This is a genomic window from Collinsella ihumii, from assembly GCF_030385545.1.
Classification (GTDB): domain Bacteria; phylum Actinomycetota; class Coriobacteriia; order Coriobacteriales; family Coriobacteriaceae; genus Collinsella; species Collinsella ihumii.
Map to the genome: position 1 here is coordinate 1 of NZ_JAUEIQ010000007.1, position 57,671 is coordinate 57,671.

47 protein-coding genes (1 of these 47 running past the window's edge) are annotated in these 57,671 nt (G+C 66.5%); 15 read left to right on the forward strand and 32 right to left on the reverse strand.

The window, feature by feature from the left end:
• Positions 1 to 459 precede the first annotated feature (459 nt).
• From ilvD to ilvC, 4 genes are all read left to right on the forward strand, one after another.
• Positions 460 to 2,124 (forward strand): dihydroxy-acid dehydratase, encoded by a 1,665-nt coding sequence (gene ilvD, locus QVN30_RS07375; RefSeq protein WP_289835950.1) that lies wholly within the window; start codon positions 460 to 462, stop codon positions 2,122 to 2,124.
• Positions 2,121 to 4,187 (forward strand): biosynthetic-type acetolactate synthase large subunit, encoded by a 2,067-nt coding sequence (gene ilvB, locus QVN30_RS07380; RefSeq protein ID WP_353738981.1) that lies wholly within the window; start codon positions 2,121 to 2,123, stop codon positions 4,185 to 4,187. Before ilvD ends, ilvB begins: the two co-directional genes overlap by 4 nt.
• Positions 4,184 to 4,675 carry an acetolactate synthase small subunit gene (gene ilvN, locus QVN30_RS07385; RefSeq protein ID WP_229254328.1) on the forward strand — a complete coding sequence of 164 codons (492 nt, stop codon included), beginning with the start codon at positions 4,184 to 4,186 and terminating at the stop codon, positions 4,673 to 4,675. Before ilvB ends, ilvN begins: the two co-directional genes overlap by 4 nt.
• 154 nt (positions 4,676 to 4,829) lie before the next feature.
• Entirely contained in the window at positions 4,830 to 5,825 is a 996-nt protein-coding gene (ilvC, locus tag QVN30_RS07390) for a ketol-acid reductoisomerase (RefSeq protein ID WP_066833871.1), read from the forward strand.
• A gap of 82 nt (positions 5,826 to 5,907) precedes the next feature.
• Here the strand turns inward: ilvC and QVN30_RS07395 are convergent, their stop codons facing one another.
• Positions 5,908 to 6,237: a type II toxin-antitoxin system PemK/MazF family toxin gene (locus tag QVN30_RS07395; RefSeq protein ID WP_087200473.1), complete on the reverse strand. Its 330-nt coding sequence runs from the start codon at positions 6,235 to 6,237 to the stop codon at positions 5,908 to 5,910.
• Positions 6,238 to 6,489: an AbrB/MazE/SpoVT family DNA-binding domain-containing protein gene (locus QVN30_RS07400; protein ID WP_158095696.1), complete on the reverse strand. Its 252-nt coding sequence runs from the start codon at positions 6,487 to 6,489 to the stop codon at positions 6,238 to 6,240.
• Between the two features lie 390 nt (positions 6,490 to 6,879).
• Between QVN30_RS07400 and QVN30_RS07405 the strand changes: the two genes are divergently transcribed.
• Together QVN30_RS07405 and QVN30_RS07410 are read left to right on the forward strand one after the other, a co-directional pair.
• Positions 6,880 to 8,397: an S-layer homology domain-containing protein gene (locus tag QVN30_RS07405; RefSeq protein WP_289835951.1), complete on the forward strand. Its 1,518-nt coding sequence runs from the start codon at positions 6,880 to 6,882 to the stop codon at positions 8,395 to 8,397.
• Between the two features lie 140 nt (positions 8,398 to 8,537).
• A complete protein-coding gene (locus QVN30_RS07410; protein WP_289835952.1) occupies positions 8,538 to 9,386 on the forward strand; it encodes an N-acetylmuramoyl-L-alanine amidase family protein in 849 nt (282 codons plus the stop codon).
• A gap of 109 nt (positions 9,387 to 9,495) precedes the next feature.
• Here QVN30_RS07410 and QVN30_RS07415 read toward each other — a convergent pair whose 3' ends face one another.
• Positions 9,496 to 10,962 (reverse strand): hypothetical protein, encoded by a 1,467-nt coding sequence (locus QVN30_RS07415; RefSeq protein WP_289835953.1) that lies wholly within the window; start codon positions 10,960 to 10,962, stop codon positions 9,496 to 9,498.
• Positions 10,963 to 11,347: 385 nt separating this feature from the next.
• Between QVN30_RS07415 and QVN30_RS07420 the strand changes: the two genes are divergently transcribed.
• Positions 11,348 to 12,451 (forward strand): plasmid pRiA4b ORF-3 family protein, encoded by a 1,104-nt coding sequence (locus QVN30_RS07420; RefSeq protein ID WP_289835954.1) that lies wholly within the window; start codon positions 11,348 to 11,350, stop codon positions 12,449 to 12,451.
• A gap of 83 nt (positions 12,452 to 12,534) precedes the next feature.
• On the opposite strand, the gene dnaE is transcribed toward QVN30_RS07420, so the two are convergent.
• The 6 genes from dnaE to QVN30_RS07450 all read right to left on the reverse strand — a co-directional run bounded on the left by dnaE (position 12,535) and on the right by QVN30_RS07450 (position 26,526).
• Positions 12,535 to 16,341: a DNA polymerase III subunit alpha gene (gene dnaE / locus QVN30_RS07425; RefSeq protein ID WP_204588394.1), complete on the reverse strand. Its 3,807-nt coding sequence runs from the start codon at positions 16,339 to 16,341 to the stop codon at positions 12,535 to 12,537.
• A 158-nt stretch (positions 16,342 to 16,499) separates the two neighbouring features.
• Positions 16,500 to 17,957, reverse strand: coding sequence for a M81 family metallopeptidase (locus tag QVN30_RS07430; protein ID WP_289835955.1), 1,458 nt, complete (start codon positions 17,955 to 17,957; stop codon positions 16,500 to 16,502).
• Between the two features lie 225 nt (positions 17,958 to 18,182).
• Complete coding sequence (locus tag QVN30_RS07435) at positions 18,183 to 21,833, reverse strand: UvrD-helicase domain-containing protein (RefSeq protein ID WP_289835957.1); 3,651 nt, start codon at positions 21,831 to 21,833, stop codon at positions 18,183 to 18,185.
• Positions 21,834 to 21,836: 3 nt separating this feature from the next.
• Positions 21,837 to 24,833 carry a PD-(D/E)XK nuclease family protein gene (locus tag QVN30_RS07440; RefSeq protein ID WP_289835959.1) on the reverse strand — a complete coding sequence of 999 codons (2,997 nt, stop codon included), beginning with the start codon at positions 24,831 to 24,833 and terminating at the stop codon, positions 21,837 to 21,839.
• Between the two features lie 182 nt (positions 24,834 to 25,015).
• Complete coding sequence (locus QVN30_RS07445) at positions 25,016 to 25,327, reverse strand: YerC/YecD family TrpR-related protein (protein ID WP_066833907.1); 312 nt, start codon at positions 25,325 to 25,327, stop codon at positions 25,016 to 25,018.
• Between the two features lie 137 nt (positions 25,328 to 25,464).
• The gene (locus QVN30_RS07450) at positions 25,465 to 26,526 is read right to left on the reverse strand and encodes an FAD:protein FMN transferase (RefSeq protein WP_289835960.1); all 1,062 of its coding nucleotides are present in this window, start codon (positions 26,524 to 26,526) and stop codon (positions 25,465 to 25,467) included.
• Positions 26,527 to 26,611: 85 nt separating this feature from the next.
• Between QVN30_RS07450 and QVN30_RS07455 the strand changes: the two genes are divergently transcribed.
• Positions 26,612 to 26,983 carry a phage holin family protein gene (locus QVN30_RS07455; protein WP_289835961.1) on the forward strand — a complete coding sequence of 124 codons (372 nt, stop codon included), beginning with the start codon at positions 26,612 to 26,614 and terminating at the stop codon, positions 26,981 to 26,983.
• Between the two features lie 55 nt (positions 26,984 to 27,038).
• Here QVN30_RS07455 and QVN30_RS07460 read toward each other — a convergent pair whose 3' ends face one another.
• Entirely contained in the window at positions 27,039 to 27,464 is a 426-nt protein-coding gene (locus tag QVN30_RS07460) for an RrF2 family transcriptional regulator (protein WP_087200494.1), read from the reverse strand.
• 220 nt (positions 27,465 to 27,684) lie between these two features.
• On the opposite strand from QVN30_RS07460, the gene cysK reads away from it, so the two are divergent.
• Both cysK and mnmA read left to right on the forward strand, forming a co-directional pair.
• Positions 27,685 to 28,644, forward strand: a complete 960-nt coding sequence (cysK, locus tag QVN30_RS07465) for a cysteine synthase A (protein ID WP_289835964.1) — start codon at positions 27,685 to 27,687, stop codon at positions 28,642 to 28,644.
• Positions 28,645 to 28,779: 135 nt separating this feature from the next.
• On the forward strand, positions 28,780 to 29,916 hold the full coding sequence (gene mnmA, locus QVN30_RS07470) for a tRNA 2-thiouridine(34) synthase MnmA (RefSeq protein ID WP_289835965.1): 1,137 nt from the start codon (positions 28,780 to 28,782) through the stop codon (positions 29,914 to 29,916).
• Between the two features lie 113 nt (positions 29,917 to 30,029).
• Here mnmA and fucO read toward each other — a convergent pair whose 3' ends face one another.
• From fucO to QVN30_RS07495, 5 genes are all read right to left on the reverse strand, one after another.
• On the reverse strand, positions 30,030 to 31,190 hold the full coding sequence (fucO, locus tag QVN30_RS07475; RefSeq protein WP_289835966.1) for a lactaldehyde reductase: 1,161 nt from the start codon (positions 31,188 to 31,190) through the stop codon (positions 30,030 to 30,032).
• A gap of 215 nt (positions 31,191 to 31,405) precedes the next feature.
• Positions 31,406 to 31,732 carry an L-rhamnose mutarotase gene (locus QVN30_RS07480; RefSeq protein WP_147569688.1) on the reverse strand — a complete coding sequence of 109 codons (327 nt, stop codon included), beginning with the start codon at positions 31,730 to 31,732 and terminating at the stop codon, positions 31,406 to 31,408.
• Positions 31,733 to 31,877: 145 nt separating this feature from the next.
• Entirely contained in the window at positions 31,878 to 32,096 is a 219-nt protein-coding gene (locus tag QVN30_RS07485; protein ID WP_289835967.1) for a hypothetical protein, read from the reverse strand.
• Positions 32,097 to 32,163: 67 nt separating this feature from the next.
• Positions 32,164 to 33,561, reverse strand: a complete 1,398-nt coding sequence (locus QVN30_RS07490; RefSeq protein WP_289835968.1) for a threonine/serine exporter family protein — start codon at positions 33,559 to 33,561, stop codon at positions 32,164 to 32,166.
• Between the two features lie 162 nt (positions 33,562 to 33,723).
• Complete coding sequence (locus tag QVN30_RS07495) at positions 33,724 to 34,410, reverse strand: YoaK family protein (protein ID WP_204212457.1); 687 nt, start codon at positions 34,408 to 34,410, stop codon at positions 33,724 to 33,726.
• A gap of 239 nt (positions 34,411 to 34,649) precedes the next feature.
• Here QVN30_RS07495 and QVN30_RS07500 point away from each other — a divergent pair, with 239 nt between their 5' ends.
• A complete protein-coding gene (locus tag QVN30_RS07500) occupies positions 34,650 to 36,668 on the forward strand; it encodes a YgiQ family radical SAM protein (RefSeq protein WP_289835969.1) in 2,019 nt (672 codons plus the stop codon).
• 86 nt (positions 36,669 to 36,754) lie between these two features.
• Here the strand turns inward: QVN30_RS07500 and QVN30_RS07505 are convergent, their stop codons facing one another.
• From QVN30_RS07505 to QVN30_RS07520, 4 genes are all read right to left on the reverse strand, one after another.
• Positions 36,755 to 37,798 (reverse strand): CPBP family intramembrane glutamic endopeptidase, encoded by a 1,044-nt coding sequence (locus QVN30_RS07505; RefSeq protein ID WP_289835970.1) that lies wholly within the window; start codon positions 37,796 to 37,798, stop codon positions 36,755 to 36,757.
• A 474-nt stretch (positions 37,799 to 38,272) separates the two neighbouring features.
• Positions 38,273 to 40,123 carry a DEAD/DEAH box helicase gene (locus QVN30_RS07510; RefSeq protein WP_289835971.1) on the reverse strand — a complete coding sequence of 617 codons (1,851 nt, stop codon included), beginning with the start codon at positions 40,121 to 40,123 and terminating at the stop codon, positions 38,273 to 38,275.
• Between the two features lie 218 nt (positions 40,124 to 40,341).
• The gene (locus tag QVN30_RS07515; RefSeq protein WP_289835972.1) at positions 40,342 to 40,632 is read right to left on the reverse strand and encodes a DNA-binding protein; all 291 of its coding nucleotides are present in this window, start codon (positions 40,630 to 40,632) and stop codon (positions 40,342 to 40,344) included.
• Between the two features lie 144 nt (positions 40,633 to 40,776).
• Positions 40,777 to 42,750, reverse strand: coding sequence for a bifunctional metallophosphatase/5'-nucleotidase (locus QVN30_RS07520; protein WP_289835973.1), 1,974 nt, complete (start codon positions 42,748 to 42,750; stop codon positions 40,777 to 40,779).
• Between the two features lie 205 nt (positions 42,751 to 42,955).
• Here QVN30_RS07520 and QVN30_RS07525 point away from each other — a divergent pair, with 205 nt between their 5' ends.
• The 4 genes from QVN30_RS07525 (at position 42,956) to QVN30_RS07540 (ending at position 46,486) form a co-directional block, all read left to right on the forward strand.
• Positions 42,956 to 45,286: a heavy metal translocating P-type ATPase gene (locus QVN30_RS07525; RefSeq protein ID WP_289835975.1), complete on the forward strand. Its 2,331-nt coding sequence runs from the start codon at positions 42,956 to 42,958 to the stop codon at positions 45,284 to 45,286.
• Positions 45,287 to 45,334: 48 nt separating this feature from the next.
• Positions 45,335 to 45,556: a heavy-metal-associated domain-containing protein gene (locus QVN30_RS07530; RefSeq protein WP_087200514.1), complete on the forward strand. Its 222-nt coding sequence runs from the start codon at positions 45,335 to 45,337 to the stop codon at positions 45,554 to 45,556.
• Between the two features lie 12 nt (positions 45,557 to 45,568).
• A complete protein-coding gene (locus QVN30_RS07535) occupies positions 45,569 to 45,841 on the forward strand; it encodes a metal-sensing transcriptional repressor (RefSeq protein WP_087200515.1) in 273 nt (90 codons plus the stop codon).
• Positions 45,842 to 46,045: 204 nt separating this feature from the next.
• Positions 46,046 to 46,486, forward strand: coding sequence for a TFIIB-type zinc ribbon-containing protein (locus tag QVN30_RS07540; protein ID WP_239283358.1), 441 nt, complete (start codon positions 46,046 to 46,048; stop codon positions 46,484 to 46,486).
• 109 nt (positions 46,487 to 46,595) lie between these two features.
• Here QVN30_RS07540 and QVN30_RS07545 read toward each other — a convergent pair whose 3' ends face one another.
• From QVN30_RS07545 to QVN30_RS07605, 13 genes are all read right to left on the reverse strand, one after another.
• A complete protein-coding gene (locus QVN30_RS07545; RefSeq protein ID WP_289835976.1) occupies positions 46,596 to 47,282 on the reverse strand; it encodes a Bax inhibitor-1 family protein in 687 nt (228 codons plus the stop codon).
• Positions 47,283 to 47,396: 114 nt separating this feature from the next.
• On the reverse strand, positions 47,397 to 47,537 hold the full coding sequence (locus QVN30_RS07550; RefSeq protein ID WP_066834651.1) for a rubredoxin-like domain-containing protein: 141 nt from the start codon (positions 47,535 to 47,537) through the stop codon (positions 47,397 to 47,399).
• Positions 47,538 to 47,694: 157 nt separating this feature from the next.
• Positions 47,695 to 48,198, reverse strand: a complete 504-nt coding sequence (locus tag QVN30_RS07555; protein ID WP_289827394.1) for a flavin reductase family protein — start codon at positions 48,196 to 48,198, stop codon at positions 47,695 to 47,697.
• 109 nt (positions 48,199 to 48,307) lie between these two features.
• On the reverse strand, positions 48,308 to 48,778 hold the full coding sequence (gene smpB, locus QVN30_RS07560; RefSeq protein ID WP_066834647.1) for an SsrA-binding protein SmpB: 471 nt from the start codon (positions 48,776 to 48,778) through the stop codon (positions 48,308 to 48,310).
• Positions 48,765 to 49,643 (reverse strand): tetratricopeptide repeat protein, encoded by an 879-nt coding sequence (locus tag QVN30_RS07565; RefSeq protein WP_289835978.1) that lies wholly within the window; start codon positions 49,641 to 49,643, stop codon positions 48,765 to 48,767. The genes smpB and QVN30_RS07565 overlap by 14 nt, the downstream gene beginning before the upstream one ends.
• Before the next feature lie 30 nt (positions 49,644 to 49,673).
• Complete coding sequence (locus QVN30_RS07570) at positions 49,674 to 51,464, reverse strand: ribonuclease R family protein (RefSeq protein ID WP_289835979.1); 1,791 nt, start codon at positions 51,462 to 51,464, stop codon at positions 49,674 to 49,676.
• Positions 51,392 to 51,793 (reverse strand): hypothetical protein, encoded by a 402-nt coding sequence (locus QVN30_RS07575; RefSeq protein WP_289835980.1) that lies wholly within the window; start codon positions 51,791 to 51,793, stop codon positions 51,392 to 51,394. The genes QVN30_RS07570 and QVN30_RS07575 overlap by 73 nt, the downstream gene beginning before the upstream one ends.
• Positions 51,794 to 52,079: 286 nt before the next feature.
• Positions 52,080 to 53,027 carry a permease-like cell division protein FtsX gene (ftsX, locus tag QVN30_RS07580; protein WP_066834645.1) on the reverse strand — a complete coding sequence of 316 codons (948 nt, stop codon included), beginning with the start codon at positions 53,025 to 53,027 and terminating at the stop codon, positions 52,080 to 52,082.
• On the reverse strand, positions 53,017 to 54,189 hold the full coding sequence (ftsE, locus tag QVN30_RS07585) for a cell division ATP-binding protein FtsE (protein WP_066834642.1): 1,173 nt from the start codon (positions 54,187 to 54,189) through the stop codon (positions 53,017 to 53,019). Before ftsE ends, ftsX begins: the two co-directional genes overlap by 11 nt.
• Before the next feature lie 243 nt (positions 54,190 to 54,432).
• Positions 54,433 to 54,663, reverse strand: a complete 231-nt coding sequence (locus QVN30_RS07590) for a helix-turn-helix domain-containing protein (protein WP_222704304.1) — start codon at positions 54,661 to 54,663, stop codon at positions 54,433 to 54,435.
• A 21-nt stretch (positions 54,664 to 54,684) separates the two neighbouring features.
• Complete coding sequence (locus QVN30_RS07595; RefSeq protein ID WP_066834638.1) at positions 54,685 to 55,224, reverse strand: hypothetical protein; 540 nt, start codon at positions 55,222 to 55,224, stop codon at positions 54,685 to 54,687.
• A gap of 398 nt (positions 55,225 to 55,622) precedes the next feature.
• Positions 55,623 to 57,014: a hypothetical protein gene (locus QVN30_RS07600; protein WP_289835981.1), complete on the reverse strand. Its 1,392-nt coding sequence runs from the start codon at positions 57,012 to 57,014 to the stop codon at positions 55,623 to 55,625.
• A gap of 174 nt (positions 57,015 to 57,188) precedes the next feature.
• A protein-coding gene (locus QVN30_RS07605; protein ID WP_289835982.1) for a transketolase family protein crosses the window boundary here: on the reverse strand, positions 57,189 to 57,671 show its 3' portion. The gene runs 459 nt beyond the window's last position; the window shows 483 of its 942 coding nt (coding positions 460-942); its start codon lies beyond the right edge, outside the window — the gene reads right to left on this strand; the stop codon is at positions 57,189 to 57,191.

Sequence of the window (57,671 nt, forward strand, 5' to 3'; positions counted from 1 at the left end):
CGCCCGGCCCCCCCGCCCCCCCGCCCCTCCCCACCTCATGCAAATCGGGGACGTACCTGCCGCGTGCATGCATGCACGCGGCAGGTACGTCCCCGATTTGCATGAGGCCGTTTACCGGCTGTGCGGGGTCTTTGGCCGAGTAACGAGATGTTTACAAAAAATCGCTTGCTTGCGCAGGTCGCACTGTAGCATAGTAGAGTAACTTAGGAAATGCGACGACAGGGCGAGTACCGGACGGACGCACCACAGCGAGCGGGCAGCGTGAGAACCCGTGGCGTGCGGTCGGGAACATACCCTCGAGCAGCCAAGCCGAACGCGTATCGGCGGACGGGCGATCCCCGCATCCGCATGAGACGCAAGTACGCCGCGCCGGAAGCCACCGTGACAGGCATCCTTGCAGGGTAGCACCTCCGTCTTCGCACATCCTGGTATCCAACACTGCGATAGCGAGGGGGACGGATGCAACTGAGAAGCGATGCCATCAAGAAGGGGCTGGCGCGAGCGCCCCACAGAAGCCTTCTGAAAGCCGACGGGTTGACCGACGAGGAGCTCGAGCGACCGCTCGTCGCGGTCGTGTCCGCCCAAAACGAAGTGATCCCCGGCCATATCCACCTGCAGCAGATCGCCGACGCCGTCAAGGCGGGCGTACGGCTCGCAGGCGGAACGCCGTTGCAGGTCAACACCATCGGCGTGTGCGACGGCATCGCCATGAACCATGAGGGCATGCGCTACTCCCTCACGAGCCGCGAGGTCATCGCCGACTCGGTCGAATGCGCCATCCAGGGCCACCAGTTCGACGCCATGGTCCTCATCCCCAGCTGCGACAAGATCGTCCCCGGCATGCTCATCGCCGCGTGCCGCCTGAACATCCCCACCATGCTCGTCTCCGGCGGCCCCATGCTCGCCGGGCGCGACAAGTGCGGCAAGCAGACCGACCTGAACACCCTGTTCGACGCCGTGGGCCAGGTCACCGCCGGCACCATGACGCCCGAGGAATGCGCATGGCTCGAGAACACCGCCTGCCCCACCTGCGGCAGCTGCTCGGGCATGTTCACCGCGAACTCCATCTGCTGCCTCGCCGAGGCGCTGGGTCTCGCCCTTCCCGGCAACGGCACCGTGCCCGCGGTATTCTCCGAGCGCATCCGCCTGGCCAAGCGCACGGGTATGAAGGTGATGGAGCTTCTCGACAAGGGCATCCGTGCCCTCGACATCATCAACGAGGCCTCCGTCTACAACGGCATGGTACTAGACATGGCCTTCGGCGGCTCCACGAACACGATGCTGCACCTCACGGCCATCGCGCACGCGGCGGGCTGCCCCGTGACGATGGAGGACTGGGACCGCGTGTCCGACAAGACCCCGAACATCGTGCGCATCGCGCCGGCGGGCCCGCTGCACATCGAGGACCTGAACGCCGTGGGCGGCATCCCCGCCATCATCGGCGTGCTCGGCCGCGCGGGGCTGCTGCGCGAGGAGGCCTGCACGTGCCACGGGTGCATGAGGGACTGGATCGAGGCGTGCCCCGAGCCCGACGGCGAGATCGTCCGCACCGTCGAGAACGCCTACTCCCCCATCGGCGGCCTCAAGGTCGTGCGCGGCAACCTCGCACCCGACTGCGGCGTCGTCAAGCGCAGCGCCTGCGCGCCCGAGATGTACAGGCACTCCGGTCCCGCCCGCGTCTTCGATTCCGAGGAGACCGCCTGCGAGGCCATCCTCGGCGGCAAGATCAACCCCGGCGACGTCGTGGTCATCCGCTACGAGGGACCCGCCGGCGGCCCGGGCATGCGCGAGATGCTCACGCCCACGAGCGTCATCTGCGGCATGGGCCTCGACAAGTCCGTGGCGCTCATCACCGACGGCCGCTTCTCCGGCGCGAGCAAGGGCCCGTGCATCGGGCACGTGAGCCCCGAGGCCGCAGCGGGCGGCCCCATCGCATTGATCCAGGAAGGCGACATCATCGACATCGACATCGAGGCGGGCAAGCTCGACGTGCGCCTGTCCGACGACGAGCTCGAGGCGCGCCGCACCGCATGGCAGCCGCCCGCGCCCAAGTACACCACCGGCGTGCTCTCGCGCTACGCGAAGCTCGTCACCAGCGCAGACAAGGGGGCGTACCTCTCATGACGAACAGCACCATGCCCCTGGCGGGCAGCCCGCGAACGCCAGACATGCCCGACGACATCCGCCAACACCGCTGCTCGAGCGCCAGCGGCGCCGCGCGCGTCACCGACATGAGCCGCGAGGCGAGGCTCGCCCGCAAGGCGCGCGCCATCTCCGGCGAGCCCTTCGGCCCGGGCAGCGGCACCGAGCACGAGGGCAAGACCATGACCGGCGCGCAGGCGATCATCGCGAGCCTCGAGGCCGAGGGCGTCGACACGGTCTTCGGCTACCCCGGCGGCCAGGCCATCAAGATGTACGACGCGCTGTACGACTCGACCAAGATCCGCCACATCCTCGCCCGCCACGAGCAGGGCGCGGTTCACGAGGCGGACGGCTATGCGCGCGCGACCGGTCGCGTGGGCGTGGTCCTGGTGACGAGCGGCCCGGGCGCCACGAACACGGTAACGGGCATCGCCACCGCCTACATGGACTCCGTGCCGCTCGTGGTCATCTCCGGCCAGGTCACGCGCGGCGTCATCGGCACCGACGCCTTCCAGGAGGCCGACATCGTGGGCATCACCATGCCCGTGGTCAAGCACAGCTTCCTGCTGCAGTCCAACGACGACCTCACGCGCACGTTCCGCGAGGCGTTCTACATCGCCTCGACGGGGCGCCCGGGTCCCGTGCTGATCGACATCCCAAGCGACCTCGCCGGCGAGCAGATGGTCTTCCACTACCCGGACAAGATCGATATCCCCAGCTACCGACCCACGTACAAGGGCAACGCCAAGCAGGTGCGCCAGGCGGTCGAGCTCATCGCACACAGCACCCGCCCGCTGCTTCTGGTCGGCGGCGGCTGCGTGACGAGCCATGCGTGCGACGAGGTCGTCGAGCTCGCCGAGACCATGCAGATCCCCGTGGTCACCACGCTGATCGGCAAGGCGGCCGTCCCCTGCTCCAACCCGCTGAACCTCGGGCCCGTGGGCATGCACGGCTCCAAGTACGCCAACATGGCCATGACCGAGTGCAACCTCATCATCGCCGTGGGCGCGCGCTTCTCCGACCGCGTGACCGGCAAGCTCTCCGAGTTCGCGCCGCACGCCAAGGTCATCCACATCGATATCGACCCCGCCGAGATCGGCAAGGTCCGCGACCCGCAGGTCCCCATCGTGGGCGATGCGCGCGCGGTCGTCGCCGCCATCAACGAGCGGATCGCCAAGGTGGGCGCCGAGCCGGTTTCGGACGAATGGGTCCGGACCTGCTACGAATGGCGCGAGCGCTGGCCGTTCTACACGACCGACTTCGCCGACTACCCGGACCGCATCGCCCCCGAGATCGTGCTCGAGAAGCTGTCCGCCAAGCTCGACCCGCACGCCAGCGTCGTCACCACCGAGGTCGGCCAGCACCAGATGTGGGCGCACCAGCACATCCATCGCGAGGAGTCGCGCACGTTCATCTCGAGCGGCGGCCTGGGCACCATGGGCTTCGGGTTCCCCGCGGCCATCGGCGCCAAGATCGGGCGCCCGGACGCGCAGGTCGTCTGCATCGCGGGCGATGGCAGCATCCAGATGAACATCCAGGAGATGGCGACCGCTATCGGCAACGGGGTGGCCGTCAAGGTTCTGCTGATCGACAACAACGCGCTGGGCATGGTCCACCAGTGGCAGCGCCTGTTCTACCACGAGCGCTACTCGTGCACCGAGTTCACGGCGAACCCCGATTTCGTCAAGCTGGCCGAGGCCTACGGCTGGCAGGGCGAGCGCATCAACCATCCCGACCAGGTCGACGCGGCCCTCGACCGCATGCTCGCATCCGAGGGCCCCTACCTGCTCGACGTGGTCATCCCCACCAACCAGACCGTCTACCCCATGGTCGCCCCGGGTGCCGCCATCGACGACATCATCGGCGCCATCGACGTGACGCTCGGAGGCGTGCGCGTGACCGAGAAGGGCATGAGCCCCGCCGGCAAGACCGCGGGCACCGTGGCCGAGCCCCTGCCGTTATCCGACACCGACGCCGACACGCGCGTGGCGGGCGCCACCGCCGACTTCGTTGCGGACGAATCGGGCAAGAAAGGAGGCGAGTGACCGTGAAGTACATCCTGTCGGTCCTCGTTGAGAACAAGCCGGGCGTCCTCTCGCGCGTCACCGGCCTCATCTCCCGCCGCGGCTTCAACATCGACTCGCTCACCGTCGCGCCCACCGAGGACGTCACGATGAGCCGCATGACCATCATCGTCGAGGCGGACGAGGTGGGCTACGAGCAGATCACCAAGCAGCTGCACAAGCTCGTCTCCGTCTACAAGATCTCGGACCTCACGTTCGAGGACGCCATCGAGCGCGAGCTCGTGCTGTTCAAGGTCATCGCGACCCCCGACCGGCGCCACGAGATCATCGAGATCGCCAACATCTTCCGCGCCAACATCGTCGATGTGGGCAAGAACTCGCTCACGGTCGAGGCCACCGGCACCCAGAGCAAGCTGGACGCCATGGAGGACCTCTTCCGCAGCTACGGCATCCGCCAGCTCACCCGCACCGGCAAGATCGCGATGAGCCGCGGCGCCCGCGACTCATAGGCATGGACTTTTCGGGACAGGTGCTTTTTTCTCATGTCCCGAATGGACACCGTAATGCCAGCGCTTTTCGGGACATGAGAAAAAAGCACCTGTCCCGAAAAGTCCACGGCGCATCACCAGGTAACACCAGCCACCAACCTTAAGGAGAACAACCATGGCTGTTACGATCTATTACGAGAGCGACTGCGATCCCAAGGTCATCCAGGACAAGAAGATCGCCATCATCGGCTACGGCTCCCAGGGCCACGCCCATGCGCTCAACCTGCTCGATTCGGGCTGCGACGTGCGCGTCGGCCTGCGCGAGGGCTCCAGCTCCTGGGCGAAGGCCGAGGAGGCCGGCCTCAAGGTCTGCGACATGGACACCGCTGCCGAGGAAGCCGACATCATCATGATGCTCGTTCCCGACGAGACCCAGCCCAAGGTCTACGAGGACCACATCGCCGCCCACTTGAAGCCCGGCGACACCCTGGCCTTCGCCCACGGCTTCAACATCCACTTCGGATACATCAAGGCACCCGAGGACGTGAACGTCATCATGTGCGCGCCCAAGGGCCCCGGCCACATCGTGCGCCGCCAGTTCGTCGAGGGCTCCGGCGTGCCCGATCTGGCCTGCGTGGCGCAGGACGCGACCGGCAACGCCTGGGATATCGCGCTCGCCTACTGCTGGGGCGTGGGCGGTGCCCGCTCCGGCATCATCAAGGCCACCTTCAAGGAGGAGACCGAAGAGGACCTGTTCGGCGAGCAGGCCGTGCTCTGCGGCGGCCTCGTCGAGCTCGTCAAGGCCGGCTTCGAGACCCTGACCGAGGCGGGCTATCCGCCCGAGCTCGCGTACTTCGAGTGCTACCACGAGATGAAGATGATCGTCGACCTCATGTACGAGAGCGGCATCCACTTCATGAACTACTCCATCTCCAACACGGCGGAGTACGGCGAGTACTACGCCGGCCCGAAGGTCATCAACGAGGAGAGCCGCGCGGCTATGAAGCAGATCCTGGCGCGCATCCAGGACGGCTCCTTCGCCCAGGAGTTCGTGGACGACTGCGCCAACGGCCACAAGTGGCTGCTCGAGCAGCGCGAGAAGATCAACGAGCACGAGATCGAGAAGACCGGCGAGAAGATCCGTTCCATGTTCAGCTGGATCAAGAAGTAAGGCAGCGCGATATCGCCGCATGACAGGAGCCCCGCCCTCCCCTTGGGAAGGCGGGGCTCCCGCTTTTGCGCCCGATACCCGCTCAGAAGAAAGACTTCACGCACTCCAGCACAGCGCGCATCGTCTCCGACGCCGGGTCGAGATGGTCGATGACCTTCGGTGAGCGATGATTCAAATCAAAAGCACGGAGTTGCTCGGTGGCGACTTTTCCGCTCACGCCCAGTCCGGACGGCAGGTCGATATGAAGCGGAAAGACATGTGCGGATGAGGTGATAGGGCACAGCAGCGTCATCGATGTAGACATGTTGAAGAAATCGTCACTCACGACAAGAGCGGGGCGCGACCCCGCGGGATCATGCCCAATAGGATCGGGATAACGATCGAAGACGATATCCCCCTGCCGGTAATTCATTTACCACACCTCCTTACCGACGGGGCCTCCCCAGCCCTCCCAGTAGTCCACGGGCTCGGGACCGGGGCCGTCGTAGTCGGCGAGCAGCGCCTGAATCGTGTAGGACTTGCGCGCCGGGCGCACGCGGAGCTCGCCGTCTGCAACCTCCAGGTCGACCTTGTCGCCACAGGACAGGCCCAGGGCCTCGCAGATGGATTTGGGCAGGATGATCCCCTGACTGTTGCCCCATTTGGTCAATGTCGAAGTCGGCATGCGTATCGGCCTCCCAACATCGAAGGTGTTGTTTAGACTTAGTATAGCCGTTTGTGCAGGCATAGTGCGTCCCCTTCCGGTTGTCGCGATAGAGCCAGACGAGACTACTCCCCTTGAACACGAACCTGTCCCTTGAAGCCCCACATGCGCCAAACAGTCCACCGGGCACCATCTTCCCGTTTCCCGACACGGCAGGCACGCAGAAGCGATACGCGCCCGAAGGGACCCATGACGCGCCTCGTCCCCGCAACCGCCGCGCCATCATCAGAGAAACCGCATGCGGCCCTGCCCTGCCACTCGCCGACTGAAATCTTTTGACACCCCATAGACTGCCCGCGGGACATATGATGGAAGCAACACTGAACGAAGCGTCTCCGTGGAGGTCGGGTCATGTCACGGTTGCTGTCTCGGTTCGTGCTCGCCATCATGCTGTTGCTCGCCTGTGCGCAGCCCGCAATCGCCTGCGGGCAGACGCCGCAGGCAGAAATCGTCATCCTTCGCGACCTTGCCGCACGCGAGGGCTCCATCGAGATGCTCGACACCAAGGAGGAACAGCTCGCCCGAGCGATCGCGCAGGGGGTCGACGCGTTGCAGGACGGCCTCGATCTTTCCTCCTACGGCGCCACGCTCGAACAGGTCCACAGCGCCATCGCGCTCGTCCGGAACACCCGGCACGACCTGTTCTACCTCGGCACGGTCACCATCTGGCACATCGACGGCGCAGTGACGAACATCGAGCTCCATTACGACTGGCCCACGTCGCAGATTCAGACGATGCGCACCGAGCTCGCCGCAGCGGTGGATGAGGCGCTCACCTGGGTCGGGTACAATATGGAGTCGGACTACGACAAGGCGAAGGCCCTGCACGACTATCTGGTCCGCACATGCGTCTACGACTACCACAACTACGCTGCCGGCACCATCCCCGCCGAGTCATACACCGCCTACGGCGCGCTCGTGCTCGGGCGGGCAGTCTGCAACGGATATGCCGAGGCATACGAGTATCTGCTTGAACAGGTCGGGATCGATTCGACCATCGTCTCGTCGGACGCCATGAACCACGCCTGGAACGTCGTCACGATATACGGCAACAACTACCACGTCGACGTCACGTGGGACGATCCCGTGAGCTTCAGCACCGGTCAGGACGGCGGGTTCCACGATGCGGTGGAGACCACCTACTTCATGCTCTCGGATGCCACGATGCGCACGCGCGGGCGCGGTCACCACGATTGGACGCCGACCCCATCCTGCACCGACACCCGCTACGAGAACTGGCGCTGGGTCTCCTACGACGGCCCCGTCGAGCCCCCGTACCGCTTCCGCGACATGACGGCAGACGATTGGTTCGTGACCAGCGGTGTTATCGAGTACGTGGTGGAGCACGGCCTCATCCTGGGCGTGAGCGAGACGCGCTTCGCGCCCAACGATCCGCTCACCCGCGCGCAGTTCGCCACCATCATGTGGCGATACCTCGAGCCCACCGCCAGCGCGGCCTACCGACAGGAAAACACGGTAAACGAGACGGGCATGCCCGACGTCGAGTCCCGACAGTGGTACACCGGCGCCGCGAACTGGGCTATTGAATCCGGGCTCATCGCAGGGGTCGATACGGCCGAGGGACGCCGGTTCAAACCGAACAACCCGGTCACGCGTGAGCAGATCGTGGTCATGCTGCTGCGCATGACCGATACGGAAATCGACGTCGACCGCGACGCGCAAGCGCTCTTCGATTCGTACGCCGATAGCGCCGGCACGTCGTCCTGGGCGCGCGGCAGCATGCTCGAGAGCCTCGAGATCGGTCTCATCGTGGGCAGTGGCGGGCGTCTGCGCCCGCAAGACCCCTGCACGAGGGCCGAAGGCGGCGCGTTCATCGTCCGCGCCATCGAGGAGCTGGCCATCATCTAGCGGCTTCCTGCCAGCACGCGGTGCCATTGTTACCGTTCGGCCCGCCCATGATATGCGCAATGCGGGGGTCCTATAATAGAACGTACCGTGCAAACCCGGTGACGGAAGGATCGGGGCAATTTGGTCAGAAAGGAGCAGGGATGCAGAATCGGCATGTGTTCGGATCTGTAAAGACGCGCGTGATGGGATGCCTGATGGCGCTCTGCATGGTGGCGATGACCGCCGTGCCCGCCGTCGCCCTCGCCGCGCCCCAGAACGGCTGGGACGAGGTGGGCGGCGAGCGCTACTGGTACGACGACGGCGTCATGGCCCGCGACAAGCAGGTCTACGACCCCGAGTCGAACGCGTGGTACTGGTTCGACGCCGACGGGACCATGGCCCGGGACAAGGACGTCTTCGTGCCGGTCTCCAACGACGACCGCTCCCGCGGCAAGTGGGTGCGCTACGACGCGGACGGCCACATGGTCAAGGGCGAGGACTTCCGCTACGGCGGCTGGTACTACTTCGACCCCGTGACCGGAGAGATGCTCAAGGGCTTCACCTACGTGCCCTCCAACGGCGGCAAGTGGGTGTTCTACGACTACACGACCGGCCAGATGGCCCACGGCGAGCGCTACATAGACGGCTCCCACGGCGACGAGCCGGGCTGGATGTACTTCGACGATACGACGGGCGCGGTCCAGTACGGCTGGAAGGACCTTCCCGGCAAGCGCGTGTACTACGACACGACCACAGGCCGCATGGTTTACGGTTGGCGAACCATCGATGGCACGTCTTACTACTTCGATCCCGCTACCGGCGCGCTCCAGCAGCAGACGCAGCCCGAGCAGCCAAGCGAGCCTGCGGTGGAAACCGTCTACGTCACGCCGTCGGGCAAGAAGTTCCATCGCGCCTCGTGCCCGTCGACCTCAGGCCACAGCGTGCGCGCCATGTCGCGCGACGCCGCTATCGCGGCAGGATACGAACCCTGCAAGAACTGCAGGCCGTAACATCTCCCGATACGCTCCGACGCGATCTTCAGACGCGGGCCCCGATGCTATATGGCATCGGGGCCCGCGCTTTTCTCATCCGCCAACAGACGGTCGCTGCACACAAGTACTATGCGGCGCGGTCGACCTCTTCGGTCGCATCGGCCTTCGTCTCGGCAAGCCACTCATGGTATGCGCGCGGCGACCAGCCGTTCAGCCTCCAGCTGGGCAGCACGCTCTCAAGGTCGACGAGCAACCTGATGAGCTCTCCGGAATCGTACGTGTGGGAGAATAGACCGTGCTGCCAGGCAATCTGCAGCATATAGAACGGATTGGGCGAATCATGCCTGCCGTATACGAGCGCATCCGCAATGTCATCAGCATATTCGTAATCGTCCTTATCGTTTGGCACATGCTCGTCCAGCCAGGAGATGACGGCGACCATCTCCGGCAAACTTCCCACCCAACGGGGAGCTCCCAGACTCGCAAGTGCCGAATCGAACACCGGATGAGCAGGCACGATCCCCTGACTCCTATCGCTCAGCAACCTCCGAATCAGCCCGTCTCGTGCCGAGCGCTCCTTTGATTGGAATGAAGCGTAGTCCGACGTTGCCGGCTCCCCGTCTGCCCAAGCAACCCGGGCTCTATACGGGACCGCACGGCGATGCCAGTTGGCGCGACTTCTCGCAACGTCATCCGCGTAGGCATCCGTCAGGTGACGGTGGACGACAAAGCCGTCTTCAGATGGCGTATCATTCGGCCAGCAATAGTAATATCGTGCGCTACCGCACTCCCAATCACTACGCCCCAGGGAATGAGACCTCAGGCTTGTCACGACATCCTGCTTGCTCGGCTCGAACCCGTACAGCTCCTTGCAGCACCATATGACATCGTCTATAGAGGCAACCCCGCAAAACTCGCGAAGCACTTCTGCGGCAACGGGAACTTGCCACTTGCGATCGCGCAACGCTTGAATCTTTTCCATATCGACCGAGCGGGCGGCGCCCCATACCTCCTGGGGCATTATGGCATGATAGGCCCCCTTGCAGTGGAACACCCAGATGAGGGGCTCAAGCGATGCCAGGCCATCGATCCTTACGCCGTCGTCTTCGGTAAAGACGAACATGCCGTCAGGCTTCTCCATGAGGAGCTTGAAGCCCTCGAACTCGCTGTCCGTACTCGTTGTCAGCATCGCCTCGATCGCCTGCGGCAGCTTATCGATCTCCTGCAGCAGCCGCTCGACAACCTGCTGTTTGCGCAACGCGGACACACGGCGGACGCCCATGGCGCCGAGCAGGCGGACGATGGTGTCCTTGCTGACTTTCTGCAGACAACTCGCAAACGTGCTATCGGGCACGCAGCCAACGTTCCGCACACCAACCGGAGTAGGATGATATCCATATAACGACCGCTTCCTATTCCTATACGTTTCCGGCTCAGATGAACTGCGGTACCTATCATGATGCTCCATGATAGCCCGTTCGCGCTCCTCCCCGGTCAGACCGGCAAGAGCGCCGCGATGCACCCCCGGCGGCAAGCGCGTGCCGACACCGTTGGATGCCGATTGATGGCGTAGATGCGTTGGTTGGCAGCTCATGGTGCTCCTCCTTCTGATAGGCGCATGCCGGATGCACGCGCGTGCCATCAGAGGTACTCGACACCCTCCAGCGCAAAACCCGTGCTCCCTGACGAGCATCCGACAGGTTCCCGAACAGGAGCGGATAAACTTCCCGTCGGCGCACGTACGCGACGCGTCGAGACGATCAAGCTCGGCACAACGCAGGAAGCCGAGCACACGAATCCACATGGAAACCACCCAATCGAACGCTTCTGCATGGCAACGCCTCGGCCTTCTGCAGCCAGGAATATTCGTTGCACGGACAGTCCGCGAATGCGCCATACCGTATACTGCAGGCATCAGCGCAAAACCGGGAATGCTAAAGCGAGGCGGTACCGTGGCACCCAAAGGACCGAACGACTTCATGAACGAGGTAGATTTCGACCAGGCGGTCATCGAGATGCTCACGCTCGCGCTCATGCGCCTCACCTGCACGCACGAGAAGGATAAGGGCACCTCGCGCTACGTCGCATCGACAAGCTATGACGTCAGCACCATCGCGTCGCTCATCCAACAGGGCCTCGTCGAATGGAAAGGTGAGACCGGCAGGCTTGACCTCACCGCCGACGGCTTCTTCTTCGGCGACGTGATGGCGGCGCGCATCGGCATGACGCTGCTCGAATCCGTTCGGAACCCCCATGCCCCGGAGTACGCACATGGTGGAGAGGGTGAATCCCTGTCGCGCCCTGGGTTCACGGTTGTGGATGGCGGGCACGACGCGAACCATCCGCAAGCGGAGCAACCGGCACGCCCGGCAGCGCCGAGCTCCTTCGACCCCTGTCCGCCCATCCGCATGGAAGACCGACCCCCGTTCGACCCCGCGGCGAATCGTCGCGAAAACGACGCCCGCGCGTTCCGTGTGCGCATCGAACTCGACCTCGAGGGGCTCCACCCCTGCTGGCGCGAAATCGAGATTCCCGCCACAGCCACGTTTCTCGATCTGCACGTGGTCATCCAGCGTATCTTCAACTGGTACGACGAGCACCTGTTCAGCTTCAAGACCACGGCGCGCGGCCAGAAGCTGCATATCGAGGAAGCGTGCTTTCTCGATCCCTCGCTCGAAGTCTTTGAGCCGGCAGAATACGCCGTCATCGAAGCAGCCGGCATCAGGCTGGGCGACGTCTTCCCGCGCACGCGCACCGCACGCTACGACTATGACTACGGCGACGGTTGGGAGCACAAGGTCAAGGTCGTCAAAACCATCTCCAACAGCAAGCTCGCCGTACCGCGGCTCGTCGACGGAGCGGGCGACGCGCCTCCCGAGGATGTAGGAGGCCCGGGCGGTTTCGAGAGATTCCTGCAGGTTGTCGCAAACCCCAAAGACCCGGACCATGAGAGCATGCTCGCATGGGCGGAGTCCCAGATGGCGTTTCCGTTCGATTTGGCGGCAAAACAGCGTGAACTTGCAGAGAGCTTCGATGCGGATCGGGAAAGATGGATGAAAGAGGTCGTCCGCAGGAACAGGTAAAACACTCCGCATGGACAAGCGAAGGGCCGCGAGCAGAAATGTTCGCGGCCCTTCGTGGGGAAACGGCGCCTGTCCCTCTTTTCTCAGACGACGGTGACGCGGCCACGGGAGCCGACGATACCCTTCACCTCGGCGAGCAGCGGGATGCTGCGCGCGTTCACCCGCGTGGGGATTTCAGCGCGCATCGTCTGGCCGTCGTTTTGCTCGATGAACAGCTCCACGCGGTCGCCGCCCGGGTTCGTGGACAGGATCGTCGCCAGGCGCGCCATGTTGCCCTGGGAGAAGCGTGCGCTCGGCACCATGATCTCGAACACCTTCGGACGGTTGTTCTCCTCGGAAAGCTCGAGCGGCAGGATCTCCTGCGCGATGATCTGGTCGCCGCGGTCGGACCGCTCCAACTTGCCGCGCACGCGGATGAACGCGTCGGAGAGCACCGCGCCCGTCTCGGGATCGGTCTCGCCGTAGAGATAGCCCTCGGCGTCCTTGTAGGTCTTGGGGAAGACCACGACCGTGGCCTCGCCTTCCATGTCCTCCAGCCGCACGATGGCCATGGGGTCGCCGTTCTTGGTCACGCGCTTGGAGACCTCGGCCACCATGCCGGCGAACCAGAACGGCTTGCCCTCGGGGATCTCCTGGTTGATGGTGCCCTCACCCGCCGGGTTGGCAGTCTCGAAACCCGTGTCGATCTGCGACAGCGAGAACTCGCGCGACTTGGCGAGCGCATACTCGAACGGACGCAACGGGTGGTCGGACACGTAGATGCCCAGCACGTCGCGCTCTGCGGAGAGCTTCATGTGGCGATCCCACTCCTGGCCGTCCGGCTCGGGCACGACGACCTCGAAGCCCGACCCCTCCACGTCGCCGAACACGTCGAACAGCGACGTCTGGCCGGCAGCGCGGTCCTTCTGGCGCTTGGTCGCAGCGTCGATGATGTTCTCCGGGTTGTTCTTGTCCACGAAGCTCATGAGCTGACGGCGCGGATAGCCGGTCGAGTCGAACGCGCCCGCCTTGATGAGCGCCTCGATGACGCGGCGGTTCGCCTGGCTCGAGTCCACGCGGTCCACGAAATCGTGCAGGTTCTTGAAGGCGCCCCCGCGCTCGCGCTCGGCGATGATGGCGTCGGCCACGCCCTCGCCCACGCCGCGGATGCCGGCCAGGCCGAAGCGCACGCCCTCGGACGTCGCCGTGAACTCGCGGCCCGACTCGTTCACGTCAGGCGGCAGGACCGGGATGCCGTCGTGGCGGCACGCGGACACGTAGTGCACGATCTTCTCGGTCTTGCCCGTATACGAGGTCAGAACGGCCGCCATGTACTCGTGCGGGTAGTGCGCCTTCAGCCACGCGGTCTGCATGACCAGGATGGCGTAGCCCGCCGAATGCGACTTGTTGAACGCGTAGGACGCGAACTCCAGCACGTCGTCCCAGATCTTCTGCGCCGTCTCGCGCTTGTAGCCGTTTTTCTCGGCGCCGTTCATCCAGTGGTCGTAGATGGTCTCGTCCTCGCCGTCCGACCAGTTGAAGACCTGCTCGGTGAGCATCTTGATCTTCTTTTTCGCCACCGGCTTGCGGATGCGCGAGTCGGACTCGCCCTTGGAGAAGCCGCACATCTCGACCGAGATGTTCATGACCTGCTCCTGGTAGACCATGGTGCCGTAGGTCTCACCCAGGATGTCGTCCAGGCGCGGGTCGTAGGAGACGGCGGGCTCCTTGCCGTTCATGCGATTGATGTAGGAAGACACCATGCCCGCGCCCAGAGGACCCGGGCGGTACAGGGCGATCAGAGCGACGACGTGCTTGTACTCGGTGGGCTTCATGTTCTTGATGGTCGCCGTCATGCCGGCGGACTCGATCTGGAACACGCCCGCCGTGTGGCCGGCCTGCATCAGCTCGAAGATCTTAGGGTCGTCGAAGGGGATCTTATCCACGTCGATATCGATGTCGAAGTTCTTCTTGATGTTGGCCTTCGCCTTGGAGATGACCGTGAGCGTGCGCAGGCCCAGGAAGTCCATCTTGAGCAGGCCCATGTCCGCGACGGTATGGCCTTCGTACTGGGTGATCTCCACGCCGCCTTTGGTGTCGAGCTTGGTGGGCACGTGCTCGTTCACCGGGTCGCGGCAGATGAGGACGGCGCACGCGTGCACGCCCTCGCCGCGCGTGAGGCCCTCGATGGCGAGCGCGGCGTCGATGATGCGCCGGGAGTCGTCGTCTTTCTGATAGGCCTCGGCGAAATCGGGGTTGTACAGGTCCTCCTTGCCCTCGACGCGCGTAAGGACCTGCTTGAGCTTGACGCTCGGGTCGCTCGAGATCATCTTCGACAGGCGCTGGCCCACGTAGACCGGGTAGTCAAGCACGCGCGCGGCGTCGTTGATGGCCTGCTTGGCCTTGATGGTCGAGTAGGTGATGACGTGGGTGACCTTCTCGGGGCCATAGAGCTGTCGCACGTGCTCGATGACCTCGAGGCGCCGCTCATCGTCGAAGTCCATGTCGATATCGGGCATCTCGGAGCGTTCCGGGGAGAGGAACCTCTCAAACATGAGGCCGTTCGACAGCGGGTCGAAGGTGGTGATGTCCATGGCGTAGGCGACCAGCGCGCCGGCGGCCGAGCCACGGCCCGGGCCGACGCCGATGCCGTTTTGCTTGGCCCAGCGCACGTATTCCGCCACGATGAGGAAGTAGGCGGCGAAGCCCTTCTCGCAGATGACCTTGTATTCGTACTCGAAGCGCTCGGACACGTTCACGCCGCCGATGGTTTGCTCGCGCCAGTCGTCGCCGTAGCGCTTGGCGAGGCCCTCCTCGCACTCGCGACGGAACTGGCTCTCGTGCGTCTCACCCTCGTCGAGCAACGGGTAGCGAGGCAAGATGATCTTGCCCCACTCGAGCTCGACGTTGCACTTGTCCGCGATCTCGACCGTGTTGTCGCACGCCTCCGGGCAGTACGGGAACAGCGCGCGCATCTCCTCCTCGGTCTTCATGTAGAACTCCGAGCCCTGCATGCGCATGCGGTTGGGGTCGTCGACCTTGGAGTTCATGCCGATGCACATCATGATGTCCTGCACCGGCGCGTCGTCGCGCGTGAGGTAGTGGAAGTCGTTGGTGGCGATGACCTTGACGCCGACCTGGTTGGCGATGTCGATGAGCTGGCGGTCGAGCTGCTCGTCGGTCAGGCCGGAGTCGGTCGTGATGCCGTGCTCCTGGATCTCGATGTAGAAGTTGCCCGGCTCGAACAGGTCGCGGAAGGTCGTGGCCCATTCGATCGCACGGTCGAGCTCGCCGCGGTCGATGCACTTGGGGATGATGCCGGCGATGCACGCCGAGCTGGCGATAAGGCCCTCGCGATGGCGGCGCAGGTTGTCGAGCGTCACGCGCGGCTTGTAGTAGAAGCCCTGCACAGCAGCTTCGGAAACCGTCTGCATGAGGTTGATGTAGCCCTGCTCGTTCTGCGCGAACAGCACCATGTGGTACAGCTCGGGCTTATGGTCGCGCGCGAGCGTGTCGTCCGGGGTGAAATACACCTCGCAGCCGAAGATGGGCTTGATCACGAGCGGCGGCTTGGTGGCGTCCAGGTTGCCCGAGCGGTCCCACTCCTCCATGTCGCGCATGTACTGGGCGTAGCCGCGCGGGTTCTTCTCCTGGTCGGGCACCTCGAGCTCGTCGCGACGGCCCTTGGAGAGAAACGACTTGTCGTGGCTCCAAACCTTGTACTCGGGCGTGCTGTGGTTCACGGAGTCGCAGGCAAGTCCGAGCTCCGGCACGCCGTACATGTACCCGTGGTCGGTGATGGCCACGGCGGGCATGCCGAGCTCCACGGCGCGATCGACCATGTCGGAGATGCGCGTCGCGCCGTCGAGCATCGAGTATTCGGTGTGATTGTGCAGGTGGACAAACGCCATACCGATGTGCTCCTTGCTTTCGTCATGTGCTGGAAGCATTGTACCGCAGCGCGCAGACGCGCCCCGAGGCGCACGCCCGCGGTCGCGAGACGCCCACAGGGCCCGTCCCCGACGGCACAAGAAGACGGCGCCCCGGGGATGCCGGGGCGCCGCTTGCGCTACTCGATGTAGATGAGCTCGTCCATCTGGTCGATCGGCCACATGGGGCGGAACATCCGCCTGATGGGGATCTTCTCGTAGAGCTGGTCGGTCGGGCCGCCGGTCAGGGCCATGATGTGGTAGGCGGTCTCGGGGATGAGGTACGTGTCGAGGTAGCCCATCTTGACCACGACGATATCGTAATCGTGGAACTCGACGCCCGCGGCATGGAACTGCTCCATATGGCCGTACTGGACGTTCTGGGGCATGACGAGCACGTCGAGCGCCGTGCCGTCGACCGTCACGATGTAGCAGGGGCCCGCGCTCTTCTGCGAACCCATCTCGGCCTCGCCCACGACGCTCAGCACGCCGGAGATCTCGACGGGCTCAGATACCTCGTTCTCGCCGGTGCCCAGCATGAACGTCACGTGGTCCCCCACCTTGACGTGCGACAGCTCCTCGCATGCGCGCGGATCCTTGACGCCGGCCACGAGCACCTTCTTGCCGCGGAGGTCGGCCGCCATGAGCTCGTGCACCATGACCGTCGCGGATCCCGAGGAGCCGGCGCCGCAGTTGTCGCCCGAATCGGTGATGACGGCCGTCTTGCCCTCGAAGGCCACCGCGCGCGCCACGGAATCGGCCGGGTCGCCGAAGTTCCCGCCGAACGTGAACTCCTTGCGGTGGTCCCAGGCGTAGCGGGCGACCTTTTCGGCGACCTCGGTGCAATAGGCTTCGTCGGCCGGCGTGTTGGGGACCACGACGACCGCGGCGCCGAGCTTGTCGTCGTCGTGACGCAGGTAGCCGACGTGGTAGGAGCTGGAGAACACGCGCGGGTCGGTCTCCGCCTCATCAAGCAGGCGGTTGATGGAACGCATGGGCTCGTTGGCCGACACGCTGCGCTCGCCCTCGACGATGATGGGGAGCTTGCGCACGATCGGCTTCATGGGGCGGCGGTGCTCCATGAGGTCGACGAGCTTCTCGGCGACCGTGCGCCAGGTGTCGACGGTGTCGATATGCGGGGACTCGCGGAAGCAGCGCAGGATGTTCACGCGCGAGCAGAGCTCGGCGGTCACGTTGCCGTGGGGGTCGTAGGCGACGGCGATGGGCATGTACTTGCCCACGATCTCGCGAATGCGGCGCAGAAGATCGTGCTCGCCGGACACGCAGTCGAGATCGCGGATGCCGCTGGCTCCATGCAGCTGGAGGTAGATGCCGTCGATCTCGTCGAGATGGTCGCGCAGGTCGGACAGGATGCTGTCGGAGATGAAGTCGTACGCGCGGCGCTCGATCATGCCGGTCGGGTTGACGCCCGCAAAGATCGACGGGATGATCTCGATGCCATGGCCCTCGAAGATGTCCCTGATGTGCATCGAGTTGATGCACTGGTCGCCGTAGAGCAGCACAAAGTCCTCGAGCTTGCCGTCGTGCGTGACGTGCTCGTTGCATTCAGCGTGTACGTGAGCGACGAATACTTTCATGAATTCCCTTTCCACCTTGTCGCAAGCGAAGGGTATCCTACCACCGCGGTGCGTTGATGCCCGCACCTTCACGTAAGGGGCACAAGGGGAACGCGAACGCCTCAACCCGCCCTTGCGGGCGGCGCCGCGGAGTGAGTCGATCGGCGGCTTCCCCAGGCACCGAAAGCCGTAACCCCGCCGGGTGATGCCGGCGGGGTTACAACAAGAGCCCCCTCAGCGGCGGCGCTACAGCCGGTAGGTGACCACCTGGGGCTCGCTGCCGCCCGCCTCGGGAACCTCGACGCGCACGAACTTGAGCGTCACACGCGCAAAGCCGGCCTTGTGCAGGACGTCGGCATAGACGCGCGCCTGCAGGGCGTGCTTCTCGCGCAGCCGCTCGGGCGTCTCCTGTTCGCTGCCGCCGGTCTTGTAGTCGATGACCAGCGCCTCGTCGGGGCGGGCGGGATCGGTCGCCAGCGCATCGATGGCGCCCTCGGCGTACGCGCCGAACGCCGAGGAGATCTCCGCATCGTCCAGGCCGAGCGAGAAGAACGGCACCTCCGCGCGGACCTGTGGCCATACGGCGAGCTCGGCGCGCACGGCAGAGGCCTCCCAGCGCGCAAGCGCCGATTCCAACCGTTCGCGCTGGGCGGGCGTGATCTTCCAGTAGCGCGCGAGCGCGTCGACGCGCGCCGCCGGCACCCCCGCGGCGCCGGTCTCGATGAGCCACTGGGCGGCCGCGTGGAACGCCGAGCCGAGCGCCGTGGGATCTCCCCCTGCCGCGACGGGCTCCGCAGCGGCCTCGAGGGCGTCGGCTGCCACCACATCCAGAACAACCGGCCCGGACGGCGCGAAGGCGACCTCCCCTTCCTCCGCACCCGGCCCCGGCAGCGACGCGCTCGCCTCGTCGGCCGCCGCGATCGCCTGGGCGCCGAGCGCCTGGGCACGGTCCTCCTGCTCGGCGTGCAGCGCCGCGGAGATCGACGAGTAGCTGTACGAGACGCGCTCGGGGCGGGCATCGGGGCCCACGCGCCAGTCGACCTGGACGGGATGGACGAGCGTGAACGTGTCGGACTTCGCGCTGTCGGGCGCGTCGTCGTCGAGCGCGTCCGAGGCGCCCTCGCCCGGGCGCTCCTCGTCCCCATCGGACACCGTCGCGGCATAGCTCTCGCCGGCGAACATGAAGTCGCGCAGCGCGACGAGCTCGAAATCGCCCGCGCGCGCGTTGTCGAACACCAGCCGGTCGACATCGAGGCGCGCCCCGTCGTTCGGCAAGATGCGCTCGAGCACAGCGCGCGTGAGGTCCCGTCCCTCGTCGAAGGCGAGCTCGGGCACCTTGCCGGTGCCCACGCGCCCGTCCATCACGAGGATCAGCAGCTCGCGGGCGCGCGTCATGGCGACGTAGAGCAGGCGCGCCTTCTCCTCCAGCTCGCGGGCGGCGGCCCCCTCGCGCATCGAGATGAACGCCTCGGCCGACGAGCCGGTCGCGCACACGTCGTCGAACGCATCGGGCGTGAGCCACGATGAGTAGAGCTGCTTGAAGCGCTTCTCCACGTCGGTGTCGATCGCCGCGCTGCCGTCGGCGCGCACCGTGCCGGCGAAGCGCGCCGGCATCGCCGCCGCCTCGATTGCGCCCGCAAGGCGCCTCGTCTGCATGCGATCCGTATTGCGCTTGCAGCCGTAGCACTCCGCGACCGCGACCACGGGGAACTCCAGGCCCTTGGACGCGTGCACGGTCATGATGCGCACGGCGGCCCCACCCTGCTCGTTGATGGCACCCGGCGCCTGCTTGCCCGCGAGCGCCGTGTCGAACGCGCGCACGATGCGCCGGGGCGAGCGCCCGACGCGCGCCTCCGCCTCGCCCAGCATATCGAGTGCCTTGAGCACGTTCGCCGCGACGGCACGGCCCTCGGGGCCGCGAGCCGCCAGACGGACGAGCCAGCCCGACTCGCGCACCACGTCGCGCGCGACGGTCGCGAACGAATCGCGGCCCACGCGGGAAAGAGCCGCACGCAGCACGCTGCGCGCACGACTCAACAGCTCCAAGCCGTCGAGACCGGGGGCGTCGTCATCGCTCATGATGCCGGCGTCCGCGTTGCGGCGGCGCGTCTCGCCCGTCTCGGGATCCATGACCGTCGAGAGCGCCAGAAACTCAGTCGCCCCGAGCGCGAACATGGGCGAGGCGAGCAGCGGGACCAGGCCCTGCGCGGTGTCGGCGGGGTTCGCGAGCGCGCAGGCGAGCGCGCGCACCGCCTTCACCTCGGGCGTCGAAGAGAACACGGAGCCGCCCGCGATCACGCAGTCGAGCCCCTCGGCGCGGATCGCGTCCGCGTAGACGCCCGAGAAGGTCATGGCCCCCAGCAGCAGCACCATGTCGCCCACCGGCTGCCCCGCGTCGGCGAGCTCGCGGAACCGCCGCGCGACCGCCTTCGCCTTGGCTTCGGCGCGCTCCTCGGAGGTGCCGCCCGCGATGAAGACCGCCTGGCGGCGCGAAGCGTCCGCCACCAGCGAATCCTTGCGCTCGTCGTGCGCCTGCAGATCCAAAAAGCCCTGCATGAGGCCACCCCGCTCGCCGTCGAAGATGCGCGCGACGTACTCGAGGATCTCGGCGTGGCTGCGGAAGTTCTTGACCAGGCGGACGATGCGGCCGGACGCCTCCTCGGCGGCGGGCTCGCCGCAGGCCCCTGTCGCCGAGGAGGCGATCGAGCGCTCCTGGCGGCGGAACACCTCGACCTCGGCGCCACGGAACCGGTAGATGGACTGCTGCGCGTCGCCGACCGTGCACAGGCGCCGGCCGCCGTCGGTGAGGTATCCGATTAGGTCGACCTGCTGCTGGTCGGTGTCCTGGAACTCGTCGATCATCACGAGCCTGAAGCGGTCGGCGTATGCGGCCCGGATGGCCTCGTGGTCGCGCAGCGCCTCGTAGGCGATGCGCAGAAGGTCGTTGTTGTCGAGCGCCGAGGCTTCGAGCTTGAGCGAGCGGTACTCATGCTCGACCGCGCGCGCGAGGCCCATGAGGGCATCGAGCGCCGGCGCGCCCACGGCGAGGTAGGCATTGATGAACGTGTCGGCCACGTCGGCGCGCAGAAGCTCGATCTGTTCTTTGGGCAACGCCTTGCTCGCCCGCGGGATCTCGCAGCTCATCATGCACGCCGTGAGATCCGCCACGGTGCGGCCGCTCGCCTCGTAGGCCTCGATGGCGCAGATCGCCGCGCGCCCGATCTCGGCCGCCTTGGGGCTGGCGTCGAGGCAGGCCCGGTAGGCGTCGGCGAGCTCCGGCACATGGTCGTCGCCGCGCGCCAGGCGCACGTCGTCCATGCCGTGCGGCAGGCTGCACGCGAGCTCCAGCAGACGGCGCACCAGCCCCTGCGCGCTCGTGGAGGCCTCGTATCCCGACGGGCCCGTCTCGCCTTTCAGCGGATACCACGACAGCAGGGCCGCGAGCTCGTCCGCACGGATCGCCCCCTCCCCCTGCTCGACCTGCGCGATCACGCGGTCGACCGCCTGGCCGATCAACTCGTCGGTGTCCTCGACGACGCTGAACTCGGGGTCGAGCCCCAGCTCGAGCGCATGCGCGCGCAGGATGCGCGAGCACATGCCGTGGATGGTCGAGATCCAGGCGTCGTCGACGAGCAGCGCCTCGTCGCCCATCCCTTCCTCGATCAGCGCCCCGCGCACGCGCTCGCGGATCTCGGCCGCGGCATCTTTGGTGAACGTGATGGCGAGCACCTGGTCGACGTGCTCGATGAACGGGCCGGATTCGGGCGAGAGCGCCCACAGGATGCGCCGGGTGAGCGTGAAGGTCTTGCCCGAACCGGCACCCGCCGACACGAACAGCGGCTGGTCGAGCGTCGTGACGATCTCGCGCTGCTGGGGCATGAGGGTCGAGAGATCCATACCTTACGCGTCCCTTCGTTCGAATCCGAGCGGATGGTTGTGGTAGCAGCTCGTGAGCGGGTCGGCGGCCGCGGCGATGCGCCCCGCCCTGAGCTCGCCGAGGCGCTCGGCGATCCCCTCCTCCACGCGGTCGAGCAGCGCGTCGAAGTCCATGGTGCCGCCCGCCTGCACGGCGGGGAACCCGTCGCGCAGCCCGGGCACGCGCCCGTCCCCGGGCTCCTCCTCGGCGAGCTCCGATGAGACCGCGCCGCGCATGGCGACCTTGCCCTTCGTCGAGAAGTACAGCGCCCCGCGCACGTCGAGGCCGAGCGCGCGGCGCAGCGCCTGCCCGTAGATGAGCGTCTGCGTGTGCTCGGGCAGCCAGCGCGGGTCGTCGGCGGGCACCTCGCCGGTCTTCTTGAGCGGTGCGGTGGGGTCCTTCAGCTTGAACGGGTTGGCGTCGGAGCGGTGCTTGTAGTCGATCACCACGGCGCGGCCCTCGGCATCGACGTCCACGCGGTCGATGCGGCCGCCAAGCGGCCAGCCGGCGTAGTCGACACCCAGGCCGTTGAACGAGTATTCGAGGTATTCGGGGGCGAACGGCGCGAGCGCATCCGCCTCGTAGCGCACCACGCGCCGCAGCTGGGGCAAGATGTCGTCGATCTGCGCCTGCTCGGTCGGCGAGAGCGCGACGAGAGCCGCCGAGCTCGCCGTCTTGCCGCGCGCGTGCTCGGCGCGCACCGCGGCGAACACCTCGTCGAGCAGCGCCAGCGACGCGCGCAGGTTCTCCGGCGTCACCCGGCGCATGCCGCGCTCGCGCACCTCCTCGTGGAACCGGTCCATGACGTCGTGGACGAAGTTGCCCTTCTCCATATTGGTGAACCCGGCATCGATCATCGAGGGGCGGACGCGCGATGACACGAACCAGCACAGCGGGCAGCCCACATAGCTTTCGATCTGCGAGGCGGAGAACTGGCGCGGCACGAGCGCCCCGTCTTCGGTTCGGCGCATCAGGACCAGATACGGCACCGCCGAGACGCCCAGGCGCTGCGGCGGCAGGCAGAGCACGCGCTCGACGCGCGCCGTCCCCGTTCCCGCAGGGTCGAAATCGCCCGCCACGTCGCCCTCGCCCGTCTTCTCGACCGGCGCCTCGTCCCCGCCCCGAAGCGCGAGGAGCTCCGTCCACAGCGCGGCCGGATACCGGTCCTTCGCCTGCCGGTCGTGCGACACGCGCGTCAGGGCCACCGACCCGCGGGAGGCGCAGATCGCCCGCTCGGCCTGGTCGCGCAGGCGCGCGGCGGGCTCGAGCACAACGGCGTCGGCGCCCAGGGCGGACCCCAGCGTCACGACGGGGCCCTCCTCGTGGGAAAGCGGGTAGCTCGCCACGTCGACGTCGGTGAGCAGCACCGCGTCGACCGAGGCGGACTCGAGCACGGCGGCGTCGGCGAGCGTCATGAAGACGACGGTGCCGACCTCGCCCTCAAAGGACGCCGACGCGGCGCGCTCGCGGGACGCCGTGCACAGCCCGTCGAGGATCTTCGTCGCCACGGCCTGGCTCACGTCGAGAGCGCGCGCCTCGTTCATCAGCACGTCGACGGCGCGCTCCGCCATGGCGCGCTCGGTCGCCTGGCGGCAGCGCCCGTCGCGCGTGCCGAACGCGGACGCCGGCAGCGCCTCGATGGCGGAGAGCATCGACTTGAACGCGGAGACGGGGCGGTCCTGCCAGATAAACTGCACGACCTCCGAGCAGACCGCGGGGACCCGGCGCATGGGATGGTCGTCTGCGAGCTTGCGGCGCGCCGAGCCCGCGCGCGACTGGACGCTCTGCAGCTCCCGCAGAACGCCTTCGACGCCGAGGGCCCGATTGGAGCGGATCTTCTTGTCGAAGCCGCGCGCGAGCGCCGCGTCGGCACCGGAGACGGGCGCGTAGAGCCAGTCGGTCAGCTCGGGCGCGGGCCACCATGCGCCGTCTGCCACCTGGCCCTCCTGCGCGGCCTTCATGCGCGAAACCACGTCGGTAAGCGCCGCGAACTGCTGGCCGACGACCGTCTGGGAGAATCGCGAGAAGCGCGTGACGCTCGAGGCGATGCCGCGCGCGGCGAGGTACCCGGCGAGCTCGTCGAACAGCTCGGCCGGACGGGCGCAGGCGACGACAGCCGTCTTGGCGCGCCCGCTGTCGCCGGCAGGTGCCGACGAGAGCAGCGAGGCGAGCTCGTCGGCGTAGGCACGGGCCCTGGCATGGGGGCCGGCGACCTCCAGAAACGACAGGGCGCGCGTCGCGGCGCCGTCGGCGCCCTCGGCGCCCCCGAGCTCAAGCGCCCGCTCGACCGCACATCCCACCTGCGAGAACGCACGCGCGACCTCCTCCTCCCACACCTGCTGGGAGGCGCGCAGCAGCACCTGCACCGAGCCCGCCCGGCCCACCTGGGCGAGCAGGCGGACGAGATGGGCGGGAAGCGTCGTCACGTCGCGCACGATCGCGCAGCGCGCGCATGCGGGGGCCAGATCGGCCACCGCGTCGGCAAGCAGGACGGCGGCCTGCGCGGGCTCGATGAGGCCGCGGTCGCGCAGGCGCGCGCCGTATGCGTCGAGCAGGGAGAACACGACGCGCGTCGCGGCATCCGCCGGGCCTTTTGCCCCCTCGGCGAAGGGAAGCAGGTCTTTTGCCATGCGCGCCAGCATGCGCACGGTGCCCGGGTTGGCGCGCAGCGGCGCAAGCTCGCGCTCGTCGCGGGCGTAGAGCGTATCGGCGATAAGCAGCTGGCGCTGCAGGTTGGTGCACAGGCGCCGGCCGTCGCCCAGAAGCTCCCAGAGGCCTTCGATCCACGCGGTCGGCGTCACGATATCGAGCCCGACGCCCAGGTGCGCGTCCGCCGCGGCGCGACGGCAGACGTCGCGCTCGGACGTCGAGGGCACCAGCAGCGTGACGCGGCCGAAGCGCTCGACGGCCCGGGCCATGAGCTGCAGCTCGTCGCCTGCGGGCACGACGCCCGAGGCGTGTCTCACTATCTGAACCGCCATGATCCTCCATCGTCGAGAGAACTATCCGTTCACAGTATCCTACACGCCCGCGTGGACACGTCTCCCCGCAAAAGGTCGTTTGGGGACGGGCTCACTCCAACCCGCCCTCAAACGACCCAGGCGCCCGCAACAGGGGCGCCCGGCGCGAAATCAATTGTTCAGCGGTTGCCCAAACAGGCGGCCTATCTGTGCTCGCGCTCCTGGTCTTCGAGCTTGATGAGGATGCGCCGGTACCCGCCATGGGCGCCGTTCAGGGCCTTGGACACGCGGCTCACCGTCGTCGACGACGCGCCGGTGCGAGCCTGCACCTCGACGTAGGGCTCGCCTTCGTCGAGATACCGGGCGACCTGCAGGCGCTGAGCGAAGTCGCAGATCTCCCGCGGCGTGCACAGGTCGGTCAGAAACGCCCGCACATCGTCCTCGTTCTCCAACAGCAAAACGGAACGGACAAGCTGCTCGACGTCCCCGCGCTCGTACATCTTCTCGATATCCATGGTGCACCGCCACATCCGTTCGCGAAACATAACTAACTCTAGCCGGATGCAGTGTAACACACCACCACGCTAAAGTGCCACGGCTCCGTCGAGCGGCACAACATCCACGAGCGCGCCGGCTCCCGATGGCCCCGCCCCTACCTGGTCCACGTGGGGACGAGCGACAGGCTGTCCTCGATGCCCGAGGTCCAGAACACCTCGTCGGACCCATCGATGAGCACGGCCTCGACATCCGGCGTCGCCTCGATCAGCTCCAGCCCGCGCTCGACGCCCAGCATCAGGACGGCCGTCGAGTACCCGTCGCAATCCAGGGACCGCCGGGCAACGATCGTCGCCGACACCACGTCCGTCTTCGCGGGCATGCCGGTCGCCGGGTCGAGGATGTGGTGGTACGTCACGCCGCCCCGCGTGAAGCAGCGCTCGTGCAGCCCGCTGGTGACCACCGAGCCGTCAACCACGTCCACGATCGCCCGGCTGTGCCCGGGGTCCCGCGGGTTCACGATGCCCACCCGCCACGGGGCTCCCGCACGCGCATGCCCGTGACGGGGGTCGGCGGGCCGGCCGCCGCGCACGAGCACGTTGCCGCCCAGGTTGAGCACGAAGCGCCCCACCCCGTGCTCGCCCATGATGCGCGCGAGGTCGTCGGCGATATAACCCTTGGCGATGCCGCCCAGGTCGAGCACGGTCTTCGGGTCGTCGATGGAAAGCGTCGGCGCGCCCCCGTCGGTCTCGCCCACATGTATATGGCCCATGCCCACGTGCGGCAGCGCGCGGGACAGGGCGAGCGACCCCGGAACCACGCCGGCGTGGAAATCCCACAGCGACGTGACCGTGCCCATGGTGATGTCGAACGTGCCCCCGCTGCGCGCGCAGTACCCGCGCGCAAGCTCCACCAGCTCGGCGGTCTCGGGTTCCACCTCGACCGGGTCGGGCGCGGCAGCATGGGCCCGGGCGATATCCGAGTCCGCCCGCGTCCTCGAAAGCGTCCGCTCGAAGAACAAGCAGCGGTCGCGGCACGCGATCAGCGCCTCGTCAAGCTGCGCCGCGGTCTGGGCACCGCCGCCATCCATCCCGTCCGCCGGATACGCGTGCATGTGCACGTCGGTGTTGAAGATGAACAGCGCGATGACGCGCGACCCGTCGACGCCCGCTTCGGGGAAAGCTGTGTGCGGATCGCCATACCGGTATGTCTGCTGCAAAATCCGCCCTTTCTGTGGAACAATCTATGCGTCCATGATAGCCGCGCGGCACCTGCGGCCGCTCGACATACCGAAAGGCACCCCCATGCGCTTCGTCCTCAACTGGCTGCTCACCTCGATCGCCATCTCGATCGCGGCCTTCATCGTGCCGGGCATCGAGCCGTTCGGCATGGCGGAGCCCTGGATGAGCTTCGCGTTCACGGGCCTCTTCCTCGGCTTTGTCAACGCGCTCATCAAGCCGTTCGTCACCATCATCTCGCTGCCGGTGACCATCCTGACGCTGGGCATCTTCCAGCTCGTGGTCAACAGCCTCATGCTCGAGCTCGCCAGCTGGCTGTCGGTGAACCTGCTGGGAGCGGGCATCTCCATCACCGGCTTCGGCGCGGCGTTCTTCGGCGCCATCGTGGTGAGCATCATGTGCGCGCTGCTCGGCGTCGCCACCAAGGACGCGCAGTAGCGATCAGCGCGCGGCGCGGGGCCGACCGCCGCGGAATGAATTGATCAGTGGTTCCCTAGAGGCACTCCATGCCGCGCGGCGACTCGGCGAGCTGCGCCAGCGTGATGCCGTCGAGGTAGTCGTTGATCATGGTGCCGAGGCTCTTCCACATGCGGATCGTGGGGCATGAGTTCACGCGCTCGCATCCGATCTGGTCGCCGTCGAGGCAGGCGACAGGTGAGAGGCTCCCCTCGGTCAGGCGCAAGATCTCGCCGACCGAATAGTCGCATGCCGGACGCGTGAGACGGTAGCCGCCCCCTTTGCCGCGCATGCCCGAGAGCAGCTCGTTGCGCACGAGCGTCGAGAGGATGTTCTCGAGGTACTTCTCCGAGACGCCTTGGCGCTCGGCGATCTCCTTGAGCGGGATGCGTCCCTCGTCCTGGTGTTCTGCCAAATCGACCATGACGCGCAGCGCGTAGCGTCCCTTCGTCGACACCAGCATGACCATCCTCCTTTCTGTCGCGTAGCACAAGAATACCAAAACGGACACGACTCCATTACGGTAAAGCATACGAGAACGGGCGCGGCGTCTGATCTTCTTTCTCGTTACCGATTGTTACATTGCGCAGCGCCCACGCCGCGACATTAATCCTAGTAGTACAATAGGGTTTATACGGGCGCGGCAACCGGCGTCCGTGCAACACGACTGCCCGGAGGCGCATATGAGCAACATCTACACCTCGATCGACCAGTTGATCGGACACACGCCCCTGCTCGAGATATCCCGCATCGAAGAGCAGCTCGCCCTCAAGGCGCGCGTCCTGGTGAAGCTCGAGTACTTCAATCCCGCGGGATCGGTCAAGGACCGCGTCGCGCTGAACATGCTCGACGAGGCCGAAGCGGCGGGCACCATCCGTCCGCACGCCGGCTGCACGATCATCGAGCCCACGAGCGGCAACACGGGCGTCGGCCTCGCCTCGCTGTGCGCCGCGCGTGGATACCGTCTCATCATCACCATGCCCGACAGCATGAGTCCCGAGCGCCGCCTGCTCATGGAGGGCTACGGCGCCGAGGTGATGCTGACCCCGGGCGCCCAGGGCATGGCCGGCGCCATCGCGCGGGCCGAGGAGCTGGCGCGGACGATCCCCGACAGCATCATCGCGGGGCAGTTCACCAATCCCGCCAACCCGGCGGCGCACGAGGCGACCACCGGGCCCGAGATCTGGAACGACACCGACGGGGCAGTCGACCTCTTCGTCGCGGGCGCGGGGACGGGCGGCACGGTGACCGGCGTGGGCCGCTACCTCAAGCGGCAGAACCCGCAGGTCCAGGTCGTGGCCGTCGAGCCCGCCGGCTCCCCCGTCCTGTCGGGGGGCAGCGCCGGCCCCCATGGCCTGCAGGGCATCGGGGCGGGATTCGTCCCCGACGTGCTCGACACGACCGTCTTCGACCGCGTCATGACCGTCGCCGATGCCGACGCCCTCGAGTCCTCGCGCATGCTCGCGCGCACCGAGGGCGTGCTCGTGGGCATCTCGTCGGGCGCGGCGCTCTGGGCGGCGCTGCAGCTCGCACGCGAGGACGCGAACGAGGGGAAGACCATCGTCGCCCTTCTGCCCGACACCGGAGAGCGCTACCTGTCCACCCCGCTGTTCGGGGACGCAAGCTCGGGAAACGAAGACTGATTGCTTTCGCGCCGGGCGGCCCCGTGGCGGGCACTGCGGAGAAATGATGCCGAACGGATGCCGTTTCGGCGCGCGCCGAGCGCACATGGACGGCCTCGCTACAATGAGATGCCGCAACCAGCAGAAAGGACCGTGATGCCGAGCAAGGGCCGCGTGCTCGTCGCCATGAGCGGCGGCGTCGATTCGAGCGTAACCGCATATCTCCTCAAGCAGCAGGGCTACGAATGCGTGGGCGTCACCATGCGTCTGACCTGCAGCGCGACGTTCGACGACATGGGCGAGCGCTCGTGCTGCTCGCTGTCGGACCTGGAGGACGCGGAGGCGGTCGCGCAGCGCCTGGGCATCCCCTACCGCGTGGTGGACATGCGCGACATCTTCGAGCGCGACGTCGTCGCCAAGTTCGTGAGCACCTACGAGGCGGGACGGACCCCTAACCCGTGCATCGACTGCAACCGGTACCTCAAGTTCGGCGCGCTGCTCGACTACGCGCGCTCCCTGGACTGCTCGCACATCGCGACCGGCCACTACGCCCGCGTCCGCCGCGCGCCCACCGACGCGGGCGCACCGGGGCCCTGGACCCTGTCGCGCGCCGCCGACGCCGGCAAGGACCAAAGCTACGTCCTCTACTCGCTCACGCAGGAGCGCCTGGCGCACGTGCTGCTCCCCCTCGGCGACCTCATCAAGGATGCTGACGTCCGCCGCATCGCCGCCGAGCAGGGCTTCGCCAGCGCGAACAAGCCCGATAGCCAGGGGATCTGCTTTGTCCCCGACAACGATTTCGCCTCGTTCATCGAGGCGCGCGAGGGGCGCCTTCTGCCCGAGGGCGATATCGTCAGCACGTCCGGCGAGGTCCTGGGGCGCCATCGCGGCGCGCTGCGCTACACGATCGGCCAGCGCAAGGGCCTCGGCGTCGCCGCCGCGCACCCCCTCTACGTATGCGGCGTCGACGTCGAGAGCAACACGGTCACGCTGGGCGGGGTCGATAACCTCATGGCAGACGAACTCGACGCCGGCGACTGGATCTGGAGCGCGCCCGCCGAGACGATAGAGCGCCGCATCGTCGATGCCGGCGCGCACGGCCTTCCCGTGGCGGCGAAGATCCGCTACCACCAGCCCGACCAGCCCGCACGCGTCAGGCTCGTCGATGCCGAGGCCGGCGCGCAGGCGGGCGTGCACATCGACTTCGACATCCCGCAGCGCGGCATCGCGCCCGGCCAGGCCGTCGTCATCTACGACGGCGAGGTCGTCCTCGGCGGCGGCACGGTCCTGTAGGCGCCCCGGCCCGAGGGGCAAGCCCGACTCGAAACATGCCGCCCAACGTAAAAAGCAGGGCCCTGCCGCACGTGCGCGACAGGGCCCTGCGCCATATGCCGAGATGCGGCAGGTTACTTCATGATCTTGCGGAACAGCTCCACGACGGTGGCGTGGTCGGCGTCGCGCGGGTTGCCGGGATAGCAGGCGTCGGCGAGCGCGTCGTCGGCGATCTGGTCGAGCTCGTCCTCGGTGATGGCCTCGCAGACCGTCGGGATGTCGACGTCGGCGGACAGCTGGCGCACGGCGGCGATGGCGGCGTCAGCGGCCTCGTCGGCCGTCATGCCGGTCGTGTCGACGCCCATGGCGACCGCCACGTCGGCCAGGCGCTCGGCCACGACGGGCTTGTTGAACTCCATGGCGATAGGCAGCAGCATGGCGCAGGCAACGCCGTGCGGGGTGTCGTAGTGCGCCGAGAGGGTGTGCGCCATGGCGTGGTCGATGCCCAGGCCGACGTTGGAGAAGCCCATGCCGGCGATGTACTGGGCGAGCGCCATGCCCTCGCGCCCGCTCCCGGGCTGGCCGCTCTTGGCCTCGGCCACGGCATCGCGCAGGTTCTTGGCGATGAGCTCGATGGCCTTGAGGTGGAACATGTCGGTGAGCTCCCAGGCGCCGCGGGTGGTGTAGCCCTCGATGGCGTGGGTGAGCGCGTCCATGCCGGTGGCGGCGGTGAGGCCGGCGGGCATGGTGGCCATCATGTCGGGGTCGACGACGGCGACCTCGGGCGCGTCGTTGGTGTCGACGCACACGAACTTGCGGACCTTCTCGGGATCGGTGATGACGTAGTTGATGGTGACCTCGGCGGCCGTGCCCGCGGTGGTGGGGACGGCGATGGTGAACACCGCGTGGTTCTTGGTGGGAGCAACGCCCTCGAGCGAGCGCACGTCGGCGAACTCGGGGTTGTTGACGATGATGCCCACGGCCTTGGCGGTGTCCATGGCCGAGCCGCCGCCGATGGTCACGATGCAGTCGGCCTCGGCCGCTTTGAAGGCCTCGACGCCGTCGGTCACGTTCTTGATGGTGGGGTTGGGCTTGATCTCGGAGTACATGCTCCACGCGATGCCGGCCTCGTCGAGCAGGTCGGTAACCTTGGCGGCGACGCCGAACTTGACGAGGTCGGGATCGGTGCAGACGAAGACCTTCTTGAAGCCGCGGCGGGTGATCTCGCCGGGGATCTCCTTGATGGCACCGGAGCCGTGGTAGGAAATGGTGTTCAGAACGATACGATTAGCCATGTTGATGCCTCCTTGTCTTTGCGCGCCCCGGCCGCGGGGCGCGCCGTCCAGGATGCCGTCACCGCGCGATGCGCGGGCGGCATCTAAGCCATGATATGCCTTATTCGGGCACGGCGAGAAGCGGCGATCCGCATCCGATACCGCCACCAGCAAAACGTTTTATCAGCATTGGATAAATGGTCGAAGATCGCCGGCGAACGGCAGCGCGGGAGCGCCTACTCCAGGTGGTAGAGCTCCTCCATGAACTCCCAGTCCCCGTTCTCGCCGAACGGCTTCATGTTGGGGCCGACCGCCGCCCACCACTCCTGGGTCCTGGGGTCCGCCGCCATCTTGGCCATGTCCGCCTCGTAGTCGTCGCCGGTGTACTCGTAGTAGGAGAACAGCAGGCCGTCGTAGTAGTAGATCGAGTAGTTCTGCAGGTTGCAGGCCTTGATCATCTCGTTGACGCCCTCGAACGGCGCGGCGTGGTAGGCTTTGTACTTCTCGTACCCCTCCTTGCCGTTCGTGCGGGAAATGGAACCGAAGCGCTGGATCTTGCCCATAGGAGCCTCCTTGATCGATGCGGACACAACCCCTATGTACCCATCTGCGCAGCTGACCTCGCGGCGCATGTGGCCGATCTCGCCGCGCACGGGCGCTCAGGGTCTGCACGACAATCGCACCGTGAATCATATACGTATAAGATTCTTATAAACGCGCAGGTACCAGAAAATCTTGTGCATAAAAATCCGTTCCAAACAAAACCCACCAAGAAGGAAGGTTGAGTTTGGTGCGATTTTTGAGTGCCGTTTCTCCCCACGCGCCACACCCTTCAACAAAACCGCAGGATTCAACTGGGCTTTTGTTGAAGGGTGTGGCGCCTGTGAGCGAGGGGCACTCAAAAATCGCACCAAACTCGATATACATGGTTTTTGACCTAGGAAATCCCTCGATCCACATACCGCCGACCGGCCTTAATCGTTACCGGGCCGCATCAGGAGCAGTAGCGCCAGTCCGGATCGGTGAGCGCCCGGGCGAGCCCCAGCCCCATCGGCAAGAACAGGATGATCATGATGGCGCGGATGATCCACTCCATGGCGTCCAGCGTCTGGAACACGCCCATGTAGTACACCGCCCGGTACATATACAGGCCGGGGACCATGATGACGATGGAAGGAACCGTGATGGAGATGCGCGGGAACTTCGTCTTGGTGCCGGTGATCGACGCCAACAGGCCAGCGCAGATAGCACCCGCGAATGCCGCCGCCTCGGGCGGCATGCCGACCAGGTCGACGAGCGTGAGGCGCAGCGTGTTGGCGATCGCGCCCACGACGCCCGCCGTCGCCGCCATCCTGTAGGTCGAGTTGAACATCATCGAGAAGCCGAACACCCCGACGAAACTCGCGACGAACCGCAGGGCGAACATGACCGGTGCGCTCAGGCCCTGCGCGGCGAAATCATCCGGATGCAGCTCGACCATCATCGCCACGAGCCAGGCCACGAGCGTCGCGACCACGATGACCGCGCACGCGTAGGCGAGGCGCTCGAGCCCCGAGCGGAAATCGAGCTTCGCGATGTCGAGCCCGCTCGTGATCAGGGGGAACCCGGGGATCACGAACAGCATGGCCCCGATATAGCCCGCCTCGTGCTCAGCCACGTCCTTCACCGCAAGCGACAGCAGCGACAGGCACCCCAGGTAAACCAGGCAGGCGACCGCGACCGACACGCCGATGCAGACGAAATGCGTGAGCCTGCGATCGAGCATGATGCGGCGCGTGAAGTTCCCGAGTCCCGCACCCACGAACGCGCAGCCCATCTCGATGGGCCCGCCGCCGAGCAGGAACACGAAGGCGGCACACGCGGCGGCAGACGCCAAGCCGACCGCCCACGGGGCATAGTTGCCCGGCGCGTGCTCGATGGCGTCCATGCGATCATGGAACGCGCGCACGGTCAGGGTGTCGCCGCGCTTCTGCACGTCGCGGACGAACTCCTCCATGAGCTGGATGCGCTCGGTGTTCACGCCGGTCGTATGGAGCGAAACGACCTCGGAGAAGCTGTTGTGCCCGTCGATGCACGTGCATTCGATCGTCGTGAGGCTCACCGCCGCCGAGACGGTGACGCCCAGGACGCCGGCGATCTTGTTCATGCAGTCGCGCACGCGCCAGCTGCCCGTGCCGCCCGCGAGCAGCAGCAGGCCCGCGCGGCAGATGATCGACGACTTGTCGTCGAGGTCGGCGCCGATGGCGAGCATGTCGTCGCAGTCGGTCACCTCATGCCAGGGCACCGCCATGTGGTTTCGATGGCGGATGCGCGCGCGGTGCACATGCGGCAGGGGCGCGTGCGCGATGGCTTCGCGAATTCCCGCGGCGGTCCGTTTCTGCTCGTGGTCCATGGGGCGCCTTTCGATGGGATGCACGGTTTACCCATGGTACCGTGCGGGCGCGCCCGCTTGAAAACAAAGGGGTGTCCAAACCGGACAAGCGGTGCGTTTTGGCGCGCGCAAGGGAGACGCCGGCAGGTCCCCTTCACGCCGGGCGCCCGCGTCCGCCAGGGGCTACGGGCGACCGGCGACCGCCCCTGCGCGGGCGGGCTTGCGCTCGCGATCGATGAACATGATGGCGAACGCCGCGACCAGAAGCCCCGAGCACACGCCGATGGCCATGTGCCCCAGGCGGCCGACGCACCAGTTGCCGAGCACCGCGCCCGCGGCAAAGCAGGCGATCAGACCGAAGTAGAGCAGGCCGTTTTCCAAAAAGCCGCGGTCGCGGTTGAGCAGGTAGTCGTCCATGTTCTGCATGGCGGAACGCAGGTTGCCGATGCACATGGTCGTGGCGATGCCGTGCCCGTGGATCTTCCGGAACGACTCGACCTGCATGCCGCACGCGAACGACGTCACGCAGTTCGCCGCGACATCGGGCACGATGAAGGCGACGGCGAGCAGGGCGGCCGCCTCGAGCAGCACGATGACCTGCCTCCAGTGCAGCGCGCTCGAAAAGCGGCAATGGACGAGATCGGCGATCACGATGCCCGCGGCGAACGCGAGCACCGGCAGCGCGTAGTGGACCATGCCGGCCCAATCGCCCTCGGAAAGATGCACGCCGCACAGCAGGATGTTTCCCGTTTGCGCATTGGCGAACACCCCGCCACGCGCCATGTAGGAATAGGCGTCCATGAATCCCCCGGCAAGGGCCATGATGACGCCGAGCTCGATGGAATCGGATATCTGACGTGCACGCTCCATGGCGCCCTCTCCCCTTCATGTCGAGCGGAGCGCCCCGCGCCCGCCCCGTCGTCTTGCGCCGCGATCCCACAGCGACGCGCCCGCTGAGCCGCACGACGAATCGAGCGGCCAGCAGAAAAGCGTAGCGTAATCGTGCGCACCCCGCGCAAAAACGAGATACGGTAATCGAATTGGTACAATTCGACACGATCAGAATCGCGCGATGCCCGTCACCGCGCAGGTAATGGATTGGAGTCCCCATGGCCGACCGCTCGCAGTTCCTTCCCGTCTCCCGCGCCGACATGGACGCGCGCGGCTGGGATGCCTGCGATTTCGTCTACGTCTGCGGCGACGCGTACGTGGATCACCCCTCGTTCGGCATGGCCATCATCACGCGGGTGCTCGAGGCGCACGGATACCGCGTCGGCATCATCTGCCAGCCGGATTGGCGCGACCCGTCAAGCATCGCCGCGCTCGGCGAGCCGCGCCTGGGCTTTTTGGTCTCAGCGGGCAACATGGACTCCATGGTCAACCACTACTCCGTCACCAAGCATCGTCGCCGAACCGACGCCTACACGCCCGGCGGCGTCGCGGGCGCGCGGCCCAACCACGCCGCCGCCGTCTACGGCAACCTCATCCGCCGCACATTCAAGCACGTCCCCATCATCTTGGGCGGCATCGAGGCGAGCCTGCGCCGACTTGCCCACTACGATTACTGGTCCGACTCCCTCAAGCGCAGCATCCTGCTCGATTCCGGCGCCGACCTCGTGCTGTACGGCATGGGCGAGCACGCCATCGTCGAGGTGGCCGACGCGCTCGCCGCGGGCCTGCCCATCGACCAGATCACGTATGTCGACGGCACGGTCTACCGCGTGAGCGGCGGCGAGCAGGCGCTTGCCGAGGTCTACGATTACGAGCTGCTCCCCTCGTGGGACGATCTCGAGGCCGACCGCCTGGCGTACGCGCGCAGCTTCGCCATCCAGTATCGCAACATGGACCACATCACCGCCCACCGCCTTGTGGAGCCCTATCCGCATGGGGTGTACGTGGTGCAGAACCCGCCGGCGGCCCTGCTTTCGACCGAGGAGATGGACGCGGTCCACGAGCTTCCGTACGCGCGCGCCTGGCACCCCGACTACGATGAGGCCGGCGGCGTGCCGGCGTTCTCCGAGGTCAAGTTCTCCATCACGTCCAACCGCGGGTGCTTCGGGGAATGCTCGTTCTGCGCGCTCGCGTTCCATCAGGGCCGCGCGCTGCAGGTGCGCAGCCGCGAGAGCATCATCCGCGAGGCGGAGGCGCTCACCCGCGATCCCGACTTCAAGGGCTATATCTCCGACGTGGGCGGGCCCACGGCCAACTTCTTCCGTCCCGCCTGCGACAAGCAGCGCAAACACGGCGTGTGCGCGAATCGCCGCTGCCTGTGGCCGAGCGTATGCAAGAACATGGTCGTCGACGAGGACGGATACGCCGACCTGCTGCGCGACCTGCGCCATATTCCCGGCGTGAAGAAGGTCTTCGTGCGCAGCGGCATCCGCTTCGACTACGCCATGGCCGACCGATCGGACAGGTTCCTGACGGAACTCGTCCAGCACCATGTAAGCGGCCAGCTGAGGCTGGCGCCCGAGCACGTGAGCGATGCGGTGCTCTCCATCATGGGCAAGCCCAGCCGTGCCGTCTACGACGCGTTCTGCCGTCGGTTCGACGACCTGTGCGAGCGCTACGGCCTGGAGCAGTACGTGGTGCCCTACCTCATCAGCAGCCATCCCGGCTCGACGATGAAGGAGGCCGTCGAGCTGGCGGAAGCCGTGCGCGACATGGGATACATGCCCGAGCAGGTGCAGGATTTCTACCCGACGCCGTCGACGATGTCCACCTGCATGTACTACACGGGCGTGGACCCGCGCACGATGGAGCCGGTGTACGTGGCGCGCGACCCGCACGAGAAGGCCATGCAGCGCGCCCTGATCCAGTACCGCAAGCCCGAGAACTACAAGCTGGTGCGCGAGGCGCTGCAGCGCGCGGGACGCACCGACCTCATCGGCTACGACCGGCACTGCCTGATCCGCCCCGTGCCGCCGCGGCCGGGCGCCGCCAAGGGCAAAGGCAAGGGCAAGGGCGCCGGCGGCAAGACGGGCGGCGGTTTTGCCGGCAAGCAGCAGGATAAGCGGGGCGGGAAGTTCGGCAAGGGCGGCAAGGGACCCTCCGGCGCCGCGCCGCACGGTCGCAATCGGGCCGCGCAGGGGCGCGAGGGCGCACGCGGAAGCAGAAGACGGCCATAGCGGACAGTTTTGTCCGTGCTGGGCGCCCGTTCGGCCATCACGTTGTTCACAGAGGACCTGCCGGGGCCTCGCGGGCCCAAAACCCCTTACGGCAACGGCGCGGGACGGTCCACAGCCCGACGAAACAGCCACAATCCCGCCCCGACCATAGCCGCCGACGCAGTGATGGCGAACACGACGCCTCCCGCCTCGAGCACCGTCGCGATCTCGTTGACGAAGTAGGCGCAGAAGTTGATGACCAGGTGCAGGCCCATGCTGGGCAGCAGGCTTCCGGTTTGCCAGACGAGCCAACCCGCGATCAGGCCCATGACCGTGGCATATGCGAACTGGGTGATATTGAGATGCAGGGCGCCGAACAGCACCGCCTGCACGATGTTGGCGAGCCAGAACGCGCGCGGCGGAACCGCACCGAGCGGAGGGCACGGCTGGCTTCGGGCCGTACGCCATGCGCGATCCCTCCAGCGGCCGGCCTGCTTGGGGCACATGGCGCGAAGGGCGAACTCGAACACCACGCCGCGACATGCGAGCTCTTCGGTCAGCGGAGCGCCGACCGCCAGGATCAGGACCGCCGCCACGGAGAACTCGTTCATGACGGGGTTGTCGGTCAGCGTATCGTACTCCGTCTTGACATCGGGAAACAGCGGCAGCAGCAAGCCCAGCGCATAACTGATCACCATCTGCAGACCTACTCCCAGCAGCACAACGGCAACCACCCCCAACGCGCGCGAGCGAGGGGTCCGTCTGCGTCCCTGCAGGAAGGAGACGGGCCGGACGCGAAGCCACCACGGAAGGACCACCGCGAACACCGCGAGCTCGGAGATGATCTGGACGGGGATGGCGATCTGGGCGGCAAGGGCGGCAACATCCGTCGTGGCCGTAAGCTGCAGCAACACGAGCGCGACCGCGAACGACCCGACGGCAATCGACACGAGCTGCGTCGCATACACGGCAAACGCCGCCCCGAGTGCGGCGAGCAGCCAGCGCACGGCGTTGACCACCGGCAACTCAGGCGTATCAGAGGGGCGCGGCATGGACAGTCGAGCATCGAGGGGCGAGACGGGGGCGCCGGGCACAGGGGCGCAACCCTGCCGGGACCGATCGTCCGATACGTGCTGCGGAATCTCGTTCATAGCTTCACCTCGCAAGCAGTATCCCCGCGCTCCCGCATTCCAAACGGCGAAAACGCGGCAGCATGCCATTTTTAAGGAAGCGCCCTATAGGCACACCCATGGGTTGGTTGGGGACGGGTCCGTTCCAACCCATGCCTGGCGTCGCGACGGTTTTTGCAGGAAGCTCGGACGAAATATGCATATCACTCGAGCAGACTGCAGAACCACGAGGTGAGTGGCCGTATCGTATTGGCCGTTATGCAGGATGTCCCCGCCGTTCCCGCAAAATCCGTCGCGACGGTTTTTGCGGGAAGGTGACGCGGCGGCCCGAGCGCCCCCCAGCAAGATGGGCCGTCTCCGCGCCTCTCGCGCCGCGCAGCCTCGCCCGAATCCACAGTTCGCGTCACGCTCCCGATCGATACAAAGACGGCCCGGGTCCTCGCTGAAGGACTCGGGCCGCAATGCGCATCGTCTCAGGCTCGCGTCGGCGCTTCCCTAGTGGCGAGAGCTCCTGCCGCCGCGGTCGCCGGGACGGCGAGACGAACGGTTTCGGTCGGAGGGGTGCTGGAATCCGCGCCCACCGCGGTTGGCGCCACCCTTGCCGCCGCGGCGCTCGCGCGAGCTCGGCTCATCGTAGTTGCGCCAGGTGTCGCGAGACGGGCGAGCCGGACGCGCGGAACGATCGTCGCGATCCTCGCGCCTCGCGCTCCCCTTGCGGTCGCGCGCGGAGCTGTGCGGCGAGCGACGGCCCTCGCGGGAGCCCTCGAATCGCTCGCGATGGCCGCGCTCATCGGCCTGCTCGGCGAACTGGGCGGCGTGGCGCTGGGCGCGATTGGCCGGAGCGGCCGCTTCGACCTCGGCGCGAGCCTCCGTGCGCACGCCCTCGTCCTCGCGGACGCGCACCTTGCCGGGGCGCTTGCGCGCTGAGGGACGGGACGCCTTCTCGGGCGCCTCCTCCTGTGCGGCGCGGGCCGCATCGCGGGCGGCGCGGCGGGCGATGTCGCGCTGACGGGGGGCGCGCTGCTTCTTCTCGCGGCGCTCGCGGCGCTCGTTGGCCTTCTTGGCCTTCTGGCGACGACGCTTCTTCTCCTTCTTGCCTGCGACGTGGTCGGCGGGCACGCGGTCGGGATCGACGCGGGGCGCGTCGGAGCCAAGATCGATGCCCTCGGCGTCGTAGAGATCCGCCGTTTTGCCCATCAGGGCCTCGATATCGAAGAACTCGTCGATATCGTCGCGGGTCACGAACGTGAGCGACCAGCCCTCCTCGCCGGCGCGACCCGTGCGGCCGATGCGGTGGATGTAGTCGGTCGGCTCCTCGGGCACGTCGAAGTTCACGACGTAGCGCACGTCGGAGATGTCGATGCCGCGCGCAAGCACGTCGGTCGCCACGAGCACCTGTACCTTGCCCTCGCGGAAGTCGCGCAGGGCGCGCTCGCGCTGGGCCTGGCTGCGGTCGCCGTGGATGGCGCCGCATTTGATGCCGGAGCGCTCGAGCCTGCGGGCGCAGGTGTCGGCGCGGCGCTTGGTGCGCACGAACACGATCACGCGCTCGGGGCCCTCCTTCTTGAGCACCGCCGTGAGCGCCCCGTTCTTGGCGTCAAGCGCCACCGGGCAGACGTACTGATCGACGGTCTCGGCGGTGGAGGTCACCGGGGCGATCTCGACGCGAGCGGGATCGCGCACCAGGTCGGTGATGGAGCCGACGCGGCCCTCGTCGAGCGTCGCGGAGAACAGCAGCGTCTGGCGATCGGTGCGGCACTTCTCGACGATGGCGCGCACCTGCGGCAAAAAGCCCATGTCGAGCATGCGGTCGGCTTCGTCGAGCACGAGCACGCTGACCTCGTCGAGATTCGCGGACCCCTGCTCGATCAGGTCGACCAGGCGGCCCGGCGTGGCGACCAGGATGTCGCAGCCGCGCGCGAGCGCCTGCTTCTGGGGGACGTAGCCCACGCCGCCGACGACGGTCACCGCGACATGACCCGTGCGGCGCGCGACGGCGTGGCACACGGTATCGATCTGCTGGGCGAGCTCGCGCGTGGGCGTGATGACGAGCATGAGCGGGCCGCGACCGCGCGCCAGGCGCTTGCGGCGACGCCCGCGCTCGCCCTTTTTCACGGGCGGGGCGACATGGTCGAGCTTGTCCATGAGCGGGAGCAGGAACGCGGCGGTCTTGCCCGTGCCCGTCTGGGCCGCGGCCAGCAGGTCGCGACCGGCGAGGACCTCCGGGATGGCCGCGGCCTGGACCGGCGTCGGGGTCTCATAGCCCATATCGGCAACCGCGCTCAGCACCGTTTGGGACAGGCCAAGGTCGGCAAACGTCGGGGAAATCTGTTCAGTTGTAGGCATAAATGCACAATCCATTCCGCACGGCGCAAGGCGCCGTGAACGTCAGACACGTAAACACTCTCAGCGGTTCGCGCCTATGCCTTCTGCGGCCGGTTTGCGCGATGGAGCAGGATCCGCCGACCGAACAGTATACGAACTGAGCAGATAAACCCTGTGGGAAAGCGATGGAAACACCCGAACACCACGAATGAAGCGCCCGAACAACTCCGCGAAGCGCGCTACGTCCGCTCGACAAGCTTCCCGCTGGCGAACCACTCGACATGGCCGCACTTCGCGCACGTGAGCGTCACGGCAGATCCGCCAGCCCACTCGACGCCGAACATCGAGGCGGCGCGTCCGTCAAGCAGCGCTGTGCTTTCATGGAAGCGCGTCCCTCCGCAATGGGAACACGTCACCGAATGTCCCGCCACCGTGTAGCGCTCACCCGCATCGTCGCCGTTCAACGCTTTGGAAAACTCGGAGAAAAAGCCCATGTCGACCTCCCATTCGGACGTGAGCGCGCAGCGCACGCGGAAAAGAAGCGCAGCCGACAGGCATGCCCGCCGGCTGCGCTTCTTGTACCCCTCGAGGGCGGGACGGAAACATCAGAATCCCGTTTATACCTGCGGAAACTCTATCCGTGCGCCATCTCCTCCCGCGCTGGGCAAACAATCTTAATCGTGCTTGCGACGGGTGAGCAACACGACACCGCCAGCGATGCACAGCGCGCCCGCGCCGCCGGCAACCGCCATACCCGCCAAGCTCGTATCCCCCGTCTGGGGCAGATCGCCCGGCGTGCGCGAAGTGTTCGACTCCATATCGGACGACTCCCCCTGGTCACCTTCGGAATCCGTCGGCTCATCTGCAGGTTGAGAAGGCTGCTCTTCGCCCGGCTCGGGGTCGGGCGTCGGTTCAGGCTCAGGCTCGGGGTCGGGCTCGCCCGTCGTCATCACGATGCGCCCATCGCCCGCAGGATCCGCGTACGCATCGGAAACCACGCCGCCCAGATTCTCGGAGAGATAGGTCATCAGCCCCTGGACGTCCGTCATGGCGTTTTCGAGCAGCACCGGGCAATCCTCGAACATCGTCATGCCGTCGCCGCCCTCGTGGAGCAGGTACCCGTGGCTTGCAAGCGTATAGGTGCGCGCGGGGTCGATCGGCTCGCCCGCCACGCACACGTCGCGCACGCGCCGCTCGCCCGCGACGCGCAGGAAGGCGCCGTGGTCGTCCACCTCGACCGACGAGGGGATATCGGTGCGCACCGCGTAAGTCAGGCCCGATACCTGCAGGAAGCCGCCGCTCGCCTCGGGATACTCGCTGACGCCCATCTCGAGCGCGTCCAAGATCTGCTGGCCGGTCGCCTCGACCATGCTGAGCTCGTTGCCGAACGGCTGCACCCCGTACAGGTCGTTGTTGGTGATCGGCCCGGCGTCGATCGACGAGCGCACGCCGCCGCCGTTGACGATCGCGATCTGGGCGCCGGTCGCCGCGCGGTACGCGTCGGCCACGAAATCTCCCATGTTGGTCTCGCCCAGGCGCACATACAGGCCCGCCTGCTCGTCCTCGCTCACCAAAGCGACGGCGCTCTCCCCCACGACGCGGTCGAGCTCCTCGGCGAGCTCGGCGTCCACGGCATCCACCTGCGCCTGGACGTCGTCGGCGGTCTCGGTGAAATCGGCTGCCGACGTGAGCTCGAAGCTCAGGACCTCGCCGTCCGGGTCGTCGGGATCGATGGTGAGCTCGCCCACCGCGGCGAGCTTGGTGCCCGTCTGGGCGAGCGGGACCTGACGGCCGTCCTCGTTCGCGACGCTCGTCACGTAGCTCTCGTGCGAATGGCCGTCGATGAAGGCGTCGATGCCGGTCGTATGGGAGATCACCGCGTCGCTCGTCCAGCGGTCGGTGATGCCGGAGCGCCCCAGATGCCCCACGGCGACCACGTAGTCGGCCCCCTCGGCGCGCGCGGCGTCAACGGCGGCCTGCACGCGCGCATAGAGCGCCTCGCCCGTCTCGTCCTCCGAAAAGCCGTAGATAAAGGTGCCGTCAGCGTCGGTGAACGATGCCGGCGAGGACTTGGTGAGCGTCTCGGGCGTGGTGATGCCCACGTAGGCGACCTTGAGCACGCCGTCGGCATCCCCTGCCGCCGGCTTCGCCTCGTAGGTCTTGACGGCGTACGGGGAAAACACCGGCGCGCCCGACCCGAGCTCCGTGAAGTTGCAGGACAGGTACGTGGCGTCGGACAGCTCGACGAGGCTCAGCAGGCGCTGCATGCCGTAGTCGTACTCATGGTTGCCAGGCACGGCGTAGTCGTAGCCCACGGCGTTCATGAGGCGGACGATGGCCTCGCCTTCCGTCAGCAGGCCGACCGGCCCGCCCTGGATGGCGTCGCCCGCATCGATGACGGTCACGTTGGCCTCGCCGTATGCGGCCTCGAGCCTATCGACCGCGGCGGCGACGCCCGCGTAGCCGAGGGCCTCTCCGGCAGATCCGTCGACCGCGCAGTGAACGTCGTTGGTGAACGCGATGGCGACCTCGTCGTCGACGCGCTCGGCGAACGCGCTCGACGGCGCAGCGATGCCGAGCAGGCAGGCGGCGGCTATGATCGCCGCGCGCACGGGCATCCTGCGGCGCGATCCTCTGTGTTTCGACATGGACATCCTCCTTAATGCAGACGAGAACCACTATAGGATGCGCGACGGGACGGAGGAGCCGAAAAAGAACGAACGCGACCCCACAAGAGCGAATGCAGACGGCGAGCGCGGCATCCGAACGCCTGACGATCTGCAACAGGGACTAGACACCCCCAGGGGGTGTAGGTGTATGATGGGCGCAGCAACCAGAGAGAAGGGAGCCGGCATGGCTCATGAGAAATTCGATGTGGGCGGCATGACCTGCGCGGCGTGCGAGGCGCACGTCAACAAGGCCGTCTGCAACCTCGCGGGCGTCTCGGACGTCTCGGTCAACCTCCTTTCGGGATCCATGGCCGTCGATTTCGACGAATCGCAGGTCACCCCCGACGACATCTGCGCCGCCGTCGATCGCGCCGGATACTCGGCGTCGCTCGTGGCGGCCCCCGCAGCCGCGGGTGCCGCGGCGGCTGGGCCGGGCGCCGCGCATCACGAGTCGCCCACCAAAAAGCTCGAGGCGACGGCCGCCGCGATGAAGACGCGCCTGATCACCTCGATCGTCTTCCTCGTCCCGCTGTTCTACATCGGCATGGGGCACATGCTCGGCTGGCCGCTGCCGGCGGTCTTCACCGACCACATCCACGCGATGACGCTCGCCCTGACCGAGCTGGTGCTGCTGCTGCCCATCCTGTACATGAACCGCGCCTACTTCATCAACGGCTACAAGTCGCTGCTCCACCGCGCGCCGACCATGGATGCGCTCATCGCCATCGGCGCCACGGCGAGCGTCGCGTGGTCGGTCTACGCCATGTTCGTCATGGCGGACCAGCTCGCATACGGCGACGTCCACGGCGCGGCGGCCACCGCCATGGACAACCTGTATCTCGAGAGCGCGGGCACCATCCTCACGCTCGTGACGGTGGGCAAGTACCTGGAGACGCGCTCCAAATCCAAGACCGGCTCGGCCATCGAGGCACTCATCGACCTCGCCCCCAAGACCGCGACCGTCGTCGATGCCGACGGCGGCGAGCAGACGGTCGACGTCGACGCCATCCAGGTCGGCCAGACGGTCCGCGTGCGCCCGGGAGAGTCGGTGCCCGTCGACGGCATCGTGCTCGAGGGCTCCTCCTCCATCGACGAGGCGGCGCTCACCGGCGAATCAATCCCCGTCGAGAAGAACCCCGGCGACACCGTGCATGCGGCGACCATCAACCGCACCGGCTCGTTCACGTTCCGCGCCACCCGCGTCGGAGCCGACACGAGCCTCGCCAAGATCATCCAGCTCGTCGAGGACGCCAACGCCACCAAGGCCCCCATCGCCCGCATGGCCGACAAGGTCGCGGCGGTCTTCGTGCCGGCCGTGCTGCTCATCGCGCTCGCCACGTTCATCGTCTGGATGGTCGTGACCGGCAACGTCAACGAGGCGCTCACCGCCGGCGTGGCCGTCGTGGTCATCAGCTGCCCGTGCGCCCTCGGCCTCGCCACGCCCGTGGCCATCATGGTCGGCACCGGAAAGGGCGCCGAGATGGGCGTGCTGTTCAAGAGCGCCGAGGCGCTCGAGACGCTGCACAACGTGGACACCGTCGTGCTCGACAAGACCGGAACCGTCACGCAGGGCAGGCCCGCCGTGACCGACATCCTGCCCGCCGTGCGCGCCGACGGGGGCTCCATGAGCGAAAAGCAGCTGCTCAAGCTTGCCGCCGCCCTCGAGAAATCGAGCGAGCACCCCTTGGCGGAGGCGATCATGGCGCTCGCCGACCAGCGCGGCATCGTCGCCCGCTCCGTCGCCGACTTCCGGGCGGTCCCCGGCCGCGGCGTGACGGCGCGCGAGGGCACCAACCCCATCGCCGCCGGCAACGCCCAGCTCATGGCCGAGCTCGGCATCGATGTCGACCGCGCCCAGCTCGAATCGTTCGCCCGCGCGGGCAAGACCCCGCTGTTCTTCGCCAAGAACGGGGAGCTCGCAGGCACGATCGCAGTCGCCGACGAGGTGAAGCCCACGAGTCCCGCCGCCATCGCGGCGCTCGGCCGCCTGGGCGTGAAGGCGGTCATGCTCACCGGCGACAACCGGCTGACCGCCGACGCCATCGCGCGCGCCGTCGGCCTCTCCGACGTGATCGCCGACGTCCTGCCCGCCGACAAGGAGCGCCACGTGCGCGAGCTGCAGGATTCCGGCCACGTGGTGGCCATGGTGGGCGACGGCATCAACGACTCCCCCGCGCTCGCCCGCTCCGATGTGGGCCTGGCGATCGGCACCGGCGCCGACGTGGCCAAGGAGGGGGCGGACGTCGTGCTCATGCACAGCGACCTGCTCGACGTCGCCCGCGCCATCGAGCTGTCGCGCGCGGTGATCCGCAACATCAAGCAGGATCTCTTCTGGGCGCTGTTCTACAACAGCCTCGGCATCCCGCTGGCGGCCGGCGTCCTGTACCCCGTTCTCGGCTGGCAGCTCTCGCCCATGTTCGGCGCGGCGGCCATGAGCCTGTCGAGCGTCTGCGTGGTCGCCAACGCGCTGCGCCTGCGCGGCTTTCGTCCCACAATCGCCGACGCGGCGAAGTAATATGATGCACGGAAAGCAAAGCGTTTTCGTGCAGGAGAGGAGCACATCATGAACTACACCATCAAGACCGAAGGCCTCCACTGCGGCCACTGCGACGCCTCCGTTGAGAGCGCACTGCTCAACATCGCGGGCGTGACCGACGCCGACGCCGACCACGAGACCAACACGGTCACCGTCGAGTGCGCCGACGAGGTCACGACCGACCAGCTCACGGCGGCCGTCGAGGGCGCGGGCGACAGCTTCAAGGTCGTCAGCATCCAGGCCGCGTAGACGGGGCCTCGCATGGTAGCCGATCGCGAGCGCATCACGCGCCTGCTCAAGACGGCACGCGGGCAGATCGACGGGATCCTGCGCATGGTGGAGGAAGACCGCTACTGCATCGACGTGTCGACCCAGCTCATGGCGACCCAGTCGCTGCTCGCGCGCATCAACGCCGACGTGCTCAAGGCGCACGTCGAGGGCTGCGTGCGCACGGCAATGGAGACGGGCGACGAGCAGGAGAAGGACGCCAAGCTCAGCGAGATCGAGACCGTCATCGAGAAGCTGGCGAAGTAGCCCCTCGCCCATCGACGCAACGTCCGCGCCCCGTCGCCATCGGCATGGTGACGGGGCGCATCCCGTCGGTCCCGTTTTCGACTCCATCGCATCAAACGGTGGTGAAATCGGGGTTTCGCCCACACAGGTATGAAAAAACAGGTACACTTTTTTGAGTTGTATCTATCTGCCATAGAAACGAGGCTCGGATCAATGCAGAATTTCATGAACGGCCGTCATGGCGTCGACGAGCTGAGCACCGCACTCGGTGGCCTGAGCATGGTGCTTGCGCTCATCGGCTCGATCTTCTCGGTCTCCTTCCTGGGCTGGATCGCCCTGATCATCGTCATCCTCGCCCTCGTGCGCGCCTTTATGCCCGAGAGCCCCGCACGTGACCATGAGAACCAGGCCTTCCTCGACGCGATCTCCAAGGTCCCGTTCCTGAGCGGCTTCGCATCCGGCAGCCGCCCGCGCGGCAAGCAGTCCGCCGCTGCCGCCGATTTCGAGCGCAAGAAGCGCACGGCGCAGAAGATGTGGGACAACCGCAAGACCACGATGTACTTCAAGTGCAAGAACTGCGGCCAGATCCTCTCCGTTCCCCGCGGCAAGGGTCGCATCCGCATCACCTGCCCGCGCTGCGGCACCAAGGTGGAGAAGAAGTCCTAGGGAACCACTGATCGATTGCTTTCTCGCATCGCACGCAAAAGGCGCCCCGAACCCAGCGGTTCGGGGCGCCTTTTTTGGGTCTTACGGAACCTGCGCGCGGCAACCGTCCCTATCGGTTGTTGCCGAAGATGTTCAGCAGGCGCATAAAGACGTTCATGATATCCAAGAACAGATTGCACGCCATGAAGACCGCATTGGGCAGCGTGGTCTCGATCAGCGTCGCCTGATGCATGTCGTAGCCGATGAAGCCACAGAACACCACGACGATCGCGATGTCGAGCCACGTCTGGTCGACGCCCATGAACATCATGACGAGCTGGACCACGAGCAGGGCGAGCAGCGCCACGGAGAACACGCCCATGAGCCGACGGAACACCTGCGGTATCACGAGGCCGAGGGCGCCGAAGACGACCGTGATGCCCGCCGTCGCGGTGAAGGCGGCGTTGACGGTCGGAAGGTCGTAGGCGCTCACCGCCATCGAGCACAGAAGCCCGAACGTGCAGACGAACAGGGCGTACCCGATCAGCGAGCGCACCACGGACTGGCGCTTGACCGCGCCGCTCATGATGACGATGCCCGCGATGCTTCCGACGAGGCTGATGACCAGGTACATGATGGGATGCCGCACCAGCCAGCTCATGAACGCCGGCGACGTCACGACATGGGTGCCGATCCCCATCACGCAGAAGCCTGCGAAGATGAGGCCGGCGATGACCAGGTTGAACATGCGCGGGCTGATGGCAGGCGCCGTCCGCTCGATGTGCAGCGGCGATACGTTGCGCTCGATCTCGTTCATGTCACCACATCCTTTCTATGCGCTTCCCCGCAGAAGGGCGCGGGGGCCCGATATAGCAAAAGGCCCCAGCAGCCGCGAGGCCGCCGGGGCGATCGTGCGCAAGAAGCAGCGATGCTACTCCTCGACGAGCTCGAACTGATCGGGACCGACGCCGCACACGGGGCAGACGTAATCCTCAGGCAGCTCGGGGGTGTCGACCTCGACCTCGTAGCCGCACACGACGCACACGAACTTATACTTCTTCTCGTCAGCCATGATTGAATCCTTTCGTAGGCGATGACCGTAATCCGTAGTATATCCGTCATCGAGAAAAACTATTCCCAGATTCCGGCATTGGCCCATCTTCGCAAATAGGACACATTATTAGTAACATTTACCGGACGGTACGTTGCTCCCGCACCGTCCGTATGTGCTAAGCCTGATAGCTTGAAGCCTTGGGCGGCGTCTTGCCCTTTAGGGTCGAGTGGTAATAGCTGTACGTCAACGGCTCCTCGTCGGAGAGCCTCTGCGCGTCCACGACGTCGCCGATGAACAGCAGATGCGTGCCCACGTCGACGGTATCGACCACCTTGCACGCGAACAGCGCGCACACGTGCTCGGGAGAGTACGGGCTTCCCACCGCGGAGATCTCGCAGCCGTACTTCTCGAACTTGTCGAAGTTGGCGCTCGTGCGAAACCCGAAGTTGCCGATATAGGGCATATCGGCCGTCATGTCGATCGCCGTCACGGTGAAGGCGCCCGCGCGCTGGATGACGCCGGTCGTCACGTTGTCCTTGTGGACGGCGACCATCAGGCGCGGCGGCAGGGCGGTCACCTGCGTCGCCGTGTTGATGACGCAGCCTGCACGCTGCCCGTCCGCCTCGGCGGAGACCACGTACAAGCCGTAGCTCATCTTGAACAGTGCGGTCTGATCCATATGATCGCTCCCCTCAAACGTAGTATGCGGACACGCCGGCCCTGACAGTAGCGTACCCGCATTCATGGGGGCTGATACCCCCTATCGGGTACGGGGCCCTCGGCACCGTCTAGCGGCTGCGCGCCTTGAGGGCGCGATCGATCTCGCGCTGCATGTCGCGCTTGGCCATGTCCTCGCGCTTGTCGTAGAGCTTCTTGCCGCGTCCGAGCCCGAGCGTGAGCTTCACGCGCCCGTTGTCGTCGAAATACAGCTCGAGCGGCACGAGCGCGTACCCGCGGTTGCGCAGCTTGCCGTCGAGATAGTCGATCTGCTTGCGATGAAGCAGCAGCTTGCGACGGCGATCGGGGTCGCGGTTGAAAATCGAGCCGTGGCTGTAGGGATGGATGTGCACGCCGACGAGCCAGCACTCCCCTCCGCGGATCAAGGCGAAGGTGTCGGTGATCTGGCACGCGCGCTCCCGCAGGCTGCGCACCTCGGTGCCCGCGAGCACGACACCGCATTCGAACGTCTCGTCGATGAAGTACTCGTGATGCGCGGAGCGGTTCTTGGCGATCGTCTTGCGCTCTTTACGACTCGGCATGGCCCTCCCCTCCTTCGGCGCGCTCCCGCGCCAGCTCGGCATCGGACTCGCGGATGAGCTTGACCAGGGCGCGGCAGGCTTCGTCGCCGATCAGGCCGCGCGCACGGACCGTCAGGCGCGTCGCCTCGTTGCGGTCTCCCGCCGCGGCGGCATCGGAGGCGCACATCAGCAGGCAGACGGCCATATCGGCCGACGGCGTGGCGTCGACGCCCTGAGAGGCGAGTTCGGCTTCCGCCTCCTCGTCGGAAGCCTCTGCGGCCTCGGGGCGCTCCGCCGCAAGGCGCCCGGCAAGCGCCTCGACGCGACCGTCATGGGGCGCGAGCTTGCTCGCCACGCGGGCGCAGCCGCTTGCCGCCAGCGCATTGTGGTTGTCGAGGAAGAACTGGCCGAGGTTGGCGTAGGCGCGGGCCGCCGAGCGCCCGTCCGACGCGCGCTCGATCACCGAGAAGCTCAGCGCCGCCCACTCCTGGGTGTTGCCGAGCGCGCGGTGCAGCTCGGCCAGGTCGAGCCGGTAGGCGCAGTTCATGGGATCCCAGCGCACCGCCTGCGTGAGCGTGTTCTTGGCGCTGACGTAATCCTCCTGGTTGATATAGGCGAACGACAGCGCCGCGTACAGCCGGTCGAACGGCGCGCCGACCTGCACGAGCTCGCGCGGGTCGCGCTCCACCCGACGGTACGCCAGGCGCTCGAAGGCGTCGGCGAAGCTGAAGTACTGGACCTTGTCGGTCGCCTGGCACTCGGCGTCGATGTACTCCTCGGCCTGCTCGACTAGGCGCTCGAGCAGCGGGGTCGCCGACGGCAGGTCGCCTGCGGCGAGGTAGCTCTCCGCCTGCGCGATATCTCGTTCGGAAATGGGCAGTTCCACAAGTTCCTCCCAATCGAATACGGTGGGTTATCAGTGTAGCGCACGGGCCGAGTGGATGAGGGCAAGATCGAGATGGCCGCGCACCGGGTTGACGCGCGCGACCTCGACCACCACGCGGGTCCCGAGCGAGATCGTCCGTCCGCTCGCACTCGCGGACAGCACCATCAGGTCCCCGTCGAAATCCCACCACTCGTCACCGCCGAGAGCGGACATGCGCACGAGGCCCTCGGCGCCCGTGTCGTCGAGGCGCACGAACGCCCCCATCTCGTCGATCCACGACACCGACCCCGCGTAGCGTTCCCCGATGCGGCTCGCGTAATACTGGGCGACCTTGACCTTCTGCGTCGCGTGCGCGGCGGCGTCGGCGATGCGCTCGCGCGTGCTCGCATGGTGGCAGAGCTGCGGCAGCACCGGCAGCAGGGCCTGCGAGCCGACGCCGGTGAGCTGGGGCGTCCGTTCGCGCGCCGCGGCCTTGCCGAGGCGCTCCTGCGCGAGCGCGCGCTTGAGCTCGCGATGGACCAGCAGGTCGGGATAACGCCTGATCGGCGAGGTGAAGTGGCAGTAGGCGTCTGCGCCCAGCGCGTAGTGCCCCAGGTTGTGAGGCCGGTAGACCGCCCGCTGCATGGCGCGCAGCAGCAGGGCGTTCACGAGCGGGGCGTAGCCCGTGCCGTGGCTCTTCTCGACAGCGCGCTCGATGGCCACCGGGTCGCCCGCCTTGATGGCCGCGGCGCTCGCGCGATCGATGGCGCCGATCTCCGCCAGCGTCTTCGAGGCAGCCGCCAGCTCATCGGGCGACGGCGGCTCGTGCACGCGGTAGGCGGTATCGAGCCCGCGGTCGGCAAGCCAGCTCGCAACGCACTCGTTGGCAAGCAGCATGGCCTCCTCCACCAGCGAGGTCGCCGCCGTCCGCTCGCGCGTGACGATCCTCACCGGCAGCCCCTGCCCGTCGAGCAGCGCATGCACCTCGACCGTCTCGAAGTCTATGGCCCCGCGGGCATGGCGGATCGCCCGTCGCGCGCAGGCGAGCCCGTCCGCATCGCGCAAGAATGCGCTCAGGTCCACGCCGGCAGCCCTGGCCTTCTCGCACGCCGCCCGGGCCCGCTCGCCGCACGCGCGTGCGACGTCGTCGTCGGCGGCGGGCGGCGCGTCCGTGCCGGCGCCGTCTGCGAGCAGCAGGTCGGCAGCCTCGTAGTCCATGCGCACGCGCGAGCGGATGACGCTCGGGTAGGCGGTAAAGCCGCTCACGCGCCCCCGGCGGTCGAGATCGATATCGACGGTGAACGCCAAGCGGTCCACGTCCGGCTTGAGCGAGCACAAATCGTTCGACAGCGCCTCGGGAAGCATGGGCAGCACGCGGTCGGCAAGATACACCGAAGTCGACCGCCGGCGCGCCTCCAGGTCGATCGACGACTCCCAGGTCACGTAGTGCGACACGTCGGCGATGTGGACGCCGAGCCTCCAGCCCCCAGCCTTCGTGCGCTCGACGGAGATCGCGTCATCGAAATCGCGCGCGTCGACCGGGTCGATCGTCAGCAGGAACCGGTCGCGGATGTCGCGGCGCAGCGGGTCTTCCAGCGCCCCCTCCACATCGAGCACGCAGCGTTGCGCCTCGGCGACCGCCTGCTCGGGATAGCCGTCCTCGAGATCGTAGCGGGCCATGACGCACCGGATGCCAAGGTCCGGCGCATCCGGGCCGCCGATGCGCTGCTCGATGGTCGCCACACCCGATTCGTAGCGCGTCGGGTAGCTCACGATGCGCGCCGACACGACATCGCCCGACATGACGCCGTGGTCGGCGGCGGACGTGTCGTGCGGAAGCACGAAGAAATCCTGGCGGATGCGGGTGTCGAGCGGCCGAATGACGCCCAGGGCCCGGCAAGCTCATAGGTGCCCACGACGCACGCGTTGGCGCGCGACAGGGTGCCCTCGACCACGGCGCGGTGGTTGCCGCCCGGCGCGTGGTGCAGGCTCACCGTGACGACATCGCCGTTCATGGCCTCCCGCTCGCCGCGCTGCGTCAGGCGGAAGGCGCCCTCCGCGGTCTCCACGAACGCACCGGCGTCCGTGATGCGCACGGTTCCGGTCAGGCGCGCCGTATGCCGCGCACGCGTGGGGCCGTGCCTGCGGCCCCCTCTGTTCTTGCGCCCCATGGCGCCTCCCTCCTCATGGCGAATCAGTTGGTGTATACCCAATCGCGCGCAGCGGGCGCGCCCTGGGTACGTAGCCCCGTCGACGGTACGCTATAGGCACACAGCTCCGTTGACAGTACGGTATAGGAACGCTTTTGAGCGAATAACGTGCCTATGACGTACCGTCGACGGGGCGATGTGCCTATAGCGTACCGTCGACGAGACTGCGTGGCGGGGGCGAACCCGCGGCGAGAACAAGAAGGGCCGCCCGAAGGCGGCCCCATGCAAGCAAGCTGTCGCGCGTCGTCTACACCTTGAGGTAGCGACGCATGGCGATCGCGGAACCGAACAGACCGATCACGATACCGATCAGCACGAGCGCCGCGTAGGTGAACAGGTACATCCGCAGCGGGATGTTGATGGTCAAAAACGAGACGACGCTCTGGATCATCGGCATGCCGAAGTTGCGGCACAGCTCCAAGGCGCCGATAGTCAGAAGCGAGCCTAAAAGCGCCTGCAGCACGCCCTCGGTCAAAAACGGCCCGCGGATGAAGCTGTTCGACGCGCCCACCAGGCGCATGATGGCGATCTCGCGGCGACGGGCGGTGATGGACAGGCGGATGGTGTTGTTGATGAAGATGAAGGAGATGAACGTCAGAAGACCCACGAGCACGACCACCGCGACGCGGATGTAGGCCGTCATCTGGAACAGGACGCTGACCTCCTCCTGGCCATACAGGACGCCGGCGTTCACGTCGGCCTCGACGTCGTCCACATCGGGGTTGTCGTCGTCGACGATCTGTCGGAAGTCGGTGTCCGCCTTGATGCGCTCCGCGGTCTCCTCGACCTGCGAGGGCTCGTACATCTCGATCACGAACGAACGGGGCAGCGGATTCTCGCCGTCGAGCGCACCGAGCGTCATGTCGGCGTTGTTGGAGATGTTGCTGGTGTAGTCCGCCAGCGCGTCTTCCTTCGTCTTGAACTGGACGCTCTTGACGTTCTCCCAGCTCGTCAGCTTGTCGTAGAACGCCTGGATCTGCTCGTCGGTCGCGTCGTCGGAGATGAAGGCGTTGATCTTCACCTGATCCTCCACCGAGCCGATCATCGAGTTGACCACCGCGGAACCCAGGATGAACAGACCGATGATGAACAGCGACAGGAAGATGGTGATGACTGCGCCGATCGAGGTGCCGAGGTTGCGTGCGAAGTGGCTGCCCGCCTCGCGCAGCGAATACCCAAAGTTGCTAGGCGCCATAGTTGCCGTAGCCTCCCCTCTCCTGGTCGCGAACGATGTGGCCCGCCTCGAGCGCGATGACGCGGCGGTGCATGGAGTCGACCATCTCGCGGTCGTGCGTCGCCACGATGACGGTCGTGCCCGTGCGGTTGATGCGCTCGAGCAGCTTCATGATGCCGAGCGAGATCGCCGGGTCGAGGTTGCCGGTCGGCTCGTCGCAGATCAGAAGCGGCGGGCGGTTGACCATGGCGCGCGCCACGGCGACGCGCTGCTGCTCGCCGCCGGAGAGCTGGTCGGGCATGGAGTCCATCTGATCGGCCAGGCCGACGAGGCGCAGCACCTCGGGCACCTGGCTGCGGATGACCGCCTTGGGCTTGCCGATGCACTCGAGCGCGAACGCGACGTTCTCGTACGCGGTCTTGTTGGGCAGCAGGCGGAAGTCCTGGAACACCGCGCCGATCTGGCGGCGCAGGAAGGGGACCTTGCGGTTCTTGATGCGCATGAGGTCCTGGCCGGCGACCAGGATGCGGCCGCTCGTCGGCTTGACGTCGCGGATCATCGTGGAGAGCAGCGTCGTCTTGCCCGAACCGGAGTGGCCGACCAGAAAGACGAACTCACCGGGATAGATCTCCAGGTTGACGTCGTCGAGCGCCGGCTTGTTGGGCTGGGCCGCGTAGATCTTGGTGAGGTGCTCCATGAGGATGACCGGCTCGACGCCTGCCTCGCGCGCCATCTGCTTGCGCGACTCCTGCACCGGTGCGAACACCGAGGTGAAATCGGGGCTCGTCAGGGCCTCGTTCACATCGTCGATCTGGCGCTGCTCGGACTCGTCGCTCGAATCGAGCGCGGGGGCCGCCTGCGTCATGAACACATCGGCGTGGGCGGGCTCGGCGGGAGACGGGATGCTGAACAGCGACTGGTCCGCTGCCGGCGCCGCATCGGGCGACGGGACGGCATCCAGGCTCGGCACCGAGGGCACCTCGGGGACGGCGGGAACCTGCTCGGGGGCAGGTGCGTAGGCAAAGGGATCGGCGACCGGCTGCGCCGCCTGTTCGGGCGCCGCCGCCTGCGAGAACAGATCGCCCGTCTCGTCGACGGAAACCGGGGAGGCCGTCGCGGCCTCTGGCACCGGCGCGCCGTTCGCAACCTGCTCGTCACCGGGCTTACGGAAGTGGTTACCCACTATAAGCTCCTTCGTGTCGTGCGTTTGAACTACATACGCTGGATATTCTACCAGTGGATTTCTGCATGCACAGATAAAGCACGGCAGCGCCATGGCACATAACCATAAAACGTTCGCGCAAAAGCGGCGCGAACGCCGGCGCCATCCGGGCCGCACGCAGCGGACCACGGCATCGAGACATGAGATATGTGGAGAAGACGCGAGGTCCTCCCCACATAGGCAACGCTATTGATCAGGCGTCTGCTACTCCGGCAGCTTGCCGAAGTTCTGGACGTACTCGTCGTCGTCCATCCAGTCGATGATGTCGCCCGGCTTGCAGTGCAGCGCCTCGCACATAGCCGTCAGGGTCGAGAAGCGAATGCCCTTCAACCTGCCGGTTTTGATACGGGACACGTTGACCGGAGAGATACCGATCTTCTCCGCAAGCTCGAGCGAGCTCATCTTCCTATCCGCCATTACACGGTCGAGACGCATCACAATGGGCACTTAGATCACCTACAGAATACTGTCCGAATCTTCTTGAAGAATTCTAGCGTATTCAAAGACTCCAGCAAGTGCAAAGAACATCATAGAAAACATAAGAGAATTGAGGTCCAAATCCGGAATTACCTCGGGGGCCCGCAGCCACTCCCCTATGTTGGTCTGAAGGCTGTAGCGCGGCATTAACAGACCCACTACGGCACTGCCCGCGTTCAGGGCCCCCAACATGACCAGGCGGGTCGTCTGCGCAGCTGAAAAGAACTCCGCTCGACGTCCGACAGTGAGGACAAACGAAAGAAAGACTGCAAGAATCAGCAGGTCAAATGCTATGATCAACCCGCTGATGATAAGATAGTGGACCGCTTGCGCAGGCATGCCCGACCCAAGCAGATCAGCGATCAGATCGATGATCACCGCGGCATTCAGCCCGATCCCCACCGCAAGGACACCGCAAAAACCGTACAGGGCTCCGACCACGATGCGCCGGTATGAAATGCCCCATCGGGGCACCATGGAATCCGCCGTGCGCACGTCGGAAAATGATTCGCGAAGCATAGAATCTCCATATAATCTTCAATTATGAATGGCGTAACAAGGCGCCTCGAGAACGAAAAACGCGACGCGAACCTCGTGACGGCTTGCTCTTCACTGCGAGCGACACACCGATCACCTCCATTCCCATACCACGACCCGTTTCAACCCCGGCTTCAGGCAAATGACCCGTCAGCCGCCCGACCGGCTATAGATGCCCGAATATGAGATGACGAACGTATGCGTCCAGGCACCAGCCGCGAACGTCTCCACATGCTCGAAATATGGTACAGGTACTATCACAGGTGAAAACGTTTCGATAATTATTTACTTTGGTGCTTATCGATATGTTAGTTATAGTTATCTACAGCCTGTGCATAGGAAGAAGGAAGCAATATCGTGTTGTCTATTCGAGCGCGTCCCTATTCGCGTACGAGCGTGCCCGCGAGCTCCATCGACTCGTCCGTCGGCTGCCCGAACAGCAGTGGGGCGCGCGTGTAGTCGCCCGTAAATGAGAAGATGATCGACTTGTCCAGGCCGAGCGCACCCTCGAGGTGCGCCGTGCCCTCGCCCCCGGAACTCGAGCCATCACCCGAGAACACATAGGTCATCCCGTCGGTCTGGCGATAGCCCCGCCACGCGCCGTCCGGCGTCATGCGGGTCAGCGTGCAGTCGATGATGCCCGTGATCTCGGCGCTCGCGAACCCCGGCGTCACGGCGCGATACTCCACCGTGAAGGTCCCCTGCTCGATATCGACATGGTCGATCTCGAAGCCGACCATGTTCGCCGCATCGCCGTCGGACGCGACATAGGAGCCTTGAAGCGCGTCGGCATCGTAGGCGACCGTCGAGGTCGCCTCCCCCTGCGCGCGCGTCCACGCATCCCCGTTGAACGAATACGTGTACGGCGTGCTGACCGTATTGGTACCGAACCAGAAGTCGTAGACGTCCTGCGCCGTATACGTGCAGGTCTGGGCCGCCCGGTCGAACGTGGCGTCGAAGCCGTCCGGGAACGCGCTGTCGCGCGTGACGCCGGCGATGGCCTCGGTCGTATCGTTGGTCTGCAGGACGGCGCCCGCCCACCCGGTCGACGTCGCCTGCGCATGGGCGAGCTCGCTGTAGCGGTCCTTCTCGGATGCGCGCGCGAACTTGAGCGCAACCGTGAATTCGGACTCGAAGCTCTCGTTGGAGATGGTGGCGGACGCGTCGACGATGTAGGATCCGTCGTCATCGGCCTCGCACGAGTTCAGCACGACATCGGACAGCTCGTAGGGGGACTCGTCGACGTAATCGTTCGAGGCGAAGCCGTCCATGATGTCGGGGTCCTCCGCAAGGACCTGCTCGACCGCCGCCGCGTCGGGCTGCGCGAACGAGGAGTTCGCGAACCAGACCGCGCCCACGGCGACGACCGCGAGAACGGCGAGGCACGCCCCCGCGACTGCGAGATGGCGGCGGGATATCGGCAGGCGGCGCGGCCCCCGCGAGGCGCCCGCATCCGGGTCGTCTCCGCCGGCGGCTGCAGCCTCGGCCGCCATCCTCGCCTCGGCCTCCGCGCGATAGGGAAGCTCCTGAGTGACACCGGAGCGCGTCGCCTCGGTGAGCATCGCCGTGGTGGACGGCGCCTGGACGAGCGACTCGAGGGCCAGCGCGGCCTCGCGGTGCTCCTGCTCCGCGATCGCCGCCAGCTCGCAGGCATCGGCGAAGGCGGCCGTCGCCGTGACGGCAAGCACCTTGGTCGCCGCGCTCTCCCCCGATGTCGTATCGGGATCGAGGCCCTTGGCATTGTCGGTATCGAGACGAGTCTCGTCGCTCATCGGCGTGCCCTTCTTCCATTACGTCCGCCCGCGCTGAGCCCTATCGTAGCCTAAATCGTGCGGGCGCAACTCTAGGGACAGTCCCTTAAATTTCACGGAGGAGGCATGCGCCTCCTCCGTGAAATTTAAGGGACTGTCCCTAGAGTTGCGCCCGCACGATAGTGCACAGCGTCCTTATGCGAGCAGCTCCTCGACGGCCCGCTCGACGCCCTCGGCGTCCAGACCGTACTTGTGCAGCAGGTCGACCGCAGGGCCCGACTCGCCGAAGACGTCGTTCACGCCGAGCTTCTTGACCGGCACGGGGTTCTTCTCGGCAAGCACCGCGCACACGGCGTCGCCAAGGCCGCCGATAACGGAATGCTCCTCGACCGTCAGCACGCGGCCGGTCTTCTTGGCGCTCTCCAGGATGATGTCCTCATCGAGCGGCTTGATGGTGTGCATGTCAATGACCTCGGCGGAGATGCCCTTGGCGGCGAGCGCCTCAGCGGCCTCGAGCGACGCCTGGACCATGAGGCCGCAGGCGACGATCGTCACGTCCGCGCCCTCGCGCATGAGGATGCCCTTGCCGATCTCGAACTCGAAGGAGTCGGCGTCGTTGACGACCGGCACGGCCAGACGGCCAAAGCGCATGTAGACGGGGCCCTCCATCTCGTAGGC

Coding starts and splice junctions, on each gene's coding strand:
- ilvD (WP_289835950.1), top strand. CDS start 460: ATGCAACTGAGAAGCGATGCCATCAAGAAGGGGCTGGCGCGAGCGCCC.
- ilvB (WP_353738981.1), top strand. CDS start 2,121: ATGACGAACAGCACCATGCCCCTGGCGGGCAGCCCGCGAACGCCAGAC.
- ilvC (WP_066833871.1), top strand. CDS start 4,830: ATGGCTGTTACGATCTATTACGAGAGCGACTGCGATCCCAAGGTCATC.
- QVN30_RS07395 (WP_087200473.1), bottom strand. CDS start 6,237: ATGAATTACCGGCAGGGGGATATCGTCTTCGATCGTTATCCCGATCCT.
- QVN30_RS07400 (WP_158095696.1), bottom strand. CDS start 6,489: ATGCCGACTTCGACATTGACCAAATGGGGCAACAGTCAGGGGATCATC.
- QVN30_RS07405 (WP_289835951.1), top strand. CDS start 6,880: ATGTCACGGTTGCTGTCTCGGTTCGTGCTCGCCATCATGCTGTTGCTC.
- QVN30_RS07410 (WP_289835952.1), top strand. CDS start 8,538: ATGCAGAATCGGCATGTGTTCGGATCTGTAAAGACGCGCGTGATGGGA.
- QVN30_RS07415 (WP_289835953.1), bottom strand. CDS start 10,962: ATGAGCTGCCAACCAACGCATCTACGCCATCAATCGGCATCCAACGGT.
- QVN30_RS07420 (WP_289835954.1), top strand. CDS start 11,348: ATGAACGAGGTAGATTTCGACCAGGCGGTCATCGAGATGCTCACGCTC.
- dnaE (WP_204588394.1), bottom strand. CDS start 16,341: ATGGCGTTTGTCCACCTGCACAATCACACCGAATACTCGATGCTCGAC.
- QVN30_RS07430 (WP_289835955.1), bottom strand. CDS start 17,957: ATGAAAGTATTCGTCGCTCACGTACACGCTGAATGCAACGAGCACGTC.
- QVN30_RS07435 (WP_289835957.1), bottom strand. CDS start 21,833: ATGGATCTCTCGACCCTCATGCCCCAGCAGCGCGAGATCGTCACGACG.
- QVN30_RS07440 (WP_289835959.1), bottom strand. CDS start 24,833: ATGGCGGTTCAGATAGTGAGACACGCCTCGGGCGTCGTGCCCGCAGGC.
- QVN30_RS07445 (WP_066833907.1), bottom strand. CDS start 25,327: ATGGATATCGAGAAGATGTACGAGCGCGGGGACGTCGAGCAGCTTGTC.
- QVN30_RS07455 (WP_289835961.1), top strand. CDS start 26,612: ATGCGCTTCGTCCTCAACTGGCTGCTCACCTCGATCGCCATCTCGATC.
- QVN30_RS07460 (WP_087200494.1), bottom strand. CDS start 27,464: ATGCTGGTGTCGACGAAGGGACGCTACGCGCTGCGCGTCATGGTCGAT.
- cysK (WP_289835964.1), top strand. CDS start 27,685: ATGAGCAACATCTACACCTCGATCGACCAGTTGATCGGACACACGCCC.
- mnmA (WP_289835965.1), top strand. CDS start 28,780: ATGCCGAGCAAGGGCCGCGTGCTCGTCGCCATGAGCGGCGGCGTCGAT.
- fucO (WP_289835966.1), bottom strand. CDS start 31,190: ATGGCTAATCGTATCGTTCTGAACACCATTTCCTACCACGGCTCCGGT.
- QVN30_RS07480 (WP_147569688.1), bottom strand. CDS start 31,732: ATGGGCAAGATCCAGCGCTTCGGTTCCATTTCCCGCACGAACGGCAAG.
- QVN30_RS07485 (WP_289835967.1), bottom strand. CDS start 32,096: ATGTATATCGAGTTTGGTGCGATTTTTGAGTGCCCCTCGCTCACAGGC.
- QVN30_RS07490 (WP_289835968.1), bottom strand. CDS start 33,561: ATGGACCACGAGCAGAAACGGACCGCCGCGGGAATTCGCGAAGCCATC.
- QVN30_RS07495 (WP_204212457.1), bottom strand. CDS start 34,410: ATGGAGCGTGCACGTCAGATATCCGATTCCATCGAGCTCGGCGTCATC.
- QVN30_RS07500 (WP_289835969.1), top strand. CDS start 34,650: ATGGCCGACCGCTCGCAGTTCCTTCCCGTCTCCCGCGCCGACATGGAC.
- QVN30_RS07505 (WP_289835970.1), bottom strand. CDS start 37,798: ATGAACGAGATTCCGCAGCACGTATCGGACGATCGGTCCCGGCAGGGT.
- QVN30_RS07510 (WP_289835971.1), bottom strand. CDS start 40,123: ATGCCTACAACTGAACAGATTTCCCCGACGTTTGCCGACCTTGGCCTG.
- QVN30_RS07520 (WP_289835973.1), bottom strand. CDS start 42,750: ATGTCGAAACACAGAGGATCGCGCCGCAGGATGCCCGTGCGCGCGGCG.
- QVN30_RS07525 (WP_289835975.1), top strand. CDS start 42,956: ATGGCTCATGAGAAATTCGATGTGGGCGGCATGACCTGCGCGGCGTGC.
- QVN30_RS07530 (WP_087200514.1), top strand. CDS start 45,335: ATGAACTACACCATCAAGACCGAAGGCCTCCACTGCGGCCACTGCGAC.
- QVN30_RS07535 (WP_087200515.1), top strand. CDS start 45,569: ATGGTAGCCGATCGCGAGCGCATCACGCGCCTGCTCAAGACGGCACGC.
- QVN30_RS07540 (WP_239283358.1), top strand. CDS start 46,046: ATGAACGGCCGTCATGGCGTCGACGAGCTGAGCACCGCACTCGGTGGC.
- QVN30_RS07545 (WP_289835976.1), bottom strand. CDS start 47,282: ATGAACGAGATCGAGCGCAACGTATCGCCGCTGCACATCGAGCGGACG.
- QVN30_RS07550 (WP_066834651.1), bottom strand. CDS start 47,537: ATGGCTGACGAGAAGAAGTATAAGTTCGTGTGCGTCGTGTGCGGCTAC.
- QVN30_RS07555 (WP_289827394.1), bottom strand. CDS start 48,198: ATGGATCAGACCGCACTGTTCAAGATGAGCTACGGCTTGTACGTGGTC.
- smpB (WP_066834647.1), bottom strand. CDS start 48,778: ATGCCGAGTCGTAAAGAGCGCAAGACGATCGCCAAGAACCGCTCCGCG.
- QVN30_RS07575 (WP_289835980.1), bottom strand. CDS start 51,793: ATGGGGCGCAAGAACAGAGGGGGCCGCAGGCACGGCCCCACGCGTGCG.
- ftsX (WP_066834645.1), bottom strand. CDS start 53,027: ATGGCGCCTAGCAACTTTGGGTATTCGCTGCGCGAGGCGGGCAGCCAC.
- QVN30_RS07590 (WP_222704304.1), bottom strand. CDS start 54,663: ATGCGTCTCGACCGTGTAATGGCGGATAGGAAGATGAGCTCGCTCGAG.
- QVN30_RS07595 (WP_066834638.1), bottom strand. CDS start 55,224: ATGCTTCGCGAATCATTTTCCGACGTGCGCACGGCGGATTCCATGGTG.
- QVN30_RS07600 (WP_289835981.1), bottom strand. CDS start 57,014: ATGAGCGACGAGACTCGTCTCGATACCGACAATGCCAAGGGCCTCGAT.